The following is a 55764-nucleotide window of genomic DNA, read 5'->3' on the forward strand; positions in this document are numbered from 1 at the left end:
GGCTCGGGGTCCATTTCAGGTGGTAGAGCCGGTCTGCGCCCAGGCGACGAGGCCCTGGCGGGTCGTCGAGGTCACGGTCCCGGTGTTCGTCAGCTGGGCGTGGCCGTGATAGTCGATGACCCGGATGCCGGCCTTGTAGGCGGAGACCGTGCCGCTGTTGGTGACCGACACGGTGACGGGATTCATCGCGGTGTTGTTGAAGCCGCCGTCGGCGTAGATGCCCCAGTCGTCGTTCGAGGTGACGCGACCCGAATTGGTGATCGTGACGGCGCCGAGATTGGTCGTCGCCGTGATGCCCGGGGCGCCGGCGCCCGACGACGTGATGGTCGCGGCGTTGTCGATCGAGATGTTTCCGGACGTGTCGTTGCGCATCCACACGGCGCCGAAGCCGCCGACCGACGTGATGGTGACGCCGGAACCGAGCGTCACGGCGATGTCGTGGTTCGCCGCGTTGGTCTGCGAGTAGACGGCGCTGTAGCTCGGATTGCTGATCGTCGTCGTGCCGCCGATGGTCAGCGTGTGGCTGGTCGGAGTGGTCATGCCGGACGGCGCCATGTCGACGCCGACCGTCGTCATGTCGGTGATCAGGAGCGAGGTCGCGCCCGCGCCGGTGCGCAGGCTGACGAAGCTCGCGTCGCACTGGCTCGACAGCGGCGCCACGTCGCTGGTGATCGTGCAGCCGGCCTGCGCCGGCGTCGCCACCGCACCGACCAGCGCGACTTGCAGGGCGGCGAGCGCGACCCCGCTCGCGAGGACGTCACGCGTCCGGACGCGGAGCCGGCGGGCGGAGGCGGACCACGGGGCGACGGCGGGCAGAGTCCGGACGTGGCGCACGGATGGAGTCCTTCGGCAGGTCGGGGGGCGACGGCATCGCGGGCGAACGATCGAGGCGAGCCGGGATAGTCGACGGCGGCCGAAGGACCGGCAATCCGGGGGGCGGGTTAATTCTTTGGTAAGGAAGGATAGACTTTCGGGGGTGTGTCGGCGCCGCCACACGGAACGATCGGCAGCGCCACCGAGACGCTGTCGCATGAACAGAGATCTACCTTTGGTTGCGCCGGAAACGACCGCGGCGGCCGGAGCTGCCTCCGACCGCCGCGTGGAACGCGAATCTGTCGCGGCCGATTCGCGGCCGCGGAGTGCTTGGGCTAGCCCCGACGCTCGGCCGTCCAGGTGCCGGCGCAGGCGCCGCCCGACCACTTGCCGGTGCCGGCCTCGCCCGAGAGGCGGCCCTGGCCGGTCGCGCTCTTGCCGGCGTAGCTCAGCCGGACCACCAGCTTGCCGTCGCGGGCGACCTTGCCGGAGATGTCGAACGACGTGCTGCCCGCGTTGATCAGGCTGCCGTCGTCGTTGATGCGGATCGGATACCGGTAGGCGCGGTCGCAGTCGCCCTGCTCCGTCACCACCACCACGCTCCACACCCCGTCGAAGCCGGTCCTCGCGTCGGCCGGAACCGGGGTCGCCAGAACGGCGCCGATGGACCCAGCCGCGAGCGCCGCCACGGCGCAACGAACGAAAGCAGTCGTCATGTGTCGATGTCTCCCCTCGAAACGATCCGGTGCGCGAGATCGGGTGCGCGACCATGCGCGAAATCAGTGAAAAGCTCGTTGCATTCCACCGATCGTTCCCCCGTTCCGTCGGACGAGCTAACGACAAGGTTCAGCAATGGTTCCCGCGATCGCGGGACGAAATTAACCATTCCGGGCCGGATGGCCCCTCGGGGCGGTCACAACCCTGTGAGGCCCGCGAGTGCCACGCTCGCGTCCCACAGGCGGCGCGCCGCCGCGTCGTCCTGGGCGGCGGCCGAGGGATCGGTGATCCGGCTGCGCACGACGTAGGCACCGCTCGTCGACGAAAACTCAGGTGCGGTGGTGACATGGATCGAGGTCTTCGCACCCTGCTCGAGCGACAGGGCGAACAGCTTGGCGATCCGGATGCCGAGACCCCAGAGGCCGCGGTTGTTGTCCCCGATGCGCGTCGCGACGAAGCCGGGGTGCAGGCAGTTCGCGGTGATGCTGGTCATGCCCTTGTCCGCGAGGCGGCGGGCGAGCTCGCGGGTGAACAGGATGTTGGCGAGCTTGGAGCGGCGGTAGGCCGGCCAACCGGAATAGCCGCGCTCCCCCTGCAGGTCGTCGAAGTCGAGCGTGACGCCCTTGTGGGCCTCGGAGGCGACGTTGACGATCCGGACCGGGCCGGAGCGCCGAAGCGTGTCGATCAGGCCGAGGGTCAGCACCACATAGGCCATGTGGTTGAGGGCGAAGGTGCGCTCGAGCCCCTCGGCCGTCACCTCGCGGCGGGCGAACATGCCGCCGGCATTGTTCAGGAGCACGTCGATGCGCGGCAGCGCCGACAGCCGGGCGGCGAGCGCCTTCACCTCGGCGATGGACGAGAGGTCGGCATAGTCGGCCTCGGCGATCGCGCCCGGCACCTCGCGCCTCAGGCGCGCCAGCGCGGCGTCGCCGCGCGTCCGGTCACGCCCGACCAGGACGAGCCCGGCGCCCCGCCGCGCCAGCGCGATCGCGGTCTCGAGCCCGATCCCGCCGGTCGCGCCGGTGATCACGAACGTCTTGCCGAGCAGGTCGCGGGCGTCTGCCGTTTCCGTGCCGCCCCGCTCCGCCAGTGCTCGCTCCGTCATGCCCCGCTCCCGTGTCGCTCCACGCGACCGGGACATGACGGGTTCCGGCACGGCCGGCAAGCCCGGCGACGAACGGCCCTACCGGCGGCCCTTCCGGCTCTTGCGGGGCGAGCCCATCAGGCCCTGCATGGAGCGCCAGTCCATGGCGCTGACCATGCCCATCATGGCGCCCATGTCCATGCCGCCCATTCCCATGCCGCCCATTCCCATGCCGCCGAACCCGCCCGAGGAGAAGCCCCCACCCCCGAACCCGCCGTCGCCGCCACCGCCGTCCATCATGTTCGCCATCATCGGGCCGAAGGTCTGCATGAGCTGGGCGTAGCGCTTCTTGCCCATGCGCTGCTTCATCATCTCCAGCATGGGCGCCATCTGGCTCGCCATCTGCTCGCCGCCGAAGCCGCCCATTCCGCCACCCGTCCCGCCGAAGCCCATCATCTGGGCGTTGGCGGGGGCCGGCACGGCGGCCACCAGGAGCGCGGCCGCGGCCGCCCCCGACATCCCGGCCGCGCGGAGCGCGCCCAGCCGCCTCGAAAGACCACGACCCGAAGCACCACCCGTCGAATGGTCACGCATGCGAAGTCCTCCTCGGACGGCGAGTGCCGTCGCCTGCAGGCGTTGCGCCCCCCGAACGGATCCCCGTTCGGTCCTCGGTGCGCCCGGCCGGGCGGAGGGTTCACGCCGAAGGCCGGGAAATCGCCGCGGCGCGTCGCGGGCTTCTGCGGACGGCCGTTCATGGCGCGGCGAATGCTGCCTTATTCGTGCAATCTCCGGACCGCACAATTCGGTGAAGGCGCGCGACTCGGGCGCGCCGTCGCGGGAGGGGATCCATGCTGGCCAGCGCCACCGGTCTGCTCGACGGGGTATCGTTCGAGACTTTCACGCCGTTCGGCATCCTGCATGTCGTCTCGGTGCTGGGCTGCTTCGCGGCAATCGCGATCCTGGTGCTGGTCGCGCGACGGCTCACGGAACCGGCCGAGATGCGCCTGCGCACCGGCCTCGCCGTGTTCGCCTTCCTGGTCTGGGGCATCTACAACGTCGCCTGGAACTGGGGCGGCGTCGATGTCGCCTCGGGCTTGCCGCTGCACATCTGCGACGTCGGCGGGATCATCGCGCCGCTCGCGCTCGTCTCACAGAAGCGGTTCCTGCGGGCGACGCTCTATTTCTGGGCCTTCGCGCTGACCACCCAGGCCTTCATCCAGCCGACCCTCGTCCAGGGCCCCGCCTCGCCGCTGTTCTGGTGCTTCTGGATCGCCCACACGATCATTTTCGGCTATGCCATCTACGACATCGCCGTGCTCGGCTTCCGGCCCGACTGGAGTGACTTTCGCCGCGCCGCCGTGTTCACGATCGGCTATGTCGGCGCCGTGTTCGTGCTCAACATCGCGCTGGGCTCCAACTACGCCTATGTGGGCGATCCGGCCGACACCAAGCTGATCCCGCCCTTCGTCGCCATGCTCGGGCCGTGGCCGGCCCGCGTGCTGGTGATGACGGCGCTGGCCGGCCTCGGCTTCCTGCTGGTGTTCCTGCCCTGGCGTTTTTTCGGAAAGCCTTCGGCCGAGACGGCCGAGCCGGAGGCGGCGTGAGCGAGTCCCCGGATCGCTGAACTGGTCATTCCGGGGCGTGGACCGACAGGTCCGCGAACCCGGAATCCATACGCCCGGTATCCGTGGCTCACGAAAGACCCGGGCTATAGAGTCCGGGCTGGGCCCTGCGGGCCGCCCCGGAACGACGGGAACATCCGCTTCCCAAGCGCCGCCCGTTGCTCTAGGAAGCGGCCCTTCCGCAACCCGAAGGCCCCCGCTCCGATGCCGATCTCCGCCACGCCAGCGCCCGACCACCCGTCCGGAGAGCCGGGCGTCGTGCGAAAAGTCAGCTACGTGTCGCTCGGCTGCCCGAAGGCGCTGGTCGATTCCGAGCGCATCATCACGCGGCTGCGGGCCGAGGGCTACGAGCTGACCCGCACGCATGCCGGCGCCGACCTGGTGCTGGTGAACACCTGCGGGTTCCTCGACAGCGCCAAGGCGGAGTCGCTCGCCGCCATCGGCGAGGCGATGGCCGAGAACGGCAAGGTGGTGGTGACCGGCTGCATGGGCGCCGAGCCCGACGCGATCACCGAGAGATTTCCGAACGTGCTCGCGGTGACGGGTCCGCAGCAATACGAGAGCGTGATGGAGGCCGTGCACCGCGCCGCCCCGCCCGCGCACGCGCCGTTCGTCGATCTGGTGCCGCCGCAGGGCATCAAGCTGACGCCGCGCCACTACGCCTATCTGAAGATTTCCGAGGGCTGCAACAACCGCTGCAGCTTCTGCATCATCCCGAAGCTGCGCGGCGACCTCGTCTCGCGCCCGGCCGCCGACGTTCTCCGCGAGGCCGAGAAGCTGGTCGCGGCCGGCGTCAAGGAGCTGCTGGTGATCTCGCAGGACACCTCGGCCTACGGGGTGGATCTGAAATACGCGACCAGCGTCTGGCGCGACCGCGAGGTGCGGGCGAAGTTCCTCGATCTCGCGAGCGCGCTCGGCGAGCTCGGCGTATGGGTGCGCCTCCACTACGTCTACCCCTACCCGCATGTCGACGAGGTGATCCCGCTGATGGCGGAGGGCCGCGTGCTGCCCTATCTCGACATTCCGTTCCAGCACGGCGCCACCTCGGTGCTGCAGCGCATGCGCCGCCCCGGCGCGCAGGAGAAGACGCTTCAGCGCATCGCGCGCTGGCGCGAGCTGTGCCCCGACACCGCGCTGCGCTCGACCTTCATCGTCGGCTTCCCGGGCGAGACCGACGAAGAATTCGAGGAGCTGCTCGCCTGGCTCGACGAGGCGTCGCTCGATCGCGTCGGCTGCTTCAAGTACGAGCCCGTGAAGGGCGCCCCTGCGAACGACCTCGGCGGCGCCGTGTCGGACGCCGTGAAGGAGGAGCGCTGGCACCGCTTCATGCAGCGCCAGCAGGCGATCTCGGCGCGTCGCCTGAAGCGCAAGGTCGGCACCCGCCAGCAGGTGATCATCGACGCGGTCGAGGGCGGCATCGCCCGCGGCCGCAGCAAGGCCGACGCGCCCGAGATCGACGGCAGCGTGCACGTCGTCTCGCGCCGCCCGCTGCGCGTCGGCGAGATCGCCACCGTCAAGATCGAGCGCGCCGACGCCTACGACCTGCACGGGACGGCGGTCGGGTTCTGACGGCTTTCGGTCGTTCCGGGGCGGCGCGCGAGCGCCGAGCCCGGAACCCATACGCCCTGTCTATCGTGAGCCACTGATACCGGGGATATGGATTCCGGACTCGCGGACCTGACGGTCCGCGTCCCGGAATGACGGCATCAAGCTCCCTCCAGCGCCCGCAGCAGCGTCAGGATCGCGCGGTTGAACGGGACGGCGATGCCGTGGCGCTCCGCCGTGCGGACCACGGCGCCGGTGATGAACTCGTGCTCCATCGGCCGGCCGGCGAGGCGGTCGTAGAGCATCGACGTGCCGGTGGTCGGATTGTAGGTCTTGTGGAGATGCAGCGTGTGGGCGACGTCGGCGGCGCCGATTTTTGCTCCTTCCGCCTGTCCGACCGCCACGGCTTCCGCGATCAGCGTCTCGCCGAGCGCCGCCACGTCCGCATCCTGGAAGATGCCGATGCGGCGCAGCGTCAGCGCCGTGATCGGATTGGCCGCCACATTGGTCAACACCTTGCGCCACACCGCCGAGACGAAATCGGGCTCCTGATGAACGGCGATGCCGGAGTCTTTCATCAGCTCCGCGAAGGCCGCGCCCGGTGTGCCCTCCGGCACGGTGATCCGCCCCTCGGTGTGCAGCCTGATATGCCCGGGGGCGAGGCGCTCGACGCCCGAGTAGATCAGCGCCGGCAGCACGGTCGCGGCGCCGACGAAGGACGCCACGCGCTCGGCATGGCCGATGCCGTTCTGCACCACGACGACGGTCGTCGCGTCCCCTACGAGCGCGCGCAGCCACGACCCGGCCGCCGCCGTGTCCTGCGACTTCACGGCGAGCAGCACCCAGGGCACCGGCGCGACGTCGTCGGGCGACGTGGCGATGCGCACCGGCACGGTGTCGCCGCGCCCGCCGCGCTCGACCACCAGCGCATCGAACGGCGTGCGCACGCACAGCATCACGTCGTGACCGGCGTCACACAGATGCGCGCATAGCAAGCCACCGATCGCGCCGCCGCCGATCACGGCGACGCGCACCGCCTCTTCCCTCACCATCACCTCGATCCCAGCACGTTCACGATCGCTCCGGTCAGCCTGGACAAGTCGTCCTCGCCGATCGTGAAGGCCGGCGTGAGATAGACGATTTTTCCGAACGGCCGCACATAGACGCCTTCCTCCACGAACCGCGCCTTCAGGGCCGGGATGTCGATCGCGTCGAGCTCGACCACGCCGATCGCGCCGCGCACCCGCACGTCGACGACCCCCGGCAGATCACGGCATGGGGCAAGCTGTGCCGACAGCTGGGCCTCGATCGCCTTCACTTGATCGAGCCGCGGCTCGCGCTCGAACAGATCGAGCGAGGCATTGGCCGCCGCGCAGGCCAGCGGGTTGCCCATGAAGGTCGGCCCGTGCATCAGCGCCGCCATCGGGTCGTCGGACCAGAAGGCCTGGAACACCCGCTCGCTCGCCACCGTGGCCGCCAGTGGTAGCGTGCCGCCCGACAGCGCCTTGCCCAGCGTCACGATGTCCGGCACCACGCCGGCGCCGCCCTGCCCGGCCGGCGCGCAGGCGAACATCGCGCCGGTGCGGCCGAAGCCGGTGAACACCTCGTCGAAGATCAACAGCGTGCCGTGCTGGTCGGCGAGCGCGCGCAGGCGCGCCAGCACGGCGGCGTCGTGGAACAGCATGCCGCCGGCGCCCTGCACCAGCGGCTCGACCAGAATCCCGGCGATCTCCTCGGCACGCTCGCCGAGCAGCCGATCGAGCGCCGCGGTCGTCGCCTCGTCGCGCGGCAGGTCGGTGATCAGGTGCTCGGGCAGAAGTCCCTTGAACAGCCGGTGCATGCCGTCGTCCGGGTCGCACACCGCCATGGTGGCCGTGGTGTCGCCGTGATAGCCGCCCCGGAAGGCGACGAATTTCGTCCGGCCGCGGACGCCGGAGTTGATCCAGAACTGGACCGCCATCTTCATCGCGACCTCGACGGCGACCGAACCCGAGTCGGTGAAGAACACGCGCCCGAGATCGCCGGGCAGCAGCGTGGCGAGCCGCGTCGCCAACTGCGCCGCCGGCTCGTGCAGGAGCCCGCCCAGCATCACGTGCGGCATCGTGTCGAGCTGGCGGGCGACCGTCATGCGGATATGCGGATGATTGTAACCGTGGCAGGCCGTCCACCACGAAGCGACGCCGTCGACCAACTCGCGGCCGTCGGCCAGCACGATGCGGCTGCCGCGTGTCGCGGCGACCGGCAGCGGCGGCGTCGCGGTCTTCATCTGCGCATAGGGAAGCCACACCCGATCACGACCGCGTGTCCACCAGGATGGCGGCTCTGCGACCCCGGCATGACCCATTTCGCCTTTGCGAACAGCATCATGCAGGCCGTGCATGGCGTGTCCCTCGGCATCGTCGGTTGCTCTTGTCATCGCGGGCGGCCACCCTTGCGGTTCGGCCGGCGGGACGACCGGCCCGGCCGACGGTCCAGTACCGTACCGCGATCCGAGGCGAAACCCGCTTTCGTCGCGGCGTTCGGCCTTCGCTTCCGAGACCCTGATTCGATGACCTCCCTCGATGCCTTCGCCACCGCCAAGCTGGACGCCCTCGCGGCGCAGAGCCTGCGGCGTGATCTCGTCCATACGGCCCGCGCGGCCGGCACGGTCGTGGAGCGTGGCGGCCGCCGCTTTCTGTCCTTCTCCTGCAACGACTATCTGAACCTCTCGCATCATCCGGCCGTACTGGCGGCGGCGCGCGAGGCGATCGACCGCTACGGCATCGGCTCCGGCGCGTCGCGGCTGGTCACCGGCAACCATCCGCTCTACGGCGCGCTGGAGGACCGCCTCGCCCGGCTGAAGGGCGCCGAGGCGGCTTGCGTGTTCGGCTCCGGCTATCTCACCAACACGGGCGTCATCCCGGCGCTGGCGGGGCGCGGCGACCTGATCGTCGTCGACGAGTGGGCGCATGCCTGCATCATGGCGGGCAGCCGGATGAGCGGCGCCGCCGTGCATGTCTTCCGCCACAACGACGTCGCCCATGCGGACGAGCTGCTGACGACGCACCGCGCCGCTCACCGGCACGCGCTGCTGCTCACCGACGGCGTGTTCTCGATGGACGGGGATCTCGCGCCGCTGCCGGCGCTCGGCCGACTCGCGCGTGCCCACGACGCCTGGCTGATGGCCGACGACGCCCACGGCATCGGCGTCCTCGGGGGCGGCCGCGGCTCCAGCTACGCCTTCGACGAGCCCGCCGACGTCCCGCTGCAGATGGGCACGCTGTCGAAGGCGATCGGCGGCTATGGCGGCTATCTGTGCGCGTCGCGCCCCGTCGTCGAGCTGATGAAGAGCCGCGCCCGCACGCTCGTCTACTCGACCGGGCTGCCGCCGCCCGTGGTCGCCGCCGCGATCGCGGCGCTCGACCTGATCGCCGCCGATCCGGGCCTCGCGGAAGGCCCTATTGCCAAGGCGCGACTGTTCACCCGGCGGGTCGGGCTACCGGACCCCCAGAGTCCGATCGTGCCGGTGCTGGTCGGCGAGGCGGAGGCGGCGCTCGCCGCCTCGCGCATGCTCGCCGAGGAGGGATACCTGGTGGTGGCGATCCGGCCGCCGACCGTGCCGGCCGGCACGGCCCGGCTGCGGCTGACCTTCACGCCTGCCCACCCGGACCACGATGTCGAGCGTCTCGCGGATCTCGTCCGCGAGCGCGTATTGGGGAACGTGTCATGACTGTCGTCTTCGTCAGCGCCACCGGAACCGAGGTGGGCAAGACGTTCGTATCCCGCGGACTGATCAAGGCCCTCCAGGCGAAGGGCCGCACCGTCGAGGCGCTGAAGCCGGTGCAGAGCGGCTACGACCCGCGCGAGGCCGACGGCAGCGACGCTGGCCTGCTGGTCGCCGCCACCGGCCTGGAGCCGACCGAGGACTCCATCGCGGCCGTCGCGCCGTGGCGGTTCGAGGCGCCGCTGTCGCCGCACCTCGCCGCCCGCCGGGAAGGCCGCAGCATCGACGCCGACGCCGTGATCGCCTTCTGCCGCGAGCGAATCGCCGCGCGGAAGGACGTGATGCTGATCGAAGGGGTCGGCGGCATCATGGCGCCGCTCGATAGCTCCCGCACCGTTCTCGACCTGATGGTCGCGGTCGGCGCTCCCGTGGTGCTGGTGGTCGGCAGCTATCTCGGCACGATCAGCCACACGCTGACGGCGCTCGAGGTGCTGCGGCAACGCGGCCTGTCGATCTCGGCGATCGTGGTCAGCCAGACCGACGACGGCACGGTCGTTCCGCTCGACGACACGATCGGGGCGCTCGCGGCCTTCGGCAAGGGCCTGCCGGTGCTCGCCGTGCCGCGGCTGCCGCCGGAGAGCCCGCCCGAGCATCCGGTGTTCGGCGCGCTCGCCGCGCTGTTGTGAGGCGCAGGCCGGTCGAACGCGGCCGGCCGGCGGACACGTTCGCCGGCGCATCCCGGATCGACCGAACTTGATCTCCGTCCGTCGGGGCGTATGCCTGGACGAGGCGCATCGTGTGCGGCGGACCGGTCCGCCGCAGGCCGGCGCGAGGCGAGGTCGCATGACGCAGCCGCACGCAGCGGACGTCCGGCATCGGCACCTGTTCGGGCGATACTGGCGAAGCGCGTCCGGCTTCTGGACGGAGCGGTCGGCGCGGGTGAGCTGGCCGCTGACCCTCGGGCTCGTCTGCATCGTGCTGTCGCAGATCGCGGTGCAGTACCAGCTCAACTACTGGAACCGCGACTTCTTCAACGCCCTCGAGCGCCGCGACTCGGCGGCGCTGTGGACCCAGGTCGGCTGGTTCGTGCCCCTCGCGATCCTCAGCGTCAGCCTGTCGATCACATCAGTGTGGGGGCGGATGACCACACAGCGCAAGTGGCGCGAGTGGCTGACCCGGCACCTGCTGGCGCTGTGGCTCGACGAGCGCCGCTACCAGCGGCTCGGCTCGGTCGACGGCGAGCACCAGAACGCCGAGTACCGCATCTCCTTCGACGCCCGCATCGCCACCGACGCGCCGGTCGACATGGCGATCGGTCTCCTGAACGCCGTGGTGACGGCGCTGGTGTTCATCAACGTGCTGTGGACGGTGGGCGGCGACTTCCGCTTCCAGGTCGCCGGCCACACGCTGACCATCCACGCCTATCTGGTCGTCGCGGCGGTCGTCTACACGCTGGTGTTCACCACCGCGATGGCCTTCGTCGGCCGCAATCTCACGGCGGTGATCCAGGCCGAGAACCAGGCCGAGGCGGAGCTGCGCGCCGCCACCAACGAGATCCGCGAGCTCGGCGAGCGCGTCCCGCCCGCCGAGGTCGCGCTCGCCGACCTGCAGGGCGTGCGCCTCGCGCTGGCCCAGGTGCTGCTGCGCTGGCGCCAGCTCTGCTGGCAACTGATGGGCACCACCATGGTGTCGCAGACCGACATCCTCCTGGCGCCGGTGGCGGCCTGGATCATGTGCGCCCCGAAGTTCCTGTCCGGCGAGATGTCGCTCGGCGAGCTCACCCAGGCCTCCGCCGCCTTCGTCTCGGTGCAGCTCGCCTTCAACTGGTTCGTCGACAACTACCACCGGGTCGCCGAATGGCGCTCCTCGGTGAACCGCGTCGCCACCCTGCTGCACGCCCTTGACGACGCCGACGGCGTGCCGGAGCCGACGCGCGCCCCGATGCCGGAACCGGACCATGTGGTGATCTGAGCGGAGTCGACCCTCACGCCCGAACCCGTGCGGCGACCGCCTGCAGGCCGAGAAAGGCGACGTCGGGATGAGTGATCACGGCGGTCGGAATGTCGGCCAGGTACGCCTGGAAGCGGCCCTTCGCCTCGAAGCGGGCGCGGAACTCGGATGCGGCGAAGGCCGCGCCGAGCCGCGGCACGATCCCGCCGGCGACGAAGACGCCGCCGCGCGCCCGGAACATCAGCGCGACATCGCCGGCGACGCTGCCCAGCATGGCGCAGAACATCGCGACGGCGTCGCGGCAGACCGGGCATGTCCCCTCGCCCGCCAGCCGGCTGATCTCGGCCGCCTTCCGCGCGGGCACGACGATGCCGTCGACGGACGCGATGGCGGCATGGAGCGCCTCGAGCCCGGGTCCGGAAATCGCCCGCTCGTTGGAGACGTGGCCGAAGCGGCGGCGCAGCACTGCGACGATCGCCGCCTCGCGATCGGTGGTCGCGGCGAGGCTCGCGTGGCCGCCCTCGGTCGGCACCACGACCGGACCGGCGGGACCGGGCACCAAGGCCGCGACGCCGAGCCCGGTGCCGGGGCCGAGCACCGCCCGTGGTCCGCCCGGCACCGCCGTGCCGGCCCCGACCGGCCGCACATCCTCGGGTCCGAGTGCGGTCAGGGCCCACGCCACCGCCTCGAAGTCGTTGACCAGAACGACGTACTCGATCCCGAAGGCGGCGCGCAGCTCGGCCGCCTCGATCACCCAGGGGCTGTTGGTGAAGCGGACCGTTTCGCCCTCCACGGGCGCCGCGACGGCGAGCACGGCCGCGGTCGCCCGGATGCCCGGCGCCTCGGCCCGGAGGAACGTCGCGACGGCGTCCTTCGGTGACGGATACTCGGCCACCGCCAGATGACGGATCGCCCCGAGGCGGTCCGTCAGCAGGGCGAAACGGGCATTGGTCCCGCCGATGTCGGCGAGCAGCACGGCACGCGTCACGATCCTGTCCCGCCTCTCGTCATCGCATCGCGGCGGACGGCGAGGCCGTCCCCCGGATCAGGTCGGCATACCAGCGATAGGACGCCTTCGGGATGCGCTTGCCGGTCGCGTAGTCGACATGGACGATTCCGAAGCGCTGGCTGTACCCCGAGCTCCACTCGAAGTTGTCGAGCAGCGACCAGACGAAGTAGCCCCGCACGTCGGCGCCGGCAGCCCGCGCCTCGTTCATCGCGCCGATATAGGCGTCGAGGAACGCGATGCGGTCCGGATCGTTCACCTCGCCCTTGTCGTCGACGACGTCCGGGTTCGATCGTCCGTTCTCCAGCACGTAGATCGGCAGCCGGTATCGTTTCGACAGGTCGATCAGCGTGTCGCGGAACCCGTCCGGCTCGATCGGCCAGCCGAAGCTGGTGCGCGGCACGCTGTCGGGCGCGGCGCCCCAGCCGACCCCGATCGGGTTATCGTCGGACGCCCGCATGTAGAGCGGCGAATAGTGGTTGAGGCCGAACCAGTCGATCGGCCGGCAGATCCGCGCGATGTCGCCGGCCGCGATCCACGGCTCCATCAGATCGGCGATCAGCGCCGGATAGTGGCCGAGGAGTTGCGGATCCGCGAAGGCGCCGTTCCAGTAGGCGTCGAAGAGCGCCGCCGCCTTCACGTCCTCGGGCGTCGGCGTCGCCGCCCGGCACGGCTGGACGTTGTGGACGATGCCGAGCGATGCGTCCTTCACCAGCGCGCGCAGCACGTCGATGGCGCCGCCGTGCGCCAGATTCACGTGATGGATCGCCCGGTGGAACATGTTGCGGTCGGCGATGCCGGGCGCCTGCCCGCCCATCACGAAGCCGAACAGCGTGAACACCGAGGACTCGTTGAAGGTCGCGAAGCGCTTCACCCGGTCGCCGGTGCGGCGCGCGATCAGGGCCGCGTAGTCGGCGAACCAGAAGGCGCAGTCGCGATTCGCCCAGCCGCCGAGATCGCCGAGCGCCTGCGGCAGATCCCAGTGATAGAGGCACAGCCACGGCTCGATGCCGGCCTCGAGCAGCGCGTCGATCAGCCGGTCGTAGAAGGCGAGGCCCGCCTCGTTGACGGCGCCGCGCCCCTTCGGCTGCACGCGCGGCCAGGCGACCGAGAACCGATAGGCACCGACGCCGAGCGCCTTCATCAGCGCGACGTCCTCGGCATAGCGATGGTAGTGGTCGCAGGCGACGTCGCCGGTGTCGTTGTCGACGATGCGGCCGGGCTGGTGGCTGTAGGTGTCCCAGATGCTCGGTCCCTTGCCGTCCTCGAACGCGGCGCCTTCGATCTGATAGCTCGAGGTGGACACGCCCCACAGGAACGGGACGTCGGATGCGGCGGCGGCCGTCGCGGGCGCGCGCGTGCTCATGATTGTCCTTCCCTTCGCAGTGTTGCCTGCGCGGGCGCGCCCGGGCAGGCGTCACGACTCGCGAACGCTACGCCGCCGGCGTTTCCGATGTGTTGATAGTGGTCAAGCAGCCCCCGGTCGCGACGCGGCGACGCGACGGGCCGCACCCGCGGGGCCGTCGCGGCGGCGGCATCGGAGCAGCCCTTACGGAACTTAGCGGAGTGCGCCGCGGATCCGATCGGCAGACACTCGCGTCGCGGACCGCCGCTCCGAACGACGCTGGCCCGTCCTTTTCTCCCGCGCGGCGCGTGCGTTCGCGAACGCCGCGTCGCGTGCGGGCCCGCTCCCTTCTCGCACGCCGATCGCGCGACGGTCCGGCGTCGAGGTGGTCATGCGCACATCAACCAAGATCGTCTTCATCGGGGCCGGCAGCATGTCGTTCGGCCTCACGCTGTTCCGCGATCTCTTCTTCTCCGAGGATCTCGCCGGCGCCACCGTCGTGCTGGTCGACACCGACGCGGCCGCGCTCGACCGCATGGCGGCGATCGGCCGCCTGCTCGCCGACAAGGCCCGCGTCGCCGTGACGATCGAGACGACCACGGACCGGCGCGCCGCGCTGCCCGGCGCCGACTTCGTGCTCAACGCCACGGCGATCGACCGGATGCGGCTGTGGCGGCACGACTACGAGGTGCCGAAGCGGCACGGCATCCGCCAGACGCTCGGCGAGAACGGCGGCCCCGGCGGCCTGTTCTTCACGCTGCGCACGCTGCCGATGGTCTTCGACTTCGCCCGCGACATCGAGGACCTCTGCCCGGACGCGCTGTTCATCAACCTGTCGAACCCCGAGAGCCGGATCGTCATGGCGCTCGGCAAGTACACGAAGGTGCGGGTGCTCGGCCTGTGCGAGGGCATCTTCGGCGCGCGCAGCCAGGTCGCCCGCATCCTCGACCGGCCGGCCGAGACGATCGACGTCTGGGGCGCCGGGCTCAACCACTTCCAATGGCTGATGGCGATCCGCGACCGCGAGACCGGTGCCGATCTCTACCCGGTGCTGCGCGAAAAGGAGGCGACGCACGATCCGGCCTTCATCCCGCTCGACCGCGCGCTGTTCCGCGCCTTCGGCCTGTGGCCGACTTGCGGCGACGGCCACACCGGCGAGTTTTTGCCGTACGGCTGGGAGGCGGACGGCGGCGACGACACGGGCTACGACTTCGATGGCGACCTGCGGACGCGGGCCGAGTTCCGCGCCAGCGTCGACGCCGTGCTGGCCGGCACGGCCGCGGTGCCGGACTGGTGGACCATGCCGTCGGGGGAGCGCGGCGCCGCCGTGATCGCCGCCGTCGCCCACAACGAGAAGCGCTTCATCGAGTCGGGGGTCGTCTACAACCGCGGCGTGATCCCCAATTTGCCGGCCGACCTCGCCGTCGAGGTGCCGATCGTGGCGGACGCCGCCGGCATTCATCCGGTGTCGCTCGGCCCCCTGCCCGATCCGATCGCCAAGCTGCTCGCCGTGCAGGCCGGCGTGCAGCAGCTCGCCGTCGAGGCGGCGGTGCGCGGCTCCAGGGAGCTCGCGCTCGAAGCCCTGCTGATCGACCCGGTGGTCGCCTCGACCACGGCGGCACGCGCCGTGCTCGACGAGTTGTGGGAGATCAACAAGCCCTACATCCGGCCCTGCCTATGATCGCAGGCCGGCCATCGCCGGCATTGTCTCGACGACCGTGGACGGGTTGGACTAGGGTGGACGGGCACGACGCCGCGGGCCGAGGAGTCGGCGCGGCCGGGATCGGAGAGGTCCGGTGCGGGTCAGGGATTTCATGTCGTCCCCTGTGGTCACGATCGGGCCGGACCGGCCGCTCTGCGAGGCCGCCCGGCTCATGCTCGATCACCGCGTCAGCGGCCTGCCCGTGGTCGACGCCGGCGGCCGGCTGATCGGCATCGTCAGCGAGCGCGACCTGCTGCGCCGCCGCTCGAACGGCGATCCGCCGCGACGACCGCACTGGCTGCAGCTGATGACCGAGCGCAGCGCGCTCGAGCAGGAGCCCGAGCGGTTCCAGAGGCTCACGGTCGGCGACGTGATGACGACCGATCTCGTCACGGTCGGCGAGAGCACGCCGCTGGAGGAGGCCGGCCGGCTCCTGGAGAGCCGCCGCATCAAGCGGCTGCCGGTGGTGCGCGGCCAGCGCGTGGTGGGCGTGATCTCCCGCGCCGACCTGCTGCGCGCCTTGCCCCGCGCCATCGGCAAGGCCGAGGCGGCGTCCAAGCACGACCCGTCGATGACCGACGAGCGGCTGATCGAGCTCGAGCGCCAGTACTGGCTGCAGCGCACCCGCGGGCCGAAGTGAGACCTCCGATCCGGTCATTCCGGGGCGCCGCGCAGCGGCGAGCCCGGAATCCATAAGCCCGGCGGTAGTGGCTCATCAGAGACCGGGGACATGGGTCCCGGGCTCGGCGCTGACGGGCCGACCCGGGACGACAGAGGCCCCCTACTGGCTCGTCGCCTTGCGGTTGGCGCGGAGCTGCAGATAGAGGTCGTAGGTCTTCTTCGCGACGCTGCGCCAGGAGTAGTTCTGCTCGACGCGGGCGCGGCCGGCTTCCGCCATGCGGGCGCGCAGCGCCGGATCGCGGGCGATGCGGTTGACGCCGTCGGCGAGACCGCGCTCGAAGCGTGCCGGCGCCATCGGATCGTGCGGCGGCTCGGGCGACAGGTTCGGGTCGACCAGGATGCCGGTGACATCGTCGACCACCACCTCCTTGATGCCACCGACCGCGCTGCCGACCACCGGCGTGCCGCAGGCCATGGCCTCCAGGTTGATGATGCCGAAGGGCTCGTAGATCGACGGGCAGCAGAACACCGTCGCGTGCGAGTAGAGCGCGATGGTGTCGGCGCGCGGCAGCATCTTGGAGAGCCAGATCACGCCTTCGCGGTTCTTCTGCAGCTCGGCGACGATCTCCTCGGTCTCGCGCTGCAGCGCGAGCGTGTCGGCGTCGCCGGCGCACAGCACCACCTGCAGCGACGGATCGAGCTGCGGGATCGCCTGGAGCAGATAATAGAGGCCCTTCTGCCGGGTGATGCGGCCGACGAACAGCACATAGGGGCGATCCGGATCGACGCCGAGGCGGGTGAGCACCTCGGGCGCGTGGATCTTCTTGTACTCGTCCGTGTCGATGCCGTTCGGGATGATGTGGACGCGCTCGGCCGGCACGTCGAACAGCCGCAGGATGTCCTCCTGGGTGCTCTTCGACACCGCGATCACGGCGTCGGCGGTCTCCAGCGCGTTCCTCTCGATCCAGCGCGAGAGATCGTAGCCGTGGCCGAGCTGATCACGCTTCCACGGCCGCAGCGGCTCCAGCGAATGAACCGTGATCACCATCGGGATGTTGTAGAGGATCTTCGCCAGCAGACCGGAGAAGTGCGTGTACCAGGTGTGGCAGTGGATGATCTCGACATTGCCCTCGAGCTCGTTGCCGATCCCCTGCCCCATGAAGGCCAGGCAGGTCGAGAGGGCCTTGAGCGGCGACACGTAGGTCTGCGGGCAGCCGGCGAACAGCGTGGTGTCGACCTTGATGCCGCGGACGTGGAGCTGGCCGTCGTCCAGCGTCTGATCGTGGAAGGTGCGCACCTCCACGGGTGTCAGCTTGGCCAGCTCGCGCGACAGGTACTCCACATGCACGCCGGCGCCGCCGTAGACATAAGGCGGGTATTCGTTGGTGGTGAGCAGGACTCGCATCGGAACGATACTCCCCGTCGCGCGAAGCGACTTGAACAGGCCCGGACCGCTCGTCTGGCTCGGGTCATTCCGGGGCGCGCGTCCGCGCGAACCCGGAATCCAGCCAAAAACACGGAGCTGGCCGCTGGATTCCGGGTTCGCACCTTCGGTGCGCCCCGGAATGACTGAAGACCTCCCGGTTCAGGCGACGCAGCGCAGCAGCACGGCCGGGTCCTGATCGGGGTCGATGGAAAGCCGCACCCCGCCCCATTCGACCAGTCGCCACTCGCCGGTGACGAGGTTCTCGACCGCCCGCACCGGCCGGCGCGATCCCTCCGGGCCGATCCGCATGTCGCCGAAATGCAGCCACACGTCGTGCCGCCCGGGCGCGACCGCGATCGCGGCGGCCACCACGTTGTCGCGCGCCACCGACTCCTTGACGAAGCCGAGCACGGTCGGGCTGTCGACCTGGACGAAGCCGAAATTGGAGGTCTGCTGCAGGGCCGGATTGGCGCGTCGGATGGCGTTGAGCTGGGTGATGTAGCCCTTGATGTTGCCCGGCGCGTTCCAGTCGCGCACCCGGATCTCGTACTTCTCGGAGTCGAGATACTCCTCCTTGCCCGGCACCGGCACGTGCTCGAGCAGCTCGAAGCCGTTGTAGACGCCGTAATTGCCGGCGAGCGTCGCGGCGAGCGCGACCCGCGACTTGAACATCCACGGCTCGCCGCCCTGGAGGTGGACGGGCAGGATGTCGGGCGTGTTGACGAAGAAGTTCGGCCGGTAGAACTCGCGCTCCGGGTGGCGGGTGAGCTCGGCCATGTAGGCGGACAGCTCGTCCTTGCCGGTCCGCCAGGTGAAATAGGTGTAGGACTGCGAGAAGCCGAGCTTGGCCAGCGCCTTCATCACCTTCGGCCGGGTGAAGGCCTCGGACAGGAAGATGGCGTCCGGGAAGCGGATCTGGACCTCGCGGATCATCCACTCCCAGAACGGGAACGGCTTGGTGTGCGGGTTGTCGACCCGGAAGATCCGCACGCCCTGCTCGGCCCAGAACAGCACGACGTCGCGCAGCGCCTGCCAGAGCGCCACCCGATCGGCGCAGTAGAAGTCGGGATTGGTGATGTCCTCGTACTTCTTGGGCGGGTTCTCGGCGTATTTCATCGAGCCGTCGGGCCGCCACTTGAACCACTCGGGATGCTGCTTGATCCACGGATGGTCGGGCGAGCACTGGGTCGCGAAGTCGAGGGCGATCTCGAGCCCGTGGCTCTTGGCGGCGGAGACCAGACGGCGGAAGTCCTGGAGGGTGCCGAGCTGCGGATGCACCGCGTCGTGGCCGCCCTCGGCGGCGCCGATCGCGTAAGGCGATCCCGGATCGCCGGGCTCGGCCTTGAGCGAGTTGTTCTTGCCCTTGCGGTTCTTGATGCCGATCGGATGGATCGGCGGGAAGTAGAGGACGTCGAAGCCCATCGCCGACACGTCCGGCAGGCGGACGATGACGTCGTCGAAGGTGCCGTGGCGGTTCGGGTCGGGCGTCTGGCTGCGCGGGAACACCTCGTACCAAGCGCTGCAGCGGGCGCGCGGCCGCTCGATCATCATCGGGAAGGCCTGGCTCCAGGTCAGGTCCGGCCGCGCCTCGACGGCCGCCATGGCGGCCGCCAGATCCTCGGCGAGCAAGGGTCGCGCCCCGCCGGCCGTGCCGAACATGTTGAGCGCCGCCTGCAGGCGTCCGGCCATGTCGCCGGCGCGCGGCAGCGCCGCCGCGACCAGCTCGCGGCCTTCCTTCAGCTCCAGAGTGACGTCCTGCCCGGCCTTCTGCTTGGCGAGCGTGTCGCGCCGCCAGGTCGCGAAGCCGGCCGTCCAGGCCTCGACGACGAACACGTGGCGGCCGATCTCGATCGGCACGAAGGTGCCGTGCCAGCGATCGTTCTCGACCGGCACCAGCGGCGCGGTCCGCCAGCCGCGCTCGCCCTCGCGCCGCCAGCGCAGGGCCGCCGCCGTCACCTCGTGGCCGTCGCGGAAGAGATCGACCCACACGTCGACCGGCTCGCCGACGATGCGCTTCACCGGGTACCGCCCGGCGTCGACGGTGGGGTAGACGTCCTCGATGACGAAGCGCCGCTGATAGGCTTCGGCCTCGAGCGGCGCGCTCTCCGCCGTGGCGGGCAGATGCGACTCGTACGTCACGGTCGAGCGGGGCGTGCGCGGGAAATTCATCTTCGACCTTATGAGAGATCAGAGTTCGTTATGAGCGGCCCGCCGATCGCTCGCAGCGCCGCGCCGAGGAAACGCGCAGGCGCCCGGCAATCCTCGCCGGGAGACGGCTCCAGCCCACAATGTTGCCTTTTCGGCCCGGCGGCAAGGCCGTATCGCACTGCGACAAAGGTTGCGGTGCACCCGACCGGAGACGCGACGATCCGTCGATCGACAGCGCGACGCACCGGATAAAAAAACGCCCGCGACGGCAGCCGTCGCGGGCGTCGTTGCTTCGATGGTCGCACGCGCCGAGGCGCGAGCGCCGGGTCCGGGCGGACCCGGCTCCGGATCAGGCGGAGGCGAGCGCGGCCGGCGAGCTGGCGAGGCCGGCCACCCGCACGGTGTGCTGGGCGATCATCGCCTCCTCGTCGGTCTGCATGACGTAGACCTTCACGGGCGAGCCGGCCGTCGAGATCACCTCGGCGCCGGCCTCGTTGGCGGCCCGGTCGATGACCAGGCCCGCCCACTCCATGCCGTCCAGCACGGCGCCGCGGACGAACTTCGAGTTCGCCCCGATGCCGCCCGTGAACACGATCGCGTCGGCGCCGCCCGTGATGGCCATCAGGCTGCCGAGCTCGCGGCGGATGCGGTTGACGAAGTAGGCGAGCGCCTGCTTGGCCGACGGCGCGTCGGAGGCCTCGAGGTCGCGCATGTCGCTCGACACGCCCGACATGCCCTTGAGGCCCGACTTCTTGTTGAGCAGGTCGGAGATCTGCGCCGCCGACATCTCCTTCTGCTGCATCAGGTAGAGCAGCACGCCGGGATCGATCTGGCCGCAGCGGGTGCCCATCAGCAGGCCGTCGAGCGGCGAGAAGCCCATGGTCGAGCCGACGCCCTTGCCGTCCTGGATGGCGCACATCGAGGCGCCGTTGCCGAGATGCAGCACGACGAGCCGACGCAGCGCCGTCGGGTCGCGATCCATCAGCCGGCTGGTGATGTACTCGTAGGACAGGCCGTGGAAGCCGTAGCGACGCACGCCCTCCTCGTAATACTCGGGCGGCAGGCCGTAGGCGTCGTTGACGAACGGCTGGGTGCGATGGAAGGCGGTGTCGAAGCAGCCGACCTGGGGAATGCCCGGGAAGGCGCGCCCCGCCGCCGCGATGCCGGCGAGATTGTGCGGCTGGTGCAGCGGCGCCAGCGGCGCGAAGGTCTTCAGCACCTCGAAGGCGGCGTCGTCGATCAGCATCGGGGCCGAGTAGACCGGACCGCCGTGGACGACGCGGTGGCCGATCGCGGCGATCTTGGCGTCGGGGAAGCGCTCGCCGAGCCAGCCGATGATGATCTTCAGCGCGTCGTCGTGGTTCTTCGGCGTATCGGCGCCGGTCAGGGTCCGCTTGGTCTTCTGACCGTCGACCTTGGCTTCGAACTCCGGCGTGACGCCGATCCCTTCCACCTGGCCGATCGCGACCATGCGGGGCCATTCGCCGCCGTCCAGCACGAACAGCGCGAACTTGATCGAGGACGACCCCGCATTGAGGGTGATGATGTGGTCGCTCATGTCTGCGATTCCGTTTCTTCTTCGTTGCGCGCCGCGATCTACTCGGCCGCGACCTTGGCGGTGTCGGCGCCCGGCACCGGAACCGCACGACCGGTGCGGCGCCGGTACTCGTAGAGCTGGGCGAGCGCGGCGGAGACCAGACGGGCGCGATCGTTGTCGGCGCGGCTGGTCAGCATCACCGGCGCCGCGGCGCCGACGACGAGGCCGGCGGCCTCGGCCCGCGCCACGAAGGTGAGCTCCTTGGCGAGCATGTTGCCCGCCTCGAGGTTCGGCACGATCAGCACGTCGGCGCGGCCGGCGACCAGCGACGTGATGCCCTTGGTGCGGGCCGCCGCGACGTCCATGGCGTTGTCCATGGCGAGCGGGCCGTCGACGAGGCCGCCCTTGATCTGGCCGCGCTCGGCCATCTTGGAGAGCGCCGCCGCGTCGAGCGTCGAGGGGATGCTCGGGTTGACGGTCTCGACCGCCGACAGCACGCCGACGCGCGGCGTCTCGATGCCGCAGGCGATGGCGAGGTCGATGGCGCTCTGGGTGATGTCCACCTTGGTGATCAGATCCGGCGCGATGTTGATCGCCGCGTCGGAGATGAACAGGAGGTGATCCATGGTCGGCACGTCCATGACGAAGACGTGACTGATGCGGCGCCCGGAGCGCAGGCCGCCGTCCTTCTTGACCACCTGGCCGAGCAGCTCGTCGGTGTGCAGGTTGCCCTTCATCACCGAAGCCGCCTCGCCGCGGCGCACGAGCTCGACGGCCTTGGCCGACGCCTCGACGCCGTTCTGCGCGTCGATCAGCTTGTAGGGCGTGATGTCGAGACCGCCCGCCTCGGCCGCCTTCTGGATGGCGGCGCGCGAGCCGATCAGGATCGGCTCGATCAGGCCTTCGCGCGCGGCCAGCACGGCGCCGCCGAGCGAGTTGTGATCGTCCGGGCAGACCACGGCGGTCGCCATCGGGCCGAGGCTCTTGGCGCGCTGGATCAGCGGCGTGAACTGGTCGCACTCGTCGAGGATCAGGGTCGGCAGCTCCCGCGCCGCGACCGTCATGCGCTCGGTCGGCACGTCCACGAGGGCGCGGCCTTCCGCCACCACGGTGCCGTCGAGCTTCTCGATCCGGGTCTCGAACACGGCGACGGGCGCGGCCTGCTTCTCGACGCAGCGGACGCTCGCCCGCACCTTGTCGCCGACCTTCACGCGACTCACCGCACGCAGATCCTGCGAGCGATAGAGCGTGCCCGGCCCCGGCAGCAGATTGCCGAGCACGGCCGAGATCAGCGAGCCCGCCCACATGAACGGCGCCGTGACGGCGCGGTTCTCGGCCGAGGCCTGATCCGGGACCACGGCCGGGTTGGTGTTGCCCGAGACGTGAGCGAACAAGTAAAGGTCCTGCACCGAGCAGACCCGCTCGATGCTCGCGGTGTCGCCGACCTTGAGCTCGGCGAATGTCGTGTTCTTGATCACGTCTGCCATCGTCGTATCCATCTGCGGTGGTGCATCGAGGCGTGGTGCGCCGAGCACACCGACCGCTTCTCCGTCAGGGGTCGTCTTGTCAGGGGTCCGGAGCAAGTCCTGTTCCAGAAGCGCGGCGGCAGGAAAGACATCCCGACCCGGCGAGGGTCAATCGAATTCGGCGGGTGGCTGGGTGAGCGTTGGCGCATGGCCTCCGATGAGCGCGAGACGTCGCGAGTATCATGCACGTAACGCGAAGCACGCGATCCGAAACCGGACGGTCCGAAGCGGGACGAACCGCGGGTTTCACTCTACGAACGAACTTATAAGAAACACATAAACGGTCGAAGACACGACGGAAAAACCACGTACGCACGAGCCGCGCGACGCCGGGCGAGACGCCCCGGACACATCGTCGCGGTCGCCCGCGACGCGACCGCCGCGGCGATCACGACGACAGCCTGAACGTGATCAGGGACGCTCCGTCGATCCGAAAAGATACTGTTCGGAGTATTCCGTATGCGGTCCGACCGGATCGCGCGGCGTCGCCGAGCCGGACCATGCGATACCACCGCTCCCGGACGGATTCGGCCGCGGCGGCCTTCGTTTGGGCCGGGGCGCGCAATCTTCTGCGCCGCCGCTGCGCAAGCGGCTGCGCAGGCCGCCTCGCGCCTGTGCGGGCCGGCTGTCGCGGTCGGGGCCGGCGTGGTATCAAGGCGCGTGACGAGACGACGCCCCCACGCCGCGCCACCGACCGCCCCGCCCCCGTCATGGCCGCGGGCCGTGTCTCGCGTGGTCGTCACCGCCGCCCTGCTTCTCCAGATCCTGCTGCCCGGCCTCGCGTCGCCGCGCTCCGGGGACGGCACGCCGCGGGACGTCGCCTGGTGGTCGTCGGCCGCCGGCGTCGCCGGCCTTCTCTGCATCGGACAGCCGGGCGCCGACCGCGGCGTCCCGGGGACGCCGGACCTCCCGGCCGACGGCCGGACCGACGCCGCGCACGGCTGCTGCGTCCTTTGCACGACGCCCGGGGTCGCGACCGTCGTGGTCCCGGTGGTCGGTCCTGCCGCGGCCTGGCACCGGATCGCCGCCGAGATACCGCGCCGCTTCGCCGTGGCGATCGTGCCCGAGCGCAGCCCGATCCGCCCGCGCGCGCCGCCGGTGGTCTGAGCCCCTTCGACCACCCTTTCCCAACTCCCTGTTTCGGCCGTCCGGCGCCCGCATGGCGCGACGGCCCTGTTCGGAGACGATCGATGATCCGCACGCTTTCGTTCGCCGCTTTCGCCGCTGCCCTGGTCGGCGCTGTCGTCGCCCTGCCGCTCGCCGCCGCGGCGCAGACGCCGGCGACCACCGAGATCAAGGCCGGCGCCCTGAAGATCGAGATGCCGTGGACCCGGGCCACCCCGGGCGGCGCCAAGGTCGCGGGCGGCTACATGACCATCACCAACACCGGGACGGCGCCCGACCGCCTGGTCGGCGGCAGCCTGCCGCAGGCCGGCCGCTTCGAGGTCCACGAGATGAAGACCGAGAACGGCATCATGACCATGCGGCCGATCACGGGCGGCCTGGAGATCAAGCCGGGCGAGACCGTCAAGCTGATGCCCGGCGGCTATCACGTGATGTTCATGGAGCTGAAGGAGCCGCTCAAGGAGGGCGAGACGCTCCCCGGCGAGCTGCGCTTCGAGAAGGCCGGCACGGTCGCGGTCACCTACAAGGTGCAGGCGATCGGCGCGACGACGCCAGGCGGCATGGCACCGGCGGGCGGTTCGGCCGGCGGCGGCCACCAGCACGGGCACTGAGGCGGCCGGCGCTCCCCCTCCCACGCGCTCACTCGGTCACTGGACCGAGGTGTGGCCCCCCGGGCTGCGGCACCCGCAGTCACCTCTCCCCAGCGGGGAGAGGTCGGGGCTCGCGCGACGGCGCGGGCTCCGGGTGAGGGGGAGCCGCCCTCTCGATGATCCAACTGGCGTCGGCTCCCCTCACCCCACCCCTCTCCCCGCCGGGGAGAGGGAGCCACGCCATCATCGGCGCATCATCGGAGGCTCCTCGGCACCACGTCGACGGGGCCGCCCCCTGCACGGTGAAACCTGCGCCCAAGCCGGTCCGCGAAGGAAGAGGGCAAAAGCAGCCCGCCTACACCTTGAGCTCGATCGGGCCGCCGGCCTTCCTCCAGGCGCCGAAGCCGCCGCCGACATGGGCGACCGGGGCGAGGCCCATGCGCTTCGCCGTCAGGGTGGAGAGCGCCGAGCGAGCGCCGGCCGCGCAGAAGAACACGAACTTCGCGTCGGCGGCGAAGATCGGCTTGTGGTAGGGGCTTGCCGGATCGATCCAGAACTCCAGCATGCCGCGCGGACAATGGAACGCGCCGGGCACGCGGCCGTCGCGATCGAGCTCGCGGATGTCGCGCAGGTCGACGAAGACGATGCCGGGGTCGCCGTGCAGGGCGATCGCCTGGTCGACCGGGAGGGTCTCGATCTCGCGCTCCGCCTCGGCTACCAGATCGGCGACGTGCTTCGTGATGGTCTGCGTCATGACTTTCTCCTGGGCGTCGGCACCGGAGCGGCACCGACGAAACGGAACTTCGGGGGCGAAGCGGGCGGGCATTGTGGCGACCGCGCGTGGATTGGCAATCGGGGGGAATGGCGATGCTCGGATGGTTCGATCCGCTCGATCTCGTGGCGATCTCGGTCTTCGTCCTCGCCTGGGCGAGCTACGCCGTCACGATGGAGTGGACCCGGCTCGGCCGCGGCGGCCTCAACTCCCGCATGGACGAGGAGCGCGCCGTATGGATGCGCCGGATGCTGCGGCGCGAGTCGCGCATCGTCGACACCCAGATCATGGCGGCCCTGCAGAACGGCGCCGCCTTCTTCGCCTCGACCTCGCTGCTCGCCATCGGCGGCGCGCTCACCGTGGTGCGCTCGACCGACCAGGTGGCGTCGATCCTCTCCACCCTGCCCGTCTCGATGCCGAGCGCCCGCGAGTTGTGGGAGGTGAAGTCGGTCGGCCTCACCGTGATCTTCGTCTACACGTTCTACAAGTTCGCCTGGTCGTACCGGCTGTTCAACTATGTCGCCATCATGCTGGGGGCGACGCCGCCGGCGTCCGAGCAGGGCAGCGAGGAGGCCGAGCGCCACGTCCGCCGCACCACCCGGCTGTTCCGCTCCGCCGCCATGCACTTCAACCGCGGCCAGCGGGCGCTGTTCTTCGCGCTCGCCTATCTGGGCTGGTTCATCGGCCCGTGGGTGCTGATCGCCTCGACCGCGGCGGTCGTGTTTGTGGTCTGGCACCGCCAGTTCGCCTCGGATTCGCTGCGCGCGTTGCGCGACGACGATCCGCCGAGCTGACGCCCGGTCACGGCCGGCAGTCGTCCGCCCGGCCGAGGTCGCAGGCGGGTCGCGGCCCCGGGAACAGCTCCGACGACCTGCCTGTGAGCCAGTAGACGAGCAGGCCGACCCATTCGCGCACCGCCGTGTCGGTACGGCGTAGCCCGTCGCCGAGTGTCGGGAACGGGCGCAGCGCGTCGGCCGGCCCGACCGTGCGCCAATCGACCGGGTACGGCTCCACCGCGAAGCCGGCCTGCCGGAACACGCCGATCGAGCGCGGCACGTGGTAGGCCGAGGTGACGAGCAGCCAGCGCTCGCCCGGCTTCGGCTGCGCGATCGCCTTCGTGAACACGGCGTTCTCGACCGTGTTGCGCGACCGGTCCTCGGGCGCCAGCCGGTCGACCGGCAGGCCGAGATCGCGCAGCAGGCGAAGCGCCGAATCGGATTCGTTGCCGCCGCCGAACACGAAGCTCGCGTCGCCGCCCGAATGGATCACCCGCGCCTCCGGGTGCCGGAGCGCCAGCGCGGCAGCGGCCGTCATTCGCTCGGCCGCCTCGTTGAGCACGACCGCGTCGCGCGCCGCCGCGACGTCCGGCGTGGTGGCCCCGCCCAGAATCACGATGCCGGCGATCGGCCGCCCGTCGTCGCGGAAGGGCGGGAACCGCTCCTCCAGCGGCACCATCAGGGCGTTGCCGAGCGGCGACCAGCCGAAAATGGCGAGCAGGACGAGGCTCGCCACTACGAGACCCCGCCCGAGCCGCGCGAAGCGCGTCACCATCAGGACGAGGCCGAGAAGGCCCAGCACCATGACGGCGTTGGACGGCAGCGCGAAGAAGCCGAGCAGTTTGGAGACCGGAAAGAACATCGACAGCGCTCCCTGCCCGCGCTGCCCGGCGGCGCCCTCGGCACCGCCGGCTCGGCTGCGCTTCAGCTCCGGCTCTGCCGCCAGGCGGCGTAGCGGGCCTTGGCCTCGTCGTTGGGCGGATAGAGGCCGGGCAGCGCCACGCCGCGCTCCACCTCGGTGAACACCCACGACTCGTAGAGCTCGTGCTCGGCGCCCTCGTGGGCGACGTACTCGACCAGGTCCTTGGGGATCACCACGGCGCCGTCGTCGTCGACCACGATCACGTCGTCCGGGAAGATCGCGACGCCGCCGCAGCCGATCGGCTCCTGCCAGTTGACGAAGGTGAGCCCGTTGACCGAGGCCGGCGCGGCGACGCCGGCGCACCACACCGGCAGGCCGCTCGCCAGCACGCCGGTCAAGTCGCGCATGACGCCGTCGGTGACCAGCGCCGTGACATTCCGCTTCTTCATCCGGGCGCACAGGATGTCGCCGAAGATGCCGGCCGAGGTGATGCCCATGGCGTCGGCGACGACGATGCAGCTCTCCGGCATCGCCTCGATGGCGCCGCGGGTCGAGATCGGCTTCGACCAGCTCTCCGGCGTCGCCAGATCCTCGCGGGCCGGCACGAAGCGCAGCGTGAAGGCAGGGCCGACCAGGCGCTCGCCGCCGCCGACCAGCGGCTTCGGCCCAGCCATCCAGCAGCGGCGAATGCCCTTCTTGAGCAGCATGGTGGTGACGGTGGCGGTCGTCACCTTCTTCAGGATGTCGTAGAGCGCCGCGAACATTGGGGTTTCCACCTTCTTGGGGGTCATTCCGGGGCGCCGCGCAGCGGCGACCCCGGAATCCAGACACGAACACCGAGCCCGCCGCTGGATTCCGGGTTCGCGCCTCCGGCGCGCCCCGGAATGACGGCCGAGAGACTCACGCCGCCATCAGCCCCAGGCGCTCGTCGCGCCGGCGCAGCCACAGCATGAACGGGATCGACAAGAGCACCATCCAGGCCTTGCCGACCACCTGGCCGGCCAAGAAGTCGAGCGACCCGAAGGCGAGCCACAGGAACAGGAGCGAGTCGACGACGAGGCCGACCAGGCCGGAGGCGAGCACGGCCGTCACCATGCGGCGGCGCGCCAGCGGCGTGTAGACGGCGAGATCCGCCATCTCGGAGACCAGGAAGGCGGCCGCCGAGGCGATCACCAGAGCCGGCGGCGCCAGGAAGGCCGACAGCAGCGCCCCGACCAGCACGGCGACGGCCGCCACCAGCACGCCGAGCCGGCGCTGGACGAGGTCGCGCAGCACCAGGGCGACGCCGACCATCAGCACGCCGGAGGGCGCCGAAAGACCCGGCAGCACCGGCACCAGGCACGGCCCGCGCGGCACGCAGGTCGTGCCCGCATGCTGGATCAGCCAGTTGGCGGCCGGAATCGTGAGGGCGAAAAGGACAAGGAAAACGAGCCCTTCCGAGCGTCGGCGAAGATCGGGGGTCAACATCGGCGAGCAGACATCCATTGCGAGAAGCCCGCGGCCCGCAGCCGGCAGGCCGGGCACGTGCCACAGCCATAGCCCCAGGGGTGACGGACCGAGCGGTCGCCCACATAGCAGGTGTGGGTCTCTTCGAGAAGCAGGTCGACGAACGGCACCCCGCCGAGCTCCTCCGCGAGCGCGAAGGTCTGCGCCTTGTCGATCCACATCAGCGGCGTGTGGATGACGAAGCGGCGCTGCGTGCCGAGGTTGAGGGCGACCTGCATGGCCTTGATGGTGTCGTCGCGGCAGTCCGGGTATCCCGAGTAATCGGTCTCGCACATGCCGGCGACGAGGTGGCGGGCGCCGCGCCGATAGGCGAGCGCCCCCGCGAAGGTAAGGAAGACGAGGTTGCGGCCGGGCACGAAGGTGGTCGGCAGGCCGTCCTCGGCGACCTCGATCGCCACGTCGCGGGTCAGCGCCGTCTCGGACACGGCGCCGAGCGCGTCGAGCGGGATCAGGTGGTCGGGACCGAGCCGTTCGCCCCAGGCGGGGTCGAGGGCCGCCATCTGCATGCGGATGCGCGGCCGCACCTGCAGCTCGACGGCGTGGCGCTGGCCATAGGCGAAGCCGACCGTCTCGACGCGCGAAAAGCGCGCCAGCGCCCAGGCGAGACAGACGGTCGAATCCTGGCCGCCGGAGAACAGCACCAGGGCGGTCTCGTTCTGCAGGCTCATCACATCACACGACCATCATCATCGCCGCGTGCTCGCGCACAAGGCCTGTCCCCTCATGGCGAGGAGCGCCCGAAGGGCGCGTCTCGAACCATGCGGCCCCACCCGTCGCTCCCCGATGGGCGCGCGTCACGTCCGAAATCGGGGCTCCCCGATGCTGGTCGGGGGGCCGTCCTCGCCCTTCGAGACGGCCGCTGCGCGGCCTCCTCAGGGTGAGGACGGAGAACGGGATCGCGATCGCGCGCGGGCCGCGGCGAACTGTTCGTCACGAGTGGCCGTGGATCGACCTCGCCGGCCGGCTTGTCAACCGGCGCGGCACGCAGGCCCCTATCCCGGTGAACGCGACTCCCGGTGAAAGCGACGCCGGCCGCCTCAGTCCCACTTCGGCGCGCCGCTCCAGGTGACGATGCGGCCGTTCGGGCGGGCGAGGCCACGGATCGCGGCCATCTCGTCCTCGGAGAGGACGAAGTCGAACACGGCGAGGTTCTCGGTGAGGAGATCGAGCCGCGCGGCGCGCGGGATCGGGATGCCGCCCGCCTGCATGATGTAGCGCAGGCTCACCTGGGCCGGGCTCTTGCCGTGCGCCGCCGCGATCTCGCGCATCACCTGCTCGGAGAACACGGCGCCGCGCGCCATCGGGCTGAACGCCGTGACGGCCATGCCGTGCCGTCGGCAGGCCTCCACCACCTTGGTCTGGTCGAGATGCGGGTGCCATTCGATCTGGTTGACGGCGAGCGGCTCGCTCGCGTGCTTCACGGCCTCGTCGAGCAGCGCGACCGGAAAGTTCGACACGCCGATGTTCCGCGCGAAGCCGACCTGCTTCATCTTGCACAGCGCCCCGATCGTCTCGGAGAGGGGGATGCGCGGGTTCGGCCAGTGGATCAGCAGGAGGTCCACCTCGGAGAGCCTCAGCCGCGCGAGGCTCCCCTTGGCGGCGCGCTCGAGCTCGCGCGGCGCCAGGTGATCGGGCCAGATCTTCGTCGTGACGAAGACGTCGGCGCGCTTGAGGCCGGAGCCGCGGATGCCCTCTCCGACCTCGCGCTCGTTCTCGTAGACCTCGGCCGTGTCGATCAGCTTGTAGCCGGACCGCAAAGCCTGCTCGACCGTGCGGGCGCAGACCCGGCCCTTGAGCTCCCAGGTGCCGAGCCCGATCGCCGGGATGGTGGCGCCGTTGGCAGTGACGTACTCCATTCCGTCCTCTCCGGCGCCCCGTCCCACGGAGCGCCCCTGCAGAGATTATAACGGCGAGCGGTTAACGGATCGGATCACGTGTCCCACTTCGGCGCGTGAGGCGGGCTCACCAGCCGGCCGTTCGGCTTCCGCAGAGCGGCGATGTCGGCCATGTCCTGCGCCGAGAGATCGAAATCGAAGACCGCGAGGTTCTCGGCGAGGCGGTCGCGATTGGCGGTGCGCGGGATGGCGACGATACCCTGCTGGACGAGCCAGCGCAGCGCCACCTGCGAGGCGCTCTTGCCGTGGGCGGCGCCGATGCGCTGCAGCACCGGGTCGGACGGGACGCCGCCGCGGGCGAGCGGGCAGTAGGCCGTCACCGACAGGCCATGCGTGCGGCAGGTCTCGATCAGCCGGCGCTGGTCGATGTAGGGATGCACCTCGACCTGGTTGGTCACCAGCGGCACGGTGGCGAGCCGCACCGCCTCCTCCACCATGCCGACCGTGAAGTTGGCGATCCCGACGTGGCGGGCGCGCTTGTCCGTCGCGACCTTGCAGAGCGCGCCGATCATGTCGGCCATCGGCACGGCGGCGTTCGGCCAGTGGATCAGCAGGAGATCGACGAAGGCGAGATCGAGCTTCTTCAGGCTCTCCTCGAAGGTTCGCTCGAAGTCCCCCGGCGCCAGATTGGCGTGCCACACCTTGGTGGTGACGAAGACGTCGTCGCGGGCGAGGCCCGAGGCCTTCAGCCCCTGCCCCACCTCGGCCTCGTTGCCGTACATCTGCGCGGTGTCGAGATGCCGGTAACCGAGCCGGAGGGCGGCGTCGACGATCTCGACGCAGGTCTCCCCCTTCAGGGTCATGGTCCCGAGCCCGATCACCGGGATCCGGGCCCCGTTCGCCTCCACGGTCTGCATGCGTCGCTCCCCATGATGATCCGCCCGCGATCGTTTTCGAGGATCCGCACTGGCGTGCGGGTCGCGGGCATCGGCCGACGACGTCGGCCGGCAGACGAGCGTGTCCGGAACAGCACCGCGACGCAAGCGCCGCTCGCGAAGGGCAGCCCGGCTCCGGTTCAGGGATCGACGCCGTTGACGAGATCGTCGCCGTCGCCGAGGGCGGTGCCGGGCAGGACGAGACCGCGACCCATCATCTCGCGGAAGGCGGCGGCCGGCATCGGGCGGGCGAACAGGTAACCCTGCATCTCGTCGCAGCCGGCGAGCCGCAGCAGCAGGCGCTGCTCCTCGGTCTCGACGCCCTCGGCCAGGACGGAGAGCCCGAGCGCCCGGCCGAGCGCGACGATCGCCTGGAGGATCACGCCGCCATTGGCGGAGCGGCCGAGCGGCGCGACGAACTCCTTGTCGATCTTGAGCTTGTCGATCGGCAGCCGGCGCAGATAGCTGAGGCTCGAATAGCCGGAGCCGAAGTCGTCGAGGGCGATCTTGACACCGAGCGCCCGCAGCTCCTTCAGACGCTGCTTGGCGTCCTCCGGGTTGTCGATGAGGACGCCCTCGGTGATCTCCAGCACCACCCGCGACGGATCGATGCCGGAGTCGGCGAGCGCGCTCGCCACGGCCCGCACCAGGCCGCGGTCGCGCACCTGGATCGGCGACAGGTTGATGGCGATGAACAGCTCCGGCCAGTCGCGCGCGTCGGCGAGCGCGCGGCGCAGCACGAGCTCGCCGAGATCGATCATCAGGCCGGCCTGCTCGGCGACCGGCACGAAGACGCCGGGCGGGATGTTGCCGCGCACCGCGTGCTTCCAGCGCACCAGCGCCTCGGCGCCGACCATGCGCAGCCCGTCGCCGGCGACGATCGGCTGATAGGCGACGGTCAGTCCGTTCTCGGCGAGCGCGAGGCGCAGCTCCTGCTCGATGAAGCGGCGCTCGTTGATCTCGTCCTCGAGCCCGTGATGGAACGCCAGGATGCGGCCGCGGCCGGCCTTCTTGGCGGCGCGAGCCGCGAGGTCGGCGCGGCGGATCAGCTCGTGGGCGCTCTCGCCGTCGCGCGGCGCCAGCGCGAGCCCGACGCTCGCGGTGACGTTGATGGTCTGGTCGCGGATGTGGAACGGTGCGGCGAGGCGGCGCGCGCAGGCGTTCGCCGCGTCGATCGCCACGGCCCCGTTGCGGACCGCCATGACCACGGCGAACTCGTCGCCGTCGATGCGGCCGATCTCGGCCGCCTCGGGCAGCACGGCACGCAGCCGCTCGGACGCCTCGGCGATCAGCCGGTCGCCGATGTCGTGCCCCAGGACCTCGTTGATCTCCTTGAACGAGTCGAGGTCGAGGCAGACGAAGGCGATGCTCTCGTCGGCGCCCCGGTTCTTCAAGGCGCTGCCGAGCGCGGCGATGATCTTGCGCCGGTTCGGCATGCCGGTGAGCGGATCCTCCTGGGCGATGCGGCGCAGCTCGACCTCGATCTGCTCCAGCCCGCCCGCGGCGCGCCGGATCTGGACGAGCGACAGGCCGGCGAAGCCGAGGAAGGCGGCGCCGCCGAACACCGGCAGCAGCCACAGCCAGGCGGGATTTCCGGCGTCGTCCGGCATCTCCCAGCCGAACCAGCCGACGATGCGGCCGCGCGAATCGGTCTGCGAATGAAGCGGACCGGACGCCTGGCCCGGCTCGGTGTCGAAGCGCAGCCCGCGTACCCCCGCCATCGCCCCCATGGCGTCGACGATCGGTCCGCCGATCGGCGCGGCGAGCACGAGGGTCAGCTCGGCCGCGCCGGGCGACCCGGCGCCGACCGGCACGACGGCGACCACGGCAGGCTGCTGCTCGATCAGCAGGACCTCGGTCTGTACCGGCACGGCGCGGTCGATCAGCGCCGCGTCCGAGCGCAACACGTCGCGTGCCGATCCTTCGGCCGGCTTGAATGTCGCGATGTACGAAACGACGGGCTGGGGCACGTTCCGGACGCCCGCCGGATGTGCCGCCGCGAGCGAGCCGTCGCGGCGGACCAGATAGGCCCAACGGTGGCGAAGCTGCGGCAGTCCGCCCGGCGCGAGGTGCTGCTCGATGTCGACCGGGATGACGTCGGCCGCGCCGGTGGCGGAGATCGCCCGGGCGCGCTGCAGGGCGGCGTCGCCGAAGACGCTGCGGAACTCGCCGAACGTCCGGGAGACACTCGCCCGCGCCCGCTCGACCGCGGCGGAATCGTCCGGGCGGACGACGAGGTAGAGAACGGCGGCGACGGAGACGAGCCCGCAGGCGAGCGCGGCGGCGAGCGCCAGGACCGAGCCGGATACCGGTCGCGCGGCTCCGGCCCAGGCACGCGGGGTCGGCGCTCGCGGCACTTCGGCGGCGTGCTGGTCCGAATTCTTCGCTCTGCCTTCGCCGCTGCTGTCAGCGGGACCCATGAAGCCACCTTCGGCGGACTTTTCGTCCCGTTCGTAGCAGAATGGGAGTTAATACTTGGTCAGCAAAGGTCGAAAACCGGATTCGCACGGAACTTTTCGTCCGACCGCTCGACATTCACTTCAAACCGAACCACAGGCTCGCAATACCCAGGAAAGAGAAGAAGCCGACGACGTCGGTGATCGTCGTGACGAACACGCCGGAGGACACGGCGGGGTCGAGTCGGAACCTCTCGACCACCAGCGGAACCAGTATACCCCCGAGCGCGGCCGCGACCAGATTGCAGATCATCGCGAGCCCGATCACGACACCGAGATCGACGGTCCTGAACCAGGCCGCCGCGGCGACGCCGGTGATCACCGCGAAGGCGAGGCCGTTGACGACACCGACCAGCACCTCGCGCAGCACGATGCGGGCCGCGTTGCCGTCGTGCAGCTCGCGCGTGGCGAGCGCCCGTACGGCGACCGTCATGGTCTGGGTCGCGGCATTGCCGCCTTGGCTGGCGACGATCGGGGCGAGCACGGCGAGCGCCACCATCTTCTCCAGCTCGCCCTCGAAGAGGCCGAGCACCGAGGAGGCGAGGAACGCCGTCGCGAGATTGACCAGCAGCCAGTTGAAGCGGCCGCGGGCGATCGTCCACACCGAATCGGACAGCTCCTCGTCGCCGCCGACGCCGCCGAGCGCCTTGATGTCCTTCTCGGCCTCCTCCTCGATCACGTCGACGACGTCGTCGACCGTGACGACGCCGACGAGACGGTCGCCGTCGTCGACCACCGGGGCGGCGATCAGGTTGTAGCGCTCGAACAGCCGAGCCACCTCCTCGAGATCGTCGGTGGCGTGGACGCGGCGACGGCCGGCGTCCATCAGCTCGGCGACCGGCGTCGGCCGGCGGGTGCGCAGCAGCGTGTCGAGCGCGACGGCGCCGAGCAGCTTGTAGTCGGCGTCGACGACATGGATCTCGAAGAAGCGCTCCGGCAGCTCCTCGTTGTCGCGCAGGAAGTCGATCGTGTGGCCGACCGTCCAAGACGGCGGCACCGCCACGTACTCGGACTGCATGCGGCGTCCGGCGGAGTTCTCCGGGTACTGCAGGCTGCGCTCGAGCGCGCGGCGGTCGAGCGAGGGGAGCTGCTCGAGGATCTCGTCCTGCTCGTCCTTCGGCAGGTCTTCCAGGATGTAGACGGCGTCGTCGGAATCGAGGTCGCGCACGCCCTCGGCGACCGCCTCGGGCGCGAGCTCCTCGAGGATCTCCTCGCGGACCGCGTCGTCGACCTCGACCAGCGCCGTGAAGTCGAAGTCGGCGCCCAGCAGCGCGATCAGGCGCGGCCGCAGGTCGGGATCGAGCGCCTCGATCAGGTCGCCGACATCGGCCTCGTGCAGGTCGCCGACGAGATGCCGCAGCGCATCGGCGTCTTCCGCCTCGATCGCCGACGTCACCCGCGCCACGAAGCCGGCCTCGATCGCGCCGTCCTCGTCGCGCAGCACGACGTCTCCCGCCTCGGTGCTCGTCTCGGGCTGGTTCGGCATCTCGATTCTCACGATCGGGACGGGCGCTCGGCCACGCGCCCCGGTCCGGCTTTTACGCGGGCGTTTCCGAGGTGGCAAATCACCTGCGACGGCACGATGACGGCCCCGAACGACTGCCCCGTCCTCGCCACATCCGCGTGGCACGCCCTGTCCAGGCTGCGGACGATCCGCATCCCGAGAGTGCGGATCCTGCGGATGATTCGGCCCGGCCCGATGGTCACGACGACGGTCGCGACGAGGCGCGTGACGACGAGGCGCGTCACGACGATGCTCGTGACGGCGATGCTCGTGACCGCATTCGCGGCGCTGCTCGCCGCGCCCGCGGCGAAGGCCGAGACGGCGTGCCGGGCCGCAGCGACGCGCTCGGCACCGCGCGCGTCCTCACCGTCGACCCGGCCGCCACGCCGCGAGTCGGCCGCAAGCATTTCGCCGGCACGCTGCCGCTCGCCGACATGGAGGTGGTGCTCACCTTCGACGACGGGCCGCGCCCCGGCCGCACCGACCGGGTGCTCGACACGCTGGCGCGCGAATGCGTGCGGGCGAGCTTCTTCGTGCTCGGCAAGCACGCCCTCGCCCACCCGGCCCTCTTGCGCCGGATCGCCGCCGAGGGCCACACGGTCGCGCATCACACCTTCGCGCATCCGCTGCTCGACCGGATGTCGACGACGGCGGCCGAGCGCGAGATCGATCACGGCATCGCCGCCGTGGAGACGGCCCTGCACGGCCGCCCGAGCGAGCGGCCGACGGTGCCGTTCTTCCGCTTCCCCGGCTTCGCCTCGACGCCCGCCCTGCTCGATCGGCTGCACCAGCGCGGCATCGTCGTGTTCGGTGCGGATCTCTGGGCGAGCGACTGGACCGACATGGCGCCGGGCCAGCAGCTCGACCTGGTGCTCGCCCGCCTGGAGGCCTCCCGGGGCGGCATCCTGCTCTTCCACGATCCGCGGCTGCAGACCGTCCAGATGCTGCCGGCTTTTCTCAGGGCTCTGAAATCACGCGGCTTTCGGGTCGTCCACGTGGCCCCGCCGCCGCTCCGCACGGCCACCGCCCGGCGTTGATGCGGCGAGGGCACACGGCCACGATTTCATCATCTGTACACGATATTTTACCCTTTTCCCGGTTACCAATCGCGCGAGACTATGGAAAAAAGTGTTGGCATTCCGAGTGATCGGGGGAAGGGGCAGGTCATGCGCCGGTCGTGCGCGAGTGGTCCGTCGTTGATCGCATCGTCGGTTGTGCTGTCGCTGCTGCTCGCTGCGGCCGCCACACCTTCGCGCGCCGCCGACACGCCGCCTCCGCCGGCGCCGTCCGCCTGTCCGGGCAATCCGAACGCGCTCGGCACCAGCCGCACCCTGGTGGTCGACCCGATGGAGCACGCCCGCGTCGGCGTGATGCAGTATCGCGAGACGCTGCCGCTGGAGCCCAAGGAGGTGGTGATCACCTTCGACGACGGGCCGATCCCGCCCTACTCCAACCGGGTTCTCGACATCCTGGCGTCGGAATGCGTGAAGGTGACGTATTTCCTGGTCGGCAAGATGGCGCATGCCTATCCGAGCATCGTGCGCCGGATGCAGGCCGAGGGGCACACGATCGGCACCCACAGCAACAGCCATCCCCTCACCTTCCACAAGATGCCGATCGCCCAGGCCGAGGCGGAGATCGAGGGCGGCATCGCCAACACGGCGGCGGCGCTCGGCGACCGCGCCGCGGTGGCGCCGTTCTTCCGCATCCCGGGCCTCCTGCGCCGCGACGAGGTGGAGCGCCTGCTCGTCTCGCGCGGCCTGATGACCTGGAGCGCCGACTATCCGGCCGACGACTGGAAGCACATCCCGGGCGACGAGGTGATGAAGCGGGCGCTCGAGCGCATCGAGGCGCGCGGCCGTGGCATGCTGCTCCTGCACGACATCCAGCCGGCCACCGTGCTGGCCCTGCCCGGCCTGCTGCGGACCCTCAAGGCGCGCGGCTACAAGATCGTCCACGTGGTCCCGGCGAGTCCCGACCTGCCGAAGACCGCCACCTTGCCCGAGCAGTGGATGGGCCGTCGCGGCGCGGGCGGCGGCGGCAACGGCGGCAACGGCGGCAACGGCGGCTCCTGGCCGACGCCCGCCTTCACCATCGAGACGCTGCTCGCCGACCCGATCCTGCCGACCTACGACCCGAGGAGCGTCGGGTTCATCGACGCGCTCGGCCCGGCGCCGGTGCTGGCGCGCTCGCGGATGCGCAGCTTCCGGGCCCCCGCTCACGCGGTGCCGCTGCCGCCCGAGCCGGTGTGGCCGCGCCACTTCGACGACGCGGCGGCGAGCCGCGCCGCGTCCCAGCCGGTCGCCCTGCCGGTCCCGAGCATGGGGAGCTTCGGCCACGACCAGGACTTCGCCCCGGCGAGCCCGGTGCTCGGCACGGCCGGCCATGCGGCCCTGCTGCCGCCCGTCCCGGTGTTCGGCCCCGGCGAGGCGCGGCCGCTCGGCTCGCGGCTGGCCGCCTTGAAGCCGCCGGCCGGTGCGCGTGCCCCGTCGGCGCATGCACCGGCGACGACGCCGGTGTCGCTCACTCCCGTGCCGCCGCCGACCACGGCAGCGCCGCCCCTGCCCGCGCCGGAGCCGACCGGCGCCGCCCCGCGCGGCCTGCTCGGCCGCTGGCCGTTCTCGACCTCGGCTATGCCGCGGCTCTGAGCGCCGTACGCTGATCGCTTCGATCCGAGCCGGGCGGCCATCCGCCCGGCTCGTGCTTTTTTGGTCGGCCAGCCCGATACGACCATGCCGACCCGGACCGTGATTCTTCGACTTCAGCGGTGCTTATCGCGGCATTCTTCGTCGCTCATGGAAACATTTGTTAACCGCACGTGATCGCGATTCGCGGAATGGTCAGATTCTCGTCAAGAAACGACCGCCTCATGGGGCAGTAATCCGCGCCGATCGACGCTCGTCATCTGACGAAGACGATCGGTCGTCCCGCCGATGCGGACCGCGCTCCTGCGATCTGCATTCAAGAACAACGTTCGACTTGGCGCCGTCCGACCCCAACGGGTCCGGAGTCCGGCCGATCCGTCCCATTGTCCCCTGCGGACCGGGACGGCTGCGGCTGGCGGCGGCCATCATCGAGGCCCCTCCATGAAGAAGCTTCATCACGTCGCGCTCCTCGCCGCCCTGGTCGTCGCCGTGCCGGCGGTCGCGACGGCGCGGCCCGCCAAGGCGCGCAGCTCCCATGCGGCCCATGTCCTCACCCATCATGTCCTCACCCATCACGGGCACGCCCATCACGCCCGTTCCAGCCGCGCCCATCGGCACCGCGTCGACGCGCGCAAGGTGCGCCGCGGGTGGCAGCGTGCCCGGGCGCTGCGCGCCTATGCCTACGCTCCCGCCCTCGCCCCGAACGGCTGGACCGGCGCGAGCGCCGGCGTCGCCGGAGGCCCGACCCCGTCCGTGACCGTTCGCCCGGCCGACGGCGCGCGCACGCCGCGGCTGGGCGGCCTCGTCGCGCCGCTCGCCGAAAAGGTCGCCGCCATCTCGGCCGCCTGCGGGGCCCGGGTGATCAGCGCGGTTCGCCACACCCGGGTCGCCGGCACCGGCCGACTGTCGCTGCACGCCTCCGGGCGGGCCGTCGACATGCGCGGCAATCCGGGCTGCATCTACGGCATGCTGCAGGGGTGGAGCGGCGGCTACACGACCGACTACGGCCGCGTCCACCACGTCCACATCAGCTGGGGCGGCAGCGAGCACGGCCTGCGCTTCGCCCATGGCGGCGGCCGCCGCCATCACGCCCATCATCGCCACGGCCGCCGCGCCCATTGGGCGAGCCGCGCCGGCGGCCGGCGGAGCTGACGGCGCACGCCGGGCGACATCGGTGCGCCGTCGAATCGTCCGGCCGGGCGCGGCCGGACGATTCGACCCGCCGTCGGATTCGGCCCCCCCCCCCACGGGTCCGCAACGCGGCCCTGAAATCCCGTTTTTCGGGCCTTCGGCGGCCTTGTCGCGGCATCATCGATTTGTTACACCCTCGCCGTCGCCTCGATGCCCGCGCCGTCACCGGCCGGCATCGATATTCCCTGATGCGGTCGTGGCGGAACTGGTAGACGCGCTAGCTTGAGGTGCTAGTGGGGCGACCCGTGGAGGTTCGAGTCCTCTCGACCGCACCAGTCTTCGCGGCCGGCCTTCGGAGCCGGCTTCAACAATGCGAAGCAAGATCCTGGACAATCGATGCGGACGGCGCTGGCGGCTGCCGGAGGCCGACGGCGTTTTCGGCACGGAGCCTCCGGGGCGCCGACCGTGACCGCTCCCCTGCTTCGGCGCGGCCGTGAACGCGGCCGTGCCCGCGCGAAGCGCGAACGCGCCTGCTGATGCCGGTGCTAGTGCCAGCGTGCCCCGGCGCGGCGCTCGAGCCGGCACTCCGGATCGGTCGATGGATGATGGTCTGCTGCGGGTCGCAAGCGGCACCGAATCCCGGTGCCGGCGACATCCCGTCATACCGGGTGGCGGCGCGCTGCTGCGGCGGCCTATCTGTATTCGGGCGAGCGCGGCAGCATGCGGCGGACCTCGACCCCGATGCGGCTGCCCGAGACCACCACGGCGCCCTCGGCGACGGGATGGTTGTTGACGAGGATCTTGACGGAGTCGTTCTCCTTGCTGTCCAGCTCGATGATGGCGCCGCGGCCGAGCCGCAGCACCTGATGGACCGGCATCACGGTCGAGCCGAGCACCACCGCAATGTCGAGCGAAACAGTGTCGAGCGTGGCCACCGCGTCATTCCCCCAGCACGTTCTCCCCGGCCGAGAGAACATCACGGTTATGGTTAGGAAGTGCTTAACGAGGGCGCATCGACATCCTCGCGGGCGTTCCGGGATGCGGGCCGATCTCCTGTCCGCCGCCGCCGAGCGCCTCCCCGGCTTCGGCGACGCCCGCCGGCCCGACGCAGGTGTCCACCGAGATGCCGCTCCGACACCAGGTGCGCAAGTGCAGTCTCGTGATGCGACCGCACCGCGTGGTTCATGAGACCGGCGCGCCCCGGCGCGGCGCCGTGCAGAGCAGAGCTGCAGCGACCTGCCGCGCGCCGCACTGCCGACGGGTGCGCCGTGTTCGGAAACTGTTAACCGTCTCGCTCCACCTTGCGGATCAGGTTCCGTCCGCGAGGACGCCCGACGAGTGCAGAGCATGGACGAGCAGGATTCGAAGTTTCACGAGGCCGACGTCGAATTGCGGGTGCTGATCGACGACCTCAACAAGGTCGTGAGTCGAGTCCAGCAGGCGATCGCGAAAGTGACCCAGAAGTCCACGGAAGACGATGCCGCGGCCGCTGCGCCAGAGACGTCGGCGGCCGCCTAGCCGCTCGATCGCGAGCTTCTGTCCTGCCTCTCGAGCTCGCCGACGACGGGAAGCGCGACCTCCGTCGCAGCGAGCCGACGGACGGCCACGACGCGACGATCTCGCCGCGCTCCGCATGCACCTCGTGATTAGTCACGACGGATGTCGAGATCGTAGCGATCGTTCAGCATCAGCCCGTGCGACTGGCGCAGGCCCTTGCGCGTCGTGTCCGCGAGCCGGTCGATGACCCTGCATGGTCACCGGGCAGCTCCGACCTCCCGGTCGGGACGCTCACGGTCTACCCCCTCTCGGGGGCCGACCGGGCGAAGCCATTCCATCGACGCAGGCGTGCCCGGCGAGCGCACAAATTGCACGATCGTTATCTGTACCGTATTGTGAGCCGACTACTCCACCGGGAGAACGGTCGGAGCGTACAGGATTTTTCAGCGATGAAGACCCGCGAGGACGCTCCGAACGGCGAACGTGGGCCCGTTCAGGTCATCACCCGTGCGGCCGCCATTCTGCGCGCCCTGGAGGATCAGCCGGCCGGGTTGAGCCTCGGACAGATCGCGCAGCGGGTCGATCTCGCGCGCTCGACCGTGCAGCGCATCGTCGCCGCGCTCGAAGCCGAGAAGCTGCTGATCGCCGCCTCGCCGAACGGCCGGGTGCGGCTCGGGCCGACGCTGCTGCGGCTCGCCGCCTCGGTGCAGAGCGACTTCGTCTCGCTGTGCCGCCCCTATCTGCTCCGCCTGTCGAACGAGCTGCGCGAGACCGTCGACCTCGCCGCCGTCAGGCGCGACGGCATGGTGTTCATCGACCAGGTGGTCGGCTCGCAGCGGCTGCGCACCGTCTCGGCGGTCGGCGAGACGTTCCCGCTCTATTGCACGGCGAACGGCAAGGCCTATCTGGCCCAGCTCGGCAACGACGCGATCGAGCAGCTCATCGGCCGCTCCTACCCGGCCCGCACCCCGCACACGCTGACGAGCCTCGACAGCCTGGTGCAGGACCTGCGCCGCGTCCGCCGCACCGGGGTCGCCTTCGATCGCGAGGAGCACACGGTCGGCGTCTGCGCGGCCGGGGTGGTGCTGCGTGACACGCTCGGCAATTACGTTGCGATCTCGGTGCCGGTCCCGGCCCAGCGCTTCAAGGACCACGAGGCCGCAATCGCCGAGCGCCTGCTCGCGACCAAGCACGCGGTGGAGAGCCAGCTCGAGGCGGCGGCCGCCTGAGCGCGACCGCACCGCGACCTCGGGACCTCGCGTCCTCCGGGCATCAGGCAGCAAGGCTCACGGAAAGAAGGCCGCTCGTGAGCGGCCTTCTCGCTCTTGGTCGACGAGCCCGGGCGCCCTGCCCTCAGGCCTCGACCGCACGCTTTCGGGTATCGGGCAGCAGCAGCACCATCAGGCCGGCGAGCGCGAAGCTCGCGCCGCACAGCGAGATGCCGACCGCCAGGCTGTAATGCGCGGCGATCTGGCCGAGCAGGAACGGCGCGAAGGCCGAGATGCCCCGGCCGACGTCGAAGCAGAAGCCGGAGCCGAGGCTCCTGATCCGCAACGGATAGAGCTTGGCGAAGTAGGAGCCGAAGATTCCCGCATAGGAGAAGAACAGCGCCATCACCGGACCGAGCCAGAACAGCAGCTTCGTGCTCTCGGCGAAGGCGTAGATCGGAACCATCACGGTGGCGCCGATGAAGTTGAGGATCAGCGCGTTCTTGCCGCCGATCTTGTCGGCCAGGAACCCGAACAGCTGATAACCGAGGAACATGCCGACGTTCAGCATGACGATGAACATCGACATGTCGCCGATCGCCATGCCGCGCTCCTTCACCAGGAAGGTCGGCACCCAGGTGTTGACGCCCCAGTAGGCGATCAGCGCGAAGCTCGCCGACAGGGTGCCGACGATGGTGTAGCGCAGGACCTCGGGCGCGAAGATCTCGCCGATGCCGACCGAGGCCCTGGCGCCACCGCCGGCCTCGCGCTCCGCCTTGGCCTTCTTCCAGGTCTCCGATTCCGGCACGAAGAAATACGTGTAGGCGACCGCGACCAGCGCGACGGCGCCGCAGAAGAACAGCACCCGCCAGCCGTAACGCGGCAGGATGAAGCCGGCCAGCAGCGCCGCCGAGCCGAAGCCGATCGGCCAGGACGAGAACACGAAGGACGCGGCTCGCCCGCTCTGATGCGACGGCCAGGTCTCGCTGATATAGGCGGCGATGACGCCCCAGATGCCGCCGAGACCCAGGCCGGCGATGAAGCGCAGCACCATGATCGAGTAATAGCCCTGGGCGAGACCGATCGCCGCCGTGAACAGGCCGAAGATCGCGATGCCGACCATCAGGGCGGTCTTGCGACCGTAGTTGTCGGCGAACCAGCCCATGGCGACCGACGAGATGCCGACGCCGAGCAGAGTCGCCGTCCCGAGCAGGCCGGCGTCCGCCATGGTGATGTCGAGCTCCTTGATGATCAGGGGCAGCGACATCGCGAGGATCATGAAGTCCAGCGCATCGAACGCGTAGCTCATGAAGCCGCTGATCAGGACCCGCCATTTGACGGGAAGTCCACTGCTGGTGGCGCTGGTCGCCGGGGCCACCGTTCCGGTCTCGATCGTCATCGTGTTGCACTCCAGGTCGCGAGAACAGACCCGCGTGGTTCCGCGGCGATGGCGGCACGGGGCGACGACCCGGGCTCGGCTGCGCGCGTAACCAAGGCGCGCGGAACCGACGATCGGATCACGATCCGGCCGTGTGTACGGGATCACGTGGGGGAGAGACGGCCACGAGGCTGTCCCGAGGCCGTGTGCCGGAGGGCCGGCAGAATGGCCGGCCCTCCGAAAGCGCGTCAGGCCTCCTGCGCGGCGAGCTTGCGCCGGGCGAGGTCCTGCTTGGACGGATAGATGTAGGGTCCCATCATCAGGATCAGCACCGCGGCGAGGACGAGCCCGCCGGCGAAGACCCACAGCACCGGAACGTAGGAGCCCGCCTTGTCGAAGCTGACGCCCATGACGAACGGGCCGATGCCGTTCGCCAGCATGAAGATGGCGAACAGGTAACCGTAGATCTCGCCGAAGCTGCGCAGGCCGAGGTAGCGCGAGATGAAGAAGGCGATCAGGTCGACCTCGGCGCCGATGCCGAGCCCCATCAGGACCGTGGCGACCGTGGCCATCGTCGTGTCGTGGGTCGACATCAGGAGCATGATGCCGAGCAGCGGCGTGACGATGAACACCACCGCCACGTAGGGCGCGAACATGCGATCGAGCAGCCAGCCGGCGAGCAGACGCCCGGCGATCAGCGAGAGCCCGGCCATCGAGAGCGCCGTCGTCGCCATCTGTGGGGAGACGCCGCGGTCGGTGAGCAGCGGCACGACATGCGTGATGGTCCCGTTGGCGGCCGCGGCGAGCGCGAAGAACGGCACGACGAGGAGCCAGAAGTATCGGGTCTTGAGCGCCTCGCGGCCGGTCAGGCCCGGCAGCACCTTAGGGGCCTCGCCGGTCGCGGCGGCGAGCGCACGATCCGGCTCGCGCACCAGGAAGGCGACGGCCGGCACGGCGAACAGCACCGTGATGATGCCGAGCCCGACATAGGCGCCGCGCCAGCCGACGACGCCGATCAGCGCCTGGGTGAACTGCGGCACCAGCGCGACGCCGAGGCCGACGCCCGCCATGGCGATGCCGAGGGCGAGGCCGCGCCGGTCGTCGAAGGTCGCGACGATCGACTTCGAGTAGATCAGCGGCGTCTGCCCGGCGGCGGCCAGCCCCATCAGACCGTAGATGGCGATGAACACGGCCGGCACGGCCGGCGTGAGCGAGGCGGCCGCGACGATCAGGGCGAACAAGGTGATGAACGGCAGCGCGACGCGACGGATGCCGTAGCGGTCGACGAGAATGCCGACGAGCGGCGTCATCAGGCCGGTGCAGACGAGGCCGATCACCATCGCCATCGAGACGGTGCCGCGGCTCCAGCCGAACTCCTCGCCGATCGGCTTCAGGAGCACGCCGAACGTGAAGTGCATGATGGCACCGTTGCCGACCAGCAGGCCGAGCACGGCACCGACGACGACCCACCACGGATTCTTGAGCATGGTCTTGATCCTGGGTGCGAGGGCGTGATCAGGCGAGGCCGAGCAGCGTCGCGGCGTTGCCGGAGGCGACCGCGACGCGGACCTCCTCGGGCAGCGCGACCGCATCGAGGAAATGACAGGCCTCGCCGGCATCCTCGAACGGGTGGTCGGAGGCGAAGCAGACCCGGTCGTTGCCGAGCGCGGCGAGCGCGCAGGCGAGCGGCTCGGCCGAGCACATGCCCGAGGTCGTCACCGCGATGTTGCGCTTGATGTAGAAGGACGGCGGCTGCGGCAGCGTCACGCCGTACAGTTGCGCGCGACTGTCGAGCCGCCACAGCAGATAGGGCAGCGTCTCGCCGAGATGGCCGAGCATCAGGCGGGCGCCCGGATGGCGGTCGAACACGCCGCCGAAGACCAGCCGCAGGGCATGCGTGCCGGTCTCGACGCCCCACTCCCAGGTGGCGCGCTTGAGCCCGTAGGTGCCCGCGAGCGACGGCATGGTGGCGACCGGATCGGCCGGGTGGAGATAAATCCAGGTGTTCAGCGCCGCGGCCCGCTCCCAGAACGGCGCGTAGGCGGGATCGTCGAGATAACGGCCGAGCGTGTGGCCGTTCACCATGGCGCCGCGGAACCCGAGTTGCTCGACGCACCGCTGCAGCTCGTCGGCGGCCGCCGCCGCATCCTGCAGCGGCAGATGCGCGAAACCGGCGTAGCGGCTCGGCTGCTTGGCGACCTCGGTCGCCAGGAAGTCGTTCGAGGCCTTCGCCTTGGCGATGGCGCGGGCCGTGTCGGTCTCCACCTGTACGCCGGGTCCGGCGATGCCGATCACCGACTTGGCGATGCCGGCCCGGTCCATCGACGCGAGCCGGCGATCGCCGAAATCGGTCAGCGCATCGAGGAGGCGGTCCCGCACCACCGCCGGGACGTCAGCCACGGTGGGGTGCCAATACTCGGCGAGGCTCGGGCAGAGAGCGTGCTCTTCGAGAGCGATCTTCTTGACCAAAGGGAAGCTCCGTTTGTCCGTCGTTCGTCGGTCGGAGCGGAGGTCCGGAAGGGATTGCGGGCCGGGACCAGCCTCCGCAGTGTCCTACATTACGGTTCGGCCGTATCAGATAGTGGTTTTTTCAGCAAGACGAGTTCGGCCGCGACGAGACCACGAACTTGTTTGCGATGCAGCGACCGCAGCGCACCAAGGAGGGTTCGTCGTGCCATCGATTGTTCTTATCAGATTGTTCTTTCGAGGCATGTGCGGTGCGGCATGACCGGGTCGCTCGGCCGGTGGAGCCGACCATTCACGTTCCTCCGCATGAACACGTATCCGCACTTCGACGTGCTCGACTGTACCGTACAGCAGGACAGGTGGGATCGGTTCTCGCACGGCCGCCGGAAGCACCGATCGCATCTGATCAGATCGCGTCGCGTTTCGCACGACTCTCTGCGTCGCTGCTGTTCGCGGGGTCGCAGATCGCGATTTCATCGGCCGTCTCGGTGCCGACGGCGCGCGGCCGTCCCCAGGACGACTACTTAAGTAGAGTTACGTCAGTTCCATATGCCGGTACATCGACGCGCGCCCGGGGCCGCGACATCGTCGCCGGTCCATGTCGCGAAAGCGCCGCCCGTCAATCGCTTCTGTGATTTTCGGTCGCGCCCTGCCCGCCGTTCGCCGAGACGCCGGCTGCGCCCCGCGGCGAGCTGCCGCGCCGCGGCTGCATGACGTCGTGCGTTGACCCGAACGACCACCATGCAGTACAGACGTCTCACATTGCGGGCCATTACGATGTCCAACTCTCACACAGGAGACGAGCAATGCCGGTGATCCGGGGCGTGACGATGGAAGGCAATCTCGAGAACACGATGGGACTCGAGTTCTACGACCTCTCCCATCCGTTCGGCCTGCAGAAGCCGAACTGGCCGTACTTCCAGGACGTCCAGATCGAGCGCATCCACTACATGGCGAAGTCGGGCGTGCTGTCGCAGCGCATCACGACGAGCATGCACCACACCACCCACATCGACGCGCCGGCCCACGTCGTCGAGGGAACGCCGTTCATGGACGAGGTGCCGCTGCCGCACTTCTTCGGCTCGGGCATCGTCGTCTCGATCCCCAAGAAGCAGTGGGAGCCGATCGGCTACGACGACCTCGAGAAGGCCGCCGGCAAGCTGGTGCGCCCGCGCGACGTCGTCATCGTCAACACCGGCTGGCACGAGAAGTACGAGGACAGCGAGGAGTACTTCTGCCTGTCGCCCGGCTTCGTGAAGTCGGCCGGCGAATGGTTCGTCGAGAAGAAGGTGAAGGTGGTCGGCCACGACACCCAGGCGAACGACCATCCGCTCGCCACCGCCATCGGCCCGCACCGCAACGGCCCGATCCATCCGCACCTCGCCGCCGAGTACAAGAAGTGGTCCGGCGGGCGCGACTGGAAGGACGACCATCCGGAGTGGGAGCCGGTGCACCGGCTCCTGTTCACGAACGGCATCCTCGGCATCGAGAACGTCGGCGGCGAGATCGACAAGGTCACCGGGCGGCGCTGCACCTTCGCCATGTTCCCGTGGCGCTGGGAGCGCGGCGACGGCTGCATCATCCGCCTGGTCGCGATGGCAGACCCCAAGGGCACGTACCGCATCGAGTCCGGGGAGCGCTTCTGATGCAGGTCCGTCGCTTCTCCGAGCTGAAGACCTACGACGCGCCGAACCACCGCGGCTGCATGCCGCTGCGGGTGTTCGGCGCCGAGGCGGGCGGCACCACCGGCGTGGTGGTCGGCATCTCGCACTTCCTCCCCGGCGGCGGCGCCGGTCCCGACGCCTCGCCGCCCGAGAAGGTCTACTTCGTGCTGGCGGGCGAGCTGACCGTCATCGTCGACGGCAAGGAGACGGTGCTGAAGCCGATGGACGCCTGCACGATCGCGCCCGACGAGAGCCGCGAGATCGTCAATCGCGGCAACGAGGTCTGCACCATCCTGGTGGCGGTCGCCGCCCCCAAGGGTTGAGCTGATCAGAGACGTCGCGGCGGCGGAGGCCTGGCGGCGCGCGAATGCGCCGTCGGGCTCCGTCTGCGGCGATCCGTGCTCCCCGCCGGGAGCGTCGTCCATGGAGGACGCATCATGTCCGAGGACTTCCTGAAGAACCCGCTGTCGCTGTTCGACGTGCGCGGCAAGACCGCGATCGTCACCGGCGCCTCGGGGGCGTTCGGCGCGCTCGCCGCCAAGGTGCTGGCCGGCGCCGGCGCGAAGCTGGTGATCGCCGCCGGCAACGCTGCCGAGCTCGACAAGGTGGCGGACGCGTGCAGGGCGCTCGGCGCCGAGGTGAAGGTGGTGGGGCTGCGCCCCGGCAACGAGAAGAACTGCGACGCCATCGTCGCCGCCGCGGTCGAGACCTTCGGCCGGCTCGACATCCTGGTGGTCGGCTCCGGCAAGAACGACGTCGCCAAGATCGGGGACATGACGCCCGACCGCTTCGAGGACGTCATGGACGCCAACGTCACCCAGTCGTGGCTGATGGCACGCTCGGCATCGCGGCAGATGCTGGCGCAGGGCGACGGCGGCAAGATCATCCTGATGTCGTCGGCCCGCGGCCTCCTCGGCCACCCGGCCGGTTATACGGCCTACTGCGCCTCGAAGTCCGCCGTCGACGGCATCACCAAGGCGCTGGGCTGCGAGCTCGGACCGACCGGCATCACGGTCAACGCCATCGCTCCGACGGTCTTCCGTTCGGCCCTGACGGCGTGGATGTACGAGGACACCGAGAAGGCGCGCGGCGTCCGCCCGGCGTTCCTGGCCCGCGTGCCGAAGGGCCGTCTCGGCGAGCCCTCCGACCTCGCCGGCCCCCTGCTCTTCCTCGCCTCGGCGGCGTCCGACTTCTACACCGGGCACATCCTCTACGCCGACGGCGGCTACACGGCGGGCTGACCCATGAGCACGACCGGGACACCGCTCGCGCCAGCGAAATCGGTGCGCGTCGCCGTCATCGGTGCCGGCATGATGGGGCACGGCATCGCCCAGGTGTTCGCCCTCGCCGGACACAGCGTCACGATCACGGACGCCCACGCGCCAACGCTGGCGAGCGCGCTCTCCCGCGTCGAGGCGAACCTGATCGACCTCGGCGAGGACGTCTCGGCCGTGCGGCGCATCCGCCCGGTCGAGAGCCTGGCCGAGGCGGTCCGTGACGCCGACTTCGTCGTCGAGGCGGCGTCCGAGAATCTTGCGCTCAAGCGCGAGCTGTTCGCCGCGGTCGAAGCTGCAGCGCCGGCCACCGCAATCCTCGCCAGCAACACCTCGGTGATCCCGATCACCGAGATCATGCGGAACCTGACGCGGCGCGAGCGCGCCGTCGGGACGCATTGGTGGAACCCGCCCTTCCTGGTGCCGCTCGTCGAGGTGATCGGCACCGAGTGGACGTCGGAGGCCACCATCGCGTTCACGATGGACTTGCACGCGCAGGCCGGCAAGACGCCCGTGCACGTCAAGAAGGACGTCCCGGGCTTCGTCGGCAACCGGCTTCAACATGCCTTGTGGCGCGAGGCGGTGTCGCTGGTCGAGCACGGCATCTGCGACGCCGAGACGGTCGACACGGTGATCAAGGCGAGCTTCGGCCGCCGCCTCGCCGTGCTCGGTCCGCTGGAGAACGCCGATCTCGTCGGCACCGACCTGACGCTGGCGATCCACCAGACTGTGCTGCCGGCCATCGAGGCGCGGCCGGGTCCGTCGCCGTATCTCGAAGCGCTGGTGAAGGAAGGCCGCCTCGGCATGAAATCGGGCGAAGGCTTCCGCCGCTGGACGCCCGAGGCGCAGGCCGCGCTGAAGAAGCGCGTCGTCGATCACCTGAAGAAAGCCCGAGACTAGCGGCACGCGCCGCCGTTCCCTCTCCCCGCCGCGCGGGGAGAGGTGAGACCGCCCGCGGCCCCCCCCCGACCACACGTCTCATCCCCGAACCGAAGGACTCTCAATGTCGAAACTGATCATCACGGCGGCCGTCACCGGGTCGGTGCACACGCCGAGCATGTCGCCCTATCTGCCGGTGACGCCGGACGAGATCGCCAACGACGCCGTCGCGGCCGCGAAGGCCGGCGCCGCGATCGTCCACGTTCACGCGCGCGACCCCGGGACCGGCAAGCCCTCCGCCGACCCGACGCTCTACGAGGAGATCGTCAAGAAGATCAGCGCCCGCACCGACGCGCCGATCTGCATCACGACGGGCGGCTCGAAGGAGATGACGGTCGCCGACCGGGCACGCTCGGTCGCGCTCCTGAAGCCCGAGCTCGCCTCGCTCAACACCGGTTCGATGAACTTCGCGTTCCATCCGCTCGCCGACAAGCTGAAGGAGCCGAAGCACGACTGGGAGGTGCCGTTCATCCGGGCGACCGACGACTGGATCTTCCCGAACACTTTTAAAACACTCGCCGAGTTCGCCACCTTCATGACCGCGGCCGGCACCAAGCCGGAGCTCGAGGTCTACGACGCCGGCATGCTGTCCAACGTGCAGTTCCTGCTCACGACCGGCGTGCTGAAGGCGCCGATCCATCTGCAGTTCGTGCTCGGCATCCTGGGCGGCATGCAGGCGAACGTTGCGAACCTCGTGTTCCTGCACGAGTCGGCCTGCCGGATGATCGGCGAGAAGAACTTCACCTGGTCGCTCTCCGCGGCGGGTCGCGCCCAGCTCCCGATGATGGCGACCGCCATGGGCATGGGCGGCAACGTCCGGGTCGGCCTGGAAGACAATCTCTATCTCGCCCCGAAGGTCCTGGCGAAGTCGAGCGCCGAGCAGGTCGAGCGCATCATGACGATCGCGGCGGCGCTGAGCATCCCGGTGGCGACACCGACCGAGGCCCGGCAGATCCTCGGCCTCAAGGGCGCGGCCGCCGTCGGCTGGGCCGCCGGCCAGGCCGCCGAGTAGGAGTAGACGAAAGGCACTCGGTGGTCGTCGTGGGCGCCGACGCGGACTTTACATCACGGGTCATTCCGGGGCGGCGCGTAGCGCCGAACCCGGAATCCAGCTCGGAAGACGGAGTTCGCCGCTGGATTCCGGGTTCGCGCCTTCGGCGCGCCCCGGAATGACGAACTCTGCAAACGTCTGATAACGACGCCTGCCCAGATCACGCGACCGCCCGGGTCTCCGCGATGTCGATCACCGGGACGCCGACCCGCGAGAGCAGGCGGTGCAGGGTCTCGATCTCGGCCCGGCTCGGCTTCGGCATCGGCGCGCGCATGAACGGGTTCGGGATCAGCCCGGCGATCCAGGTCGCGGTCTTGTAGCGGATGTGCAGGCGGCCCATGTCGGCGACATAGTCGTGCAGCTCGGAGAGGCCGCCGTCCCAGATCTCGCGGGCCTTCACGACGTCGTTGCGGTCCCACGCTTCGAGGTGATCCATCATCGGCTCGAGCGCGAAGTTCCAGAATCCCGACAGCGTGCCGTCGAACAGGCCGGTCGCCTTGTACTCGTGCCAGCGCGACGCCAGCGCGCCCATGATCGCGACGTGCCGGTCGAGCGAGCGCAGGCCCTTCGCGATCAGCCGGAAGCCGTCGTACATGTAGGTCATCTTCCAGCCGACGATGTTGGGCACCTCGCGGCAGATCCGCAGCGTCGCGCCGAGCGGCAGGCCCGGATAGAACGGCGGCTTGGCGCCGCCGACCGGATGCGTGACGATCGGCAAATCGACGGCGCGGTCCTGCGCGACGATCTGGTCGAGCCAGATTTCCGGATAGCCGTCGGCGTCCCAGCACGAGGTGACGTCCTGGGCGCCGCCGGGCGGCGTGACGAAGATGCCGTCGACGCCGAGGGCCTTGCAGTCCTTGGCGGTCTCCACCGTCTCCTCGGTGGTGAGCGCCCAGGTGCCGGCGATCAGCGGCACCTTGCCGTTGTTCTCCTCCTGGGCGATCTCCAGCACGCGACGCTTCTCGGCGCGGGTGAGGTAGAAGATCTCGCCCGCCTCCGGGTTGATGCACAGGCCGCCGCCCATCCTCACGAAGCGCTCGTTGTCGAGGAAGTGGCGCAGGAAGCGGCGATAGGCGGCCTCGTCGATCTTCATGTGCCGGTCGTAGGGCAGCAGCGTCGCCACGTAGAGGTGGTCGCCGACGGTCTTTCTTGTCGTCATGGGTCTGGTCCTGAGGATGGTGTCGGATCGAGGTGAAAGCACGGGCGCGGTCAGGGCGAGATCTCCTCCAGCACGCGGCCCTTGGTCTCGATGGCGAAGACCGCCGTGATCACGGCCGCCAACGCGGCGACGAGGCCGAAGGCGAGGAACACGGCCTCGAGCCCGATGCCGATCATGGCGCCCACGATGCTCGGCCCGATCATCGAGGCGAACCGCAGCCATGCCGTGGCGGTGGAGACCGCGATGGCGCGGGCGCGGGTCGGATAGAGCTCCGGCGTGTAGAGGTAGACGCCGATCGACAGGACCGAGGAGAAGAAGAACGCGGTGCTGACGAGAACGAGGACGCGGACCGGGGTGCCGGCGCCGATCAGCCAGAGGGCGCACAGCGCCGTCGCGGCGCCGGCGAAGGCGAGCGCGAACCACGGCCGGCGGCCGAGCCGGTCGATGCTGAGCGCGCAGGTGAGCGTCCCGCACAGGCCGACCACCTGGGTGATCAGGCCGTACTGCAGCGCGTCGGCGAGCGGCAGGTTGAAGACGGTGCGGTAGATGGTCGGCAGCCAGACCGTCAGCCCGTAGGTGATCAGGTAGGCCGAGAACCAGATCGTCCACACCACGAGCGTCCGGCGCAGATAGCGTGGGCCGAACAGGTCGCTCCAGGACGCCGGCTTGTCGTGCGACGCCGCGACCGGCCCGGGAGGCGGAAGCGGCGCGCCGGTCGCCTTCTCGGTCGCGCGCTCGATATAGGCGAGCGCCTGCTCGGCCTCGTCCAAGCGACCACGGGTGGCGAGCCAGCGCGGCGATTCCGGCAGGATGCGCTGCATGAACACGACCAGGATGGCCGGGATGGCGCCGATCAGGAACATGTAATGCCAGCCGAGATGCGGCACGATCCAGCGCCCGAGCAGGCCGGAGGCGACGAGACCCACCGGGAAGATCACCTCGTAGAGCAGCACGAAGCGGCCGCGCCCCTTCGCCTTGGCGATCTCGCTGATGTAGACGGCGGCGATCGGCACCTCGCCGCCGAGGCCGAGCCCCTGCAGGGTGCGGAACACCAGCAGCGACTCGTAGCTCCAGGCGAACGCGCAGGCGAGGCTCATGGTGGCGAACAGGAGCACGGCCCAGATCATCGCTTTCACGCGACCGTGGCGCTGCGCCAGCCAGCCGAAGGCGAGCGCGCCGACGAGCTGGCCGAGATAGCCGACCGAGATCATCAAGCCGATTTGTGGCGACGACAGCTTCCACAGTGGCGCCAGCACCGGCAGCACGAAGGCGATCGCCAGCGCGTCGAAGGCGTCGAAGAAGGTCGCGGTGCCGATGACGACACGCGCCTTCACGTGCCAGGTGGAGATGGGCAGGCGTTCGATGCGGGCGACGATGTCGTCCAGTCGCGCGCGGTCCCCCACGGGGGCGGGCGTCAGCATGGTCTACTCCTGAAGCGGTCTTGTTGGCCGGGACGGCGCAGCGTTCGGGGGTCAGACTCGAGGGGCGAGAGCGTTTCCGGAAGCGAGGCTAGCCGTGCTTTGTCAGGACGGGAATTCATGTAATGGTCATGACGCAATGAATGCGATTCATTTGTGCGGTGCGTCATGAATCTTCGGTCGGTCGATCTCAATCTGCTGGTCGCGTTCGATGTGCTGATCGCCGAGCGCAACGTGACCCGAGCCGCCGACAAGCTCGGCGTGACGCAATCCGCGCTGAGCCATGCCTTGCGACGCCTGAGGATCTTGTTCGGTGATCCGGTGCTGACGCGCGGTCCGCACGGCATGCAGCCGACAGAAGTCGCGCTGGAGCTGATCCAGCCGGTTCGCGACGTGCTGTCCGACATCCATTCGGTGCTGACGGCCAGGGCCGCGTTCGATCCGGCGACCACGCGCCGCTCGTTCTCGCTGTCGATGAGCGACGCGATGAGCATCGAGGTGCTGCCGACGATCGTGCGGCGTCTCAGGGAACAGGCGCCGGGTGTCGATCTCGTCGTGAGCACGTCCGGCCCGCGCGCCACCTGCACGCGCATCGCCGAGGACGAGGTGGATCTCGCGGTCGGCGTGTTCCCGGAGGTGCCGGCGGAGATCCAGTCTCAGGAGCTGTACCGCGACAGGCTGGTGTGCGTCGCCGATCGTCGTCATCCGCTGCTCCGGCGCGGCCGCATGGACGAGCAGTCCTATCTCGCCTGCCCGCACGTCACGGTCGCACCGAACCTCGACTCGGGCATCCAGATCGACACGATCCTCGCCGCCATGGGCCTGGATCGCCGGGTGATGGCGACGGTCTCGCACTACATCGCGGTGCCGGCGCTGGTGCGCGGCACCGATCTGATCGCACATTCACGTCGACGGCTGGTCGGACTGCTGCCCGGCTCGGCCGGACTCGTCGCGTTCCCGATCCCGGTTCCGGTGCGGGTGCCGGAGCTGAGCTTCGTCCAGCTCTGGCATCGGCGCCACGAGCGCGATCCCGGCCACCGGTGGCTTCGGGATCTCGTCGGAGACGCGATCAGGAGCCTCGCGCGAAAGGGTGGCAAGGCCCGCCGCACGGCGCCTTGACAACGCCGCGCCCTCCCGGATCGCTCGTCGTCCGGTCCGGGCAGCACCAATCTGGGATTGAATCGACGGCACGAGGCGTTCCGGCCCGGATACGGGCTGGAAACAGAGGCCGTCCGGCGCGATATACACGGCCAGTAGAAGCCTTCGAGATAAGAGGTCCGGTCAGGACGTGATCAGCATCGCTCCCGACGCGCCGGCCGCGGATGCGGCGCGCCCCTCCTCGCTCGCGCCGGTCGAGTGGCGCATCGCCGACGCGCCGGTGGAGTACGCGCAGGCGCTCGCCGTCATGGAGGCGCGCGCCGCCGCGATCGCGGCCGGCACGGCGCCCGAGCTGGTCTGGCTGATCGAGCACCCGCCCCTCTACACGGCCGGCACCAGCACGCGGGCCGAGGATCTTTTGGATAGCCGCTTCCCCGTCCACACGGCCGGGCGCGGCGGCCAGCTCACCTATCACGGCCCCGGCCAGCGGGTGGCCTATGTGATGCTCGACCTGCGGAGGCGGAAGCCCGACGTGCGCTGGTTCGTGGCGTCGCTGGAGGCGTGGATCATCGGCACGCTGGCGCGGCTCAACATCCGCGGCGAGACGCGCGACGGCCGGGTCGGCGTCTGGGTGGCGCGGCCGGAGCGGGGCGAAGGCCGCGAGGACAAGATCGCCGCCATCGGGGTGCGGCTGAAGCGCTGGGTGAGCCTGCACGGCATCAGCCTCAACGTCGACCCGGACCTCTCGCATTTCTCCGGCATCGTGCCGTGCGGCATCGCCGACCCGCGTTACGGCGTCACCAGCCTGGTCGATCTCGGCCACCTGGTCGAGATGCCGGAGGTCGACACGCTTTTGAAGGCGTCGTTCGAGGCGGTGTTCGGCCCGGTCCGCCCCCGGCCCGGCCCGCCGCCCGAGGTGTTTCAGCCGGCGCGCGACCACGGGGATTGAGACTGCTCCGCCCTCGTCCCGAGGAGCCGCCGAAGGCGGCGTCTCGAAGGGCGGGGGCGGCCACGGTCTCGGCCACATGGTTCGAGACGCGATCCTTCGGATCGCTCCCACCATGAGGACTGCAGAGCGAGGGCTGGAAACAGGATCGCTCCTGTCTCACATCGTCGACAGCACGGAAAACCGCTCGCCCGGGCGGCGGTGCTCGAGCTCGCGGGCCGTCGCCTGGTCGATCGCGATGTCGTCGACACGGGCCCGGAACGGGCCGCGCCGGCATGCCGCGACGAAGGCCTCGACCGGCTCGGCCGGCCCGGCGACGACGATCTCGACGGCGCCGCCGACCCGGTTGCGCACCCAGCCCTCGAGGCCGAGGCGGGTCGCTTCGTGCTCGCTCCAGCCGCGATAGCCGACGCCCTGGACGCGGCCGCGCACCAGGAGGTGCAGGACGACGGTGCCGGGCTCGTTCACGCGATCTCTCCGATCTCGCGCCCCCGGGCGCCCGAAAGGCCCGCCGGCGCCATGCGGGCGAGCGCCGCCACATGGGCCGCCGAGAGACCGACCTCGCGGGCGGCACCGACCACCAGGGCCATGTAGCCGGGCCGCGGCTTTCCGGCGCGGCGCGAGCGCGCGACATAGACCAGCGCCGGGACGCGCCGGCGGGCGAGCCGCACCGGCAACGTCACGGCCCGATAGAGGCCGATGTCGGTGCGCTCGTAGGCATTGAGGGCGGCGCGGTCGCGCGGTCCGAGGCGCCAGAGCACCCCTTCGACCCGGCCGCCGGCGG

The 55764-nt window shown here is 70.1% G+C and carries 52 protein-coding genes and 1 tRNA gene (1 of these 53 only partly in view); 23 read left to right on the forward strand and 30 right to left on the reverse strand.

Annotation, left to right across the window (positions count from 1 at the left end; translation table 11 throughout):
- Nucleotides 1–15: 15 nt before the first annotated feature.
- The 4 genes from ABTU92_RS06515 to ABTU92_RS06530 form a co-directional block, all read right to left on the reverse strand.
- Nucleotides 16–834 (reverse strand): hypothetical protein, encoded by an 819-nt coding sequence (locus ABTU92_RS06515; RefSeq protein WP_408088826.1) that lies wholly within the window; start codon nucleotides 832–834, stop codon nucleotides 16–18.
- Between the two features lie 314 nt (nucleotides 835–1148).
- The gene (locus ABTU92_RS06520; protein ID WP_408088828.1) at nucleotides 1149–1529 is read right to left on the reverse strand and encodes a hypothetical protein; all 381 of its coding nucleotides are present in this window, start codon (nucleotides 1527–1529) and stop codon (nucleotides 1149–1151) included.
- 197 nt (nucleotides 1530–1726) lie between these two features.
- Nucleotides 1727–2635, reverse strand: a complete 909-nt coding sequence (locus tag ABTU92_RS06525) for an SDR family oxidoreductase (RefSeq protein ID WP_408088830.1) — start codon at nucleotides 2633–2635, stop codon at nucleotides 1727–1729.
- 78 nt (nucleotides 2636–2713) lie between these two features.
- Nucleotides 2714–3208 carry a hypothetical protein gene (locus ABTU92_RS06530; protein ID WP_408088832.1) on the reverse strand — a complete coding sequence of 165 codons (495 nt, stop codon included), beginning with the start codon at nucleotides 3206–3208 and terminating at the stop codon, nucleotides 2714–2716.
- Nucleotides 3209–3462: 254 nt separating this feature from the next.
- On the opposite strand from ABTU92_RS06530, the gene ABTU92_RS06535 reads away from it, so the two are divergent.
- Nucleotides 3463–4218, forward strand: coding sequence for a TIGR02206 family membrane protein (locus ABTU92_RS06535; RefSeq protein ID WP_408088834.1), 756 nt, complete (start codon nucleotides 3463–3465; stop codon nucleotides 4216–4218).
- Between the two features lie 222 nt (nucleotides 4219–4440).
- Entirely contained in the window at nucleotides 4441–5805 is a 1365-nt protein-coding gene (rimO, locus tag ABTU92_RS06540) for a 30S ribosomal protein S12 methylthiotransferase RimO (RefSeq protein ID WP_408088836.1), read from the forward strand.
- 137 nt (nucleotides 5806–5942) lie between these two features.
- Here the strand turns inward: rimO and ABTU92_RS06545 are convergent, their stop codons facing one another.
- Entirely contained in the window at nucleotides 5943–6833 is an 891-nt protein-coding gene (locus ABTU92_RS06545) for a 2-dehydropantoate 2-reductase (protein WP_408088838.1), read from the reverse strand.
- Nucleotides 6833–8125, reverse strand: a complete 1293-nt coding sequence (locus ABTU92_RS06550; RefSeq protein WP_408088930.1) for an adenosylmethionine--8-amino-7-oxononanoate transaminase — start codon at nucleotides 8123–8125, stop codon at nucleotides 6833–6835. Before ABTU92_RS06550 ends, ABTU92_RS06545 begins: the two co-directional genes overlap by 1 nt.
- A 204-nt stretch (nucleotides 8126–8329) precedes the next feature.
- On the opposite strand from ABTU92_RS06550, the gene bioF reads away from it, so the two are divergent.
- The 3 genes from bioF to ABTU92_RS06565 all read left to right on the forward strand — a co-directional run bounded on the left by bioF (nucleotide 8330) and on the right by ABTU92_RS06565 (nucleotide 11455).
- The gene (bioF, locus tag ABTU92_RS06555) at nucleotides 8330–9490 is read left to right on the forward strand and encodes an 8-amino-7-oxononanoate synthase (RefSeq protein ID WP_408088840.1); all 1161 of its coding nucleotides are present in this window, start codon (nucleotides 8330–8332) and stop codon (nucleotides 9488–9490) included.
- Nucleotides 9487–10170 (forward strand): dethiobiotin synthase, encoded by a 684-nt coding sequence (bioD, locus tag ABTU92_RS06560; RefSeq protein ID WP_408088842.1) that lies wholly within the window; start codon nucleotides 9487–9489, stop codon nucleotides 10168–10170. Before bioF ends, bioD begins: the two co-directional genes overlap by 4 nt.
- A 157-nt stretch (nucleotides 10171–10327) precedes the next feature.
- Nucleotides 10328–11455, forward strand: a complete 1128-nt coding sequence (locus ABTU92_RS06565; protein ID WP_408088844.1) for an SbmA/BacA-like family transporter — start codon at nucleotides 10328–10330, stop codon at nucleotides 11453–11455.
- A gap of 13 nt (nucleotides 11456–11468) precedes the next feature.
- Here ABTU92_RS06565 and glk read toward each other — a convergent pair whose 3' ends face one another.
- Both glk and ABTU92_RS06575 read right to left on the reverse strand, forming a co-directional pair.
- The gene (glk, locus tag ABTU92_RS06570) at nucleotides 11469–12422 is read right to left on the reverse strand and encodes a glucokinase (RefSeq protein ID WP_408088846.1); all 954 of its coding nucleotides are present in this window, start codon (nucleotides 12420–12422) and stop codon (nucleotides 11469–11471) included.
- Nucleotides 12423–12441: 19 nt separating this feature from the next.
- Complete coding sequence (locus ABTU92_RS06575) at nucleotides 12442–13806, reverse strand: GH1 family beta-glucosidase (RefSeq protein ID WP_408088848.1); 1365 nt, start codon at nucleotides 13804–13806, stop codon at nucleotides 12442–12444.
- 370 nt (nucleotides 13807–14176) lie between these two features.
- On the opposite strand from ABTU92_RS06575, the gene ABTU92_RS06580 reads away from it, so the two are divergent.
- A complete protein-coding gene (locus tag ABTU92_RS06580; protein ID WP_408088850.1) occupies nucleotides 14177–15466 on the forward strand; it encodes an alpha-glucosidase/alpha-galactosidase in 1290 nt (429 codons plus the stop codon).
- 133 nt (nucleotides 15467–15599) lie between these two features.
- Nucleotides 15600–16127 (forward strand): CBS domain-containing protein, encoded by a 528-nt coding sequence (locus ABTU92_RS06585; protein WP_408088852.1) that lies wholly within the window; start codon nucleotides 15600–15602, stop codon nucleotides 16125–16127.
- 141 nt (nucleotides 16128–16268) lie between these two features.
- Here the strand turns inward: ABTU92_RS06585 and glgA are convergent, their stop codons facing one another.
- The 4 genes from glgA to ABTU92_RS06605 form a co-directional block, all read right to left on the reverse strand.
- Complete coding sequence (gene glgA, locus ABTU92_RS06590; protein ID WP_408088854.1) at nucleotides 16269–17513, reverse strand: glycogen synthase; 1245 nt, start codon at nucleotides 17511–17513, stop codon at nucleotides 16269–16271.
- A gap of 180 nt (nucleotides 17514–17693) precedes the next feature.
- A complete protein-coding gene (locus tag ABTU92_RS06595; protein ID WP_408088856.1) occupies nucleotides 17694–19703 on the reverse strand; it encodes an alpha-1,4-glucan--maltose-1-phosphate maltosyltransferase in 2010 nt (669 codons plus the stop codon).
- Between the two features lie 328 nt (nucleotides 19704–20031).
- Nucleotides 20032–21240 carry an acetate/propionate family kinase gene (locus ABTU92_RS06600; protein ID WP_408088858.1) on the reverse strand — a complete coding sequence of 403 codons (1209 nt, stop codon included), beginning with the start codon at nucleotides 21238–21240 and terminating at the stop codon, nucleotides 20032–20034.
- Between the two features lie 38 nt (nucleotides 21241–21278).
- Nucleotides 21279–22706, reverse strand: coding sequence for a bifunctional enoyl-CoA hydratase/phosphate acetyltransferase (locus ABTU92_RS06605; protein WP_408088860.1), 1428 nt, complete (start codon nucleotides 22704–22706; stop codon nucleotides 21279–21281).
- Between the two features lie 771 nt (nucleotides 22707–23477).
- Between ABTU92_RS06605 and ABTU92_RS06610 the strand changes: the two genes are divergently transcribed.
- Together ABTU92_RS06610 and ABTU92_RS06615 are read left to right on the forward strand one after the other, a co-directional pair.
- Nucleotides 23478–23852 carry a hypothetical protein gene (locus ABTU92_RS06610; RefSeq protein WP_408088862.1) on the forward strand — a complete coding sequence of 125 codons (375 nt, stop codon included), beginning with the start codon at nucleotides 23478–23480 and terminating at the stop codon, nucleotides 23850–23852.
- 83 nt (nucleotides 23853–23935) lie between these two features.
- Nucleotides 23936–24481 (forward strand): copper chaperone PCu(A)C, encoded by a 546-nt coding sequence (locus ABTU92_RS06615; RefSeq protein WP_408088864.1) that lies wholly within the window; start codon nucleotides 23936–23938, stop codon nucleotides 24479–24481.
- Between the two features lie 334 nt (nucleotides 24482–24815).
- On the opposite strand, the gene ABTU92_RS06620 is transcribed toward ABTU92_RS06615, so the two are convergent.
- Nucleotides 24816–25214 carry a rhodanese-like domain-containing protein gene (locus ABTU92_RS06620; protein WP_408088866.1) on the reverse strand — a complete coding sequence of 133 codons (399 nt, stop codon included), beginning with the start codon at nucleotides 25212–25214 and terminating at the stop codon, nucleotides 24816–24818.
- A gap of 107 nt (nucleotides 25215–25321) precedes the next feature.
- Between ABTU92_RS06620 and ABTU92_RS06625 the strand changes: the two genes are divergently transcribed.
- Nucleotides 25322–26026 carry a DUF599 domain-containing protein gene (locus ABTU92_RS06625; RefSeq protein WP_408088868.1) on the forward strand — a complete coding sequence of 235 codons (705 nt, stop codon included), beginning with the start codon at nucleotides 25322–25324 and terminating at the stop codon, nucleotides 26024–26026.
- A 7-nt stretch (nucleotides 26027–26033) separates the two neighbouring features.
- Here the strand turns inward: ABTU92_RS06625 and ABTU92_RS06630 are convergent, their stop codons facing one another.
- The 9 genes from ABTU92_RS06630 to ABTU92_RS06670 form a co-directional block, all read right to left on the reverse strand.
- Nucleotides 26034–26870, reverse strand: a complete 837-nt coding sequence (locus ABTU92_RS06630; protein ID WP_408088870.1) for a YdcF family protein — start codon at nucleotides 26868–26870, stop codon at nucleotides 26034–26036.
- Nucleotides 26871–26932: 62 nt separating this feature from the next.
- Entirely contained in the window at nucleotides 26933–27661 is a 729-nt protein-coding gene (locus tag ABTU92_RS06635; RefSeq protein WP_408088872.1) for a ribonuclease activity regulator RraA, read from the reverse strand.
- A gap of 109 nt (nucleotides 27662–27770) precedes the next feature.
- Complete coding sequence (locus ABTU92_RS06640) at nucleotides 27771–28337, reverse strand: VUT family protein (protein WP_408088874.1); 567 nt, start codon at nucleotides 28335–28337, stop codon at nucleotides 27771–27773.
- Entirely contained in the window at nucleotides 28331–29044 is a 714-nt protein-coding gene (gene queC, locus ABTU92_RS06645) for a 7-cyano-7-deazaguanine synthase QueC (protein WP_408088876.1), read from the reverse strand. The genes ABTU92_RS06640 and queC overlap by 7 nt, the downstream gene beginning before the upstream one ends.
- A gap of 369 nt (nucleotides 29045–29413) precedes the next feature.
- Entirely contained in the window at nucleotides 29414–30232 is an 819-nt protein-coding gene (locus ABTU92_RS06650) for an aldo/keto reductase (RefSeq protein ID WP_408088878.1), read from the reverse strand.
- A gap of 74 nt (nucleotides 30233–30306) precedes the next feature.
- Nucleotides 30307–31128 carry an aldo/keto reductase gene (locus ABTU92_RS06655; protein WP_408088880.1) on the reverse strand — a complete coding sequence of 274 codons (822 nt, stop codon included), beginning with the start codon at nucleotides 31126–31128 and terminating at the stop codon, nucleotides 30307–30309.
- Between the two features lie 158 nt (nucleotides 31129–31286).
- Nucleotides 31287–33566, reverse strand: a complete 2280-nt coding sequence (locus ABTU92_RS06660; protein ID WP_408088882.1) for a putative bifunctional diguanylate cyclase/phosphodiesterase — start codon at nucleotides 33564–33566, stop codon at nucleotides 31287–31289.
- A gap of 115 nt (nucleotides 33567–33681) precedes the next feature.
- Nucleotides 33682–35088 carry a magnesium transporter gene (mgtE, locus tag ABTU92_RS06665; protein WP_408088884.1) on the reverse strand — a complete coding sequence of 469 codons (1407 nt, stop codon included), beginning with the start codon at nucleotides 35086–35088 and terminating at the stop codon, nucleotides 33682–33684.
- A gap of 8 nt (nucleotides 35089–35096) precedes the next feature.
- Complete coding sequence (locus tag ABTU92_RS06670; protein ID WP_408088886.1) at nucleotides 35097–35351, reverse strand: hypothetical protein; 255 nt, start codon at nucleotides 35349–35351, stop codon at nucleotides 35097–35099.
- 78 nt (nucleotides 35352–35429) lie between these two features.
- On the opposite strand from ABTU92_RS06670, the gene ABTU92_RS06675 reads away from it, so the two are divergent.
- The 4 genes from ABTU92_RS06675 (at nucleotide 35430) to ABTU92_RS06690 (ending at nucleotide 39217) form a co-directional block, all read left to right on the forward strand.
- Entirely contained in the window at nucleotides 35430–36143 is a 714-nt protein-coding gene (locus ABTU92_RS06675; RefSeq protein ID WP_408088888.1) for a polysaccharide deacetylase family protein, read from the forward strand.
- Between the two features lie 129 nt (nucleotides 36144–36272).
- On the forward strand, nucleotides 36273–37754 hold the full coding sequence (locus ABTU92_RS06680; RefSeq protein ID WP_408088890.1) for a polysaccharide deacetylase family protein: 1482 nt from the start codon (nucleotides 36273–36275) through the stop codon (nucleotides 37752–37754).
- Nucleotides 37755–38192: 438 nt separating this feature from the next.
- On the forward strand, nucleotides 38193–38903 hold the full coding sequence (locus tag ABTU92_RS06685; RefSeq protein ID WP_408088892.1) for a hypothetical protein: 711 nt from the start codon (nucleotides 38193–38195) through the stop codon (nucleotides 38901–38903).
- A gap of 229 nt (nucleotides 38904–39132) precedes the next feature.
- Nucleotides 39133–39217 (forward strand) — tRNA-Leu (locus tag ABTU92_RS06690).
- Between the two features lie 357 nt (nucleotides 39218–39574).
- Here ABTU92_RS06690 and ABTU92_RS06695 read toward each other — a convergent pair.
- On the reverse strand, nucleotides 39575–39817 hold the full coding sequence (locus ABTU92_RS06695; RefSeq protein WP_111355802.1) for a FliM/FliN family flagellar motor switch protein: 243 nt from the start codon (nucleotides 39815–39817) through the stop codon (nucleotides 39575–39577).
- 412 nt (nucleotides 39818–40229) lie between these two features.
- On the opposite strand from ABTU92_RS06695, the gene ABTU92_RS06700 reads away from it, so the two are divergent.
- A complete protein-coding gene (locus ABTU92_RS06700) occupies nucleotides 40230–40400 on the forward strand; it encodes a hypothetical protein (RefSeq protein WP_408088894.1) in 171 nt (56 codons plus the stop codon).
- A 428-nt stretch (nucleotides 40401–40828) separates the two neighbouring features.
- Entirely contained in the window at nucleotides 40829–41608 is a 780-nt protein-coding gene (locus ABTU92_RS06705) for an IclR family transcriptional regulator (protein WP_408088896.1), read from the forward strand.
- 124 nt (nucleotides 41609–41732) lie between these two features.
- Here the strand turns inward: ABTU92_RS06705 and ABTU92_RS06710 are convergent, their stop codons facing one another.
- From ABTU92_RS06710 to ABTU92_RS06720, 3 genes are all read right to left on the reverse strand, one after another.
- Complete coding sequence (locus ABTU92_RS06710) at nucleotides 41733–42986, reverse strand: MFS transporter (protein ID WP_408088898.1); 1254 nt, start codon at nucleotides 42984–42986, stop codon at nucleotides 41733–41735.
- Between the two features lie 227 nt (nucleotides 42987–43213).
- Nucleotides 43214–44452, reverse strand: a complete 1239-nt coding sequence (locus tag ABTU92_RS06715; protein ID WP_408088900.1) for an MFS transporter — start codon at nucleotides 44450–44452, stop codon at nucleotides 43214–43216.
- Between the two features lie 28 nt (nucleotides 44453–44480).
- Nucleotides 44481–45434 (reverse strand): amidohydrolase family protein, encoded by a 954-nt coding sequence (locus ABTU92_RS06720; protein ID WP_408088902.1) that lies wholly within the window; start codon nucleotides 45432–45434, stop codon nucleotides 44481–44483.
- 803 nt (nucleotides 45435–46237) lie between these two features.
- Between ABTU92_RS06720 and ABTU92_RS06725 the strand changes: the two genes are divergently transcribed.
- The 5 genes from ABTU92_RS06725 to ABTU92_RS06745 all read left to right on the forward strand — a co-directional run bounded on the left by ABTU92_RS06725 (nucleotide 46238) and on the right by ABTU92_RS06745 (nucleotide 50320).
- Nucleotides 46238–47077, forward strand: a complete 840-nt coding sequence (locus ABTU92_RS06725) for a cyclase family protein (RefSeq protein WP_408088904.1) — start codon at nucleotides 46238–46240, stop codon at nucleotides 47075–47077.
- Complete coding sequence (locus ABTU92_RS06730) at nucleotides 47077–47418, forward strand: cupin domain-containing protein (RefSeq protein ID WP_408088906.1); 342 nt, start codon at nucleotides 47077–47079, stop codon at nucleotides 47416–47418. The genes ABTU92_RS06725 and ABTU92_RS06730 overlap by 1 nt, the downstream gene beginning before the upstream one ends.
- Nucleotides 47419–47532: 114 nt before the next feature.
- Nucleotides 47533–48336, forward strand: coding sequence for an SDR family NAD(P)-dependent oxidoreductase (locus ABTU92_RS06735; RefSeq protein ID WP_408088908.1), 804 nt, complete (start codon nucleotides 47533–47535; stop codon nucleotides 48334–48336).
- A gap of 3 nt (nucleotides 48337–48339) precedes the next feature.
- Nucleotides 48340–49269, forward strand: coding sequence for a 3-hydroxyacyl-CoA dehydrogenase family protein (locus ABTU92_RS06740; RefSeq protein ID WP_408088910.1), 930 nt, complete (start codon nucleotides 48340–48342; stop codon nucleotides 49267–49269).
- Nucleotides 49270–49372: 103 nt separating this feature from the next.
- Entirely contained in the window at nucleotides 49373–50320 is a 948-nt protein-coding gene (locus tag ABTU92_RS06745) for a 3-keto-5-aminohexanoate cleavage protein (RefSeq protein ID WP_408088912.1), read from the forward strand.
- A gap of 199 nt (nucleotides 50321–50519) precedes the next feature.
- Here the strand turns inward: ABTU92_RS06745 and ABTU92_RS06750 are convergent, their stop codons facing one another.
- Nucleotides 50520–51518: a dihydrodipicolinate synthase family protein gene (locus tag ABTU92_RS06750; RefSeq protein WP_408088914.1), complete on the reverse strand. Its 999-nt coding sequence runs from the start codon at nucleotides 51516–51518 to the stop codon at nucleotides 50520–50522.
- Nucleotides 51519–51568: 50 nt separating this feature from the next.
- On the reverse strand, nucleotides 51569–52939 hold the full coding sequence (locus ABTU92_RS06755) for an MFS transporter (protein WP_408088916.1): 1371 nt from the start codon (nucleotides 52937–52939) through the stop codon (nucleotides 51569–51571).
- Nucleotides 52940–53104: 165 nt separating this feature from the next.
- On the opposite strand from ABTU92_RS06755, the gene ABTU92_RS06760 reads away from it, so the two are divergent.
- On the forward strand, nucleotides 53105–54055 hold the full coding sequence (locus ABTU92_RS06760) for a LysR family transcriptional regulator (RefSeq protein ID WP_408088918.1): 951 nt from the start codon (nucleotides 53105–53107) through the stop codon (nucleotides 54053–54055).
- Nucleotides 54056–54227: 172 nt separating this feature from the next.
- Nucleotides 54228–54983: a lipoyl(octanoyl) transferase LipB gene (lipB, locus tag ABTU92_RS06765; protein ID WP_408088932.1), complete on the forward strand. Its 756-nt coding sequence runs from the start codon at nucleotides 54228–54230 to the stop codon at nucleotides 54981–54983.
- Between the two features lie 156 nt (nucleotides 54984–55139).
- Here the strand turns inward: lipB and ABTU92_RS06770 are convergent, their stop codons facing one another.
- Both ABTU92_RS06770 and ABTU92_RS06775 read right to left on the reverse strand, forming a co-directional pair.
- Nucleotides 55140–55448 (reverse strand): acylphosphatase, encoded by a 309-nt coding sequence (locus ABTU92_RS06770; protein ID WP_408088920.1) that lies wholly within the window; start codon nucleotides 55446–55448, stop codon nucleotides 55140–55142.
- Nucleotides 55445–55764, reverse strand: partial view of a gamma-glutamylcyclotransferase family protein gene (locus ABTU92_RS06775; protein WP_408088922.1) — the 3' portion only. The gene runs 145 nt beyond the window's last position; 320 of the gene's 465 nt are visible here — the last part of the coding sequence; the start codon falls outside the window, past its right edge; the stop codon is at nucleotides 55445–55447. The genes ABTU92_RS06770 and ABTU92_RS06775 overlap by 4 nt, the downstream gene beginning before the upstream one ends.

The organism is Rhodoplanes sp. SY1 (genome assembly GCF_046000175.1).
Lineage (GTDB): Bacteria > Pseudomonadota > Alphaproteobacteria > Rhizobiales > Xanthobacteraceae > Rhodoplanes.

What these genes read in the sequence shown, in the direction of transcription:
- ABTU92_RS06520 (WP_408088828.1), bottom strand. Translation starts at nt 1,529, where the DNA reads ATGACGACTGCTTTCGTTCGTTGCGCCGTGGCGGCGCTCGCGGCTGGG.
- ABTU92_RS06525 (WP_408088830.1), bottom strand. Translation starts at nt 2,635, where the DNA reads ATGACGGAGCGAGCACTGGCGGAGCGGGGCGGCACGGAAACGGCAGAC.
- ABTU92_RS06530 (WP_408088832.1), bottom strand. Translation starts at nt 3,208, where the DNA reads ATGCGTGACCATTCGACGGGTGGTGCTTCGGGTCGTGGTCTTTCGAGG.
- ABTU92_RS06535 (WP_408088834.1), top strand. Translation starts at nt 3,463, where the DNA reads ATGCTGGCCAGCGCCACCGGTCTGCTCGACGGGGTATCGTTCGAGACT.
- rimO (WP_408088836.1), top strand. Translation starts at nt 4,441, where the DNA reads ATGCCGATCTCCGCCACGCCAGCGCCCGACCACCCGTCCGGAGAGCCG.
- ABTU92_RS06545 (WP_408088838.1), bottom strand. Translation starts at nt 6,833, where the DNA reads ATGGTGAGGGAAGAGGCGGTGCGCGTCGCCGTGATCGGCGGCGGCGCG.
- ABTU92_RS06550 (WP_408088930.1), bottom strand. Translation starts at nt 8,125, where the DNA reads ATGGGTCATGCCGGGGTCGCAGAGCCGCCATCCTGGTGGACACGCGGT.
- bioF (WP_408088840.1), top strand. Translation starts at nt 8,330, where the DNA reads ATGACCTCCCTCGATGCCTTCGCCACCGCCAAGCTGGACGCCCTCGCG.
- bioD (WP_408088842.1), top strand. Translation starts at nt 9,487, where the DNA reads ATGACTGTCGTCTTCGTCAGCGCCACCGGAACCGAGGTGGGCAAGACG.
- ABTU92_RS06565 (WP_408088844.1), top strand. Translation starts at nt 10,328, where the DNA reads ATGACGCAGCCGCACGCAGCGGACGTCCGGCATCGGCACCTGTTCGGG.
- ABTU92_RS06575 (WP_408088848.1), bottom strand. Translation starts at nt 13,806, where the DNA reads ATGAGCACGCGCGCGCCCGCGACGGCCGCCGCCGCATCCGACGTCCCG.
- ABTU92_RS06580 (WP_408088850.1), top strand. Translation starts at nt 14,177, where the DNA reads ATGCGCACATCAACCAAGATCGTCTTCATCGGGGCCGGCAGCATGTCG.
- ABTU92_RS06585 (WP_408088852.1), top strand. Translation starts at nt 15,600, where the DNA reads ATGTCGTCCCCTGTGGTCACGATCGGGCCGGACCGGCCGCTCTGCGAG.
- glgA (WP_408088854.1), bottom strand. Translation starts at nt 17,513, where the DNA reads ATGCGAGTCCTGCTCACCACCAACGAATACCCGCCTTATGTCTACGGC.
- ABTU92_RS06595 (WP_408088856.1), bottom strand. Translation starts at nt 19,703, where the DNA reads ATGAATTTCCCGCGCACGCCCCGCTCGACCGTGACGTACGAGTCGCAT.
- ABTU92_RS06600 (WP_408088858.1), bottom strand. Translation starts at nt 21,240, where the DNA reads ATGAGCGACCACATCATCACCCTCAATGCGGGGTCGTCCTCGATCAAG.
- ABTU92_RS06605 (WP_408088860.1), bottom strand. Translation starts at nt 22,706, where the DNA reads ATGGCAGACGTGATCAAGAACACGACATTCGCCGAGCTCAAGGTCGGC.
- ABTU92_RS06615 (WP_408088864.1), top strand. Translation starts at nt 23,936, where the DNA reads ATGATCCGCACGCTTTCGTTCGCCGCTTTCGCCGCTGCCCTGGTCGGC.
- ABTU92_RS06620 (WP_408088866.1), bottom strand. Translation starts at nt 25,214, where the DNA reads ATGACGCAGACCATCACGAAGCACGTCGCCGATCTGGTAGCCGAGGCG.
- ABTU92_RS06625 (WP_408088868.1), top strand. Translation starts at nt 25,322, where the DNA reads ATGGCGATGCTCGGATGGTTCGATCCGCTCGATCTCGTGGCGATCTCG.
- ABTU92_RS06630 (WP_408088870.1), bottom strand. Translation starts at nt 26,870, where the DNA reads ATGTTCTTTCCGGTCTCCAAACTGCTCGGCTTCTTCGCGCTGCCGTCC.
- ABTU92_RS06635 (WP_408088872.1), bottom strand. Translation starts at nt 27,661, where the DNA reads ATGACCCCCAAGAAGGTGGAAACCCCAATGTTCGCGGCGCTCTACGAC.
- ABTU92_RS06640 (WP_408088874.1), bottom strand. Translation starts at nt 28,337, where the DNA reads ATGTTGACCCCCGATCTTCGCCGACGCTCGGAAGGGCTCGTTTTCCTT.
- queC (WP_408088876.1), bottom strand. Translation starts at nt 29,044, where the DNA reads ATGAGCCTGCAGAACGAGACCGCCCTGGTGCTGTTCTCCGGCGGCCAG.
- ABTU92_RS06650 (WP_408088878.1), bottom strand. Translation starts at nt 30,232, where the DNA reads ATGGAGTACGTCACTGCCAACGGCGCCACCATCCCGGCGATCGGGCTC.
- ABTU92_RS06655 (WP_408088880.1), bottom strand. Translation starts at nt 31,128, where the DNA reads ATGCAGACCGTGGAGGCGAACGGGGCCCGGATCCCGGTGATCGGGCTC.
- ABTU92_RS06660 (WP_408088882.1), bottom strand. Translation starts at nt 33,566, where the DNA reads ATGGGTCCCGCTGACAGCAGCGGCGAAGGCAGAGCGAAGAATTCGGAC.
- mgtE (WP_408088884.1), bottom strand. Translation starts at nt 35,088, where the DNA reads ATGCCGAACCAGCCCGAGACGAGCACCGAGGCGGGAGACGTCGTGCTG.
- ABTU92_RS06680 (WP_408088890.1), top strand. Translation starts at nt 36,273, where the DNA reads ATGCGCCGGTCGTGCGCGAGTGGTCCGTCGTTGATCGCATCGTCGGTT.
- ABTU92_RS06685 (WP_408088892.1), top strand. Translation starts at nt 38,193, where the DNA reads ATGAAGAAGCTTCATCACGTCGCGCTCCTCGCCGCCCTGGTCGTCGCC.
- ABTU92_RS06700 (WP_408088894.1), top strand. Translation starts at nt 40,230, where the DNA reads ATGGACGAGCAGGATTCGAAGTTTCACGAGGCCGACGTCGAATTGCGG.
- ABTU92_RS06705 (WP_408088896.1), top strand. Translation starts at nt 40,829, where the DNA reads ATGAAGACCCGCGAGGACGCTCCGAACGGCGAACGTGGGCCCGTTCAG.
- ABTU92_RS06710 (WP_408088898.1), bottom strand. Translation starts at nt 42,986, where the DNA reads ATGACGATCGAGACCGGAACGGTGGCCCCGGCGACCAGCGCCACCAGC.
- ABTU92_RS06715 (WP_408088900.1), bottom strand. Translation starts at nt 44,452, where the DNA reads ATGCTCAAGAATCCGTGGTGGGTCGTCGTCGGTGCCGTGCTCGGCCTG.
- ABTU92_RS06725 (WP_408088904.1), top strand. Translation starts at nt 46,238, where the DNA reads ATGCCGGTGATCCGGGGCGTGACGATGGAAGGCAATCTCGAGAACACG.
- ABTU92_RS06730 (WP_408088906.1), top strand. Translation starts at nt 47,077, where the DNA reads ATGCAGGTCCGTCGCTTCTCCGAGCTGAAGACCTACGACGCGCCGAAC.
- ABTU92_RS06735 (WP_408088908.1), top strand. Translation starts at nt 47,533, where the DNA reads ATGTCCGAGGACTTCCTGAAGAACCCGCTGTCGCTGTTCGACGTGCGC.
- ABTU92_RS06740 (WP_408088910.1), top strand. Translation starts at nt 48,340, where the DNA reads ATGAGCACGACCGGGACACCGCTCGCGCCAGCGAAATCGGTGCGCGTC.
- ABTU92_RS06745 (WP_408088912.1), top strand. Translation starts at nt 49,373, where the DNA reads ATGTCGAAACTGATCATCACGGCGGCCGTCACCGGGTCGGTGCACACG.
- ABTU92_RS06750 (WP_408088914.1), bottom strand. Translation starts at nt 51,518, where the DNA reads ATGACGACAAGAAAGACCGTCGGCGACCACCTCTACGTGGCGACGCTG.
- ABTU92_RS06755 (WP_408088916.1), bottom strand. Translation starts at nt 52,939, where the DNA reads ATGCTGACGCCCGCCCCCGTGGGGGACCGCGCGCGACTGGACGACATC.
- ABTU92_RS06760 (WP_408088918.1), top strand. Translation starts at nt 53,105, where the DNA reads ATGAATCTTCGGTCGGTCGATCTCAATCTGCTGGTCGCGTTCGATGTG.